Annotated in this window: 34 protein-coding genes and 1 tRNA gene (2 of these 35 cut by a window edge); 19 read left to right on the top strand and 16 right to left on the bottom strand. The window is 47.3% G+C overall.

The window, feature by feature from the left end; all coding sequences use genetic code 11:
• A protein-coding gene (locus AAHN97_RS10185; protein ID WP_343307493.1) for an AAA domain-containing protein crosses the window boundary here: on the top strand, positions 1-2,826 show its 3' portion. 2,382 nt of this gene lie to the left of the window's left edge; only the last 2,826 of its 5,208 coding nucleotides appear in the window; its start codon lies off the left edge, out of view; its stop codon occupies positions 2,824-2,826.
• A gap of 42 nt (positions 2,827-2,868) precedes the next feature.
• Here the strand turns inward: AAHN97_RS10185 and AAHN97_RS10180 are convergent, their stop codons facing one another.
• Entirely contained in the window at positions 2,869-4,224 is a 1,356-nt protein-coding gene (locus tag AAHN97_RS10180; protein WP_343307492.1) for an exonuclease domain-containing protein, read from the bottom strand.
• Positions 4,225-4,355: 131 nt separating this feature from the next.
• Here AAHN97_RS10180 and AAHN97_RS10175 point away from each other — a divergent pair, with 131 nt between their 5' ends.
• Positions 4,356-4,652: a hypothetical protein gene (locus AAHN97_RS10175; protein ID WP_343307491.1), complete on the top strand. Its 297-nt coding sequence runs from the start codon at positions 4,356-4,358 to the stop codon at positions 4,650-4,652.
• Between the two features lie 245 nt (positions 4,653-4,897).
• Here AAHN97_RS10175 and AAHN97_RS10170 read toward each other — a convergent pair whose 3' ends face one another.
• The 4 genes from AAHN97_RS10170 to AAHN97_RS10155 form a co-directional block, all read right to left on the bottom strand.
• The gene (locus AAHN97_RS10170; RefSeq protein ID WP_343307490.1) at positions 4,898-5,602 is read right to left on the bottom strand and encodes an SRPBCC family protein; all 705 of its coding nucleotides are present in this window, start codon (positions 5,600-5,602) and stop codon (positions 4,898-4,900) included.
• A gap of 111 nt (positions 5,603-5,713) precedes the next feature.
• On the bottom strand, positions 5,714-7,252 hold the full coding sequence (locus tag AAHN97_RS10165; RefSeq protein WP_343307489.1) for a DUF6850 family outer membrane beta-barrel protein: 1,539 nt from the start codon (positions 7,250-7,252) through the stop codon (positions 5,714-5,716).
• A 9-nt stretch (positions 7,253-7,261) separates the two neighbouring features.
• Complete coding sequence (locus tag AAHN97_RS10160; RefSeq protein ID WP_343307488.1) at positions 7,262-8,614, bottom strand: DUF4876 domain-containing protein; 1,353 nt, start codon at positions 8,612-8,614, stop codon at positions 7,262-7,264.
• Positions 8,615-8,629: 15 nt separating this feature from the next.
• Positions 8,630-11,377: a TonB-dependent receptor gene (locus AAHN97_RS10155; protein ID WP_343307487.1), complete on the bottom strand. Its 2,748-nt coding sequence runs from the start codon at positions 11,375-11,377 to the stop codon at positions 8,630-8,632.
• Positions 11,378-11,521: 144 nt separating this feature from the next.
• Here AAHN97_RS10155 and AAHN97_RS10150 point away from each other — a divergent pair, with 144 nt between their 5' ends.
• Positions 11,522-12,667 (top strand): cytochrome-c peroxidase, encoded by a 1,146-nt coding sequence (locus AAHN97_RS10150; protein ID WP_343307486.1) that lies wholly within the window; start codon positions 11,522-11,524, stop codon positions 12,665-12,667.
• Here the strand turns inward: AAHN97_RS10150 and AAHN97_RS10145 are convergent.
• Both AAHN97_RS10145 and AAHN97_RS10140 read right to left on the bottom strand, forming a co-directional pair.
• Positions 12,656-13,240, bottom strand: a complete 585-nt coding sequence (locus tag AAHN97_RS10145) for a type 1 glutamine amidotransferase domain-containing protein (protein ID WP_343307485.1) — start codon at positions 13,238-13,240, stop codon at positions 12,656-12,658. The two genes, AAHN97_RS10150 and AAHN97_RS10145, sit on opposite strands and share 12 nt — an antisense overlap.
• Positions 13,241-13,337: 97 nt before the next feature.
• Positions 13,338-15,764: an AsmA family protein gene (locus AAHN97_RS10140; RefSeq protein ID WP_343307484.1), complete on the bottom strand. Its 2,427-nt coding sequence runs from the start codon at positions 15,762-15,764 to the stop codon at positions 13,338-13,340.
• 64 nt (positions 15,765-15,828) lie between these two features.
• Here AAHN97_RS10140 and AAHN97_RS10135 point away from each other — a divergent pair, with 64 nt between their 5' ends.
• Complete coding sequence (locus AAHN97_RS10135) at positions 15,829-16,599, top strand: zinc-dependent peptidase (protein WP_343307483.1); 771 nt, start codon at positions 15,829-15,831, stop codon at positions 16,597-16,599.
• Here AAHN97_RS10135 and xrtN read toward each other — a convergent pair.
• The 4 genes from xrtN to AAHN97_RS10115 form a co-directional block, all read right to left on the bottom strand.
• Positions 16,580-17,929 (bottom strand): exosortase N, encoded by a 1,350-nt coding sequence (gene xrtN / locus AAHN97_RS10130; RefSeq protein WP_343307482.1) that lies wholly within the window; start codon positions 17,927-17,929, stop codon positions 16,580-16,582. The genes AAHN97_RS10135 and xrtN overlap by 20 nt on opposite strands.
• Entirely contained in the window at positions 17,908-20,373 is a 2,466-nt protein-coding gene (locus AAHN97_RS10125; RefSeq protein ID WP_343307481.1) for an XrtN system VIT domain-containing protein, read from the bottom strand. Before AAHN97_RS10125 ends, xrtN begins: the two co-directional genes overlap by 22 nt.
• A gap of 121 nt (positions 20,374-20,494) precedes the next feature.
• Positions 20,495-21,859, bottom strand: a complete 1,365-nt coding sequence (locus AAHN97_RS10120) for an alpha-L-fucosidase (protein ID WP_343307480.1) — start codon at positions 21,857-21,859, stop codon at positions 20,495-20,497.
• Between the two features lie 147 nt (positions 21,860-22,006).
• On the bottom strand, positions 22,007-22,531 hold the full coding sequence (locus AAHN97_RS10115) for a GNAT family N-acetyltransferase (protein WP_343307479.1): 525 nt from the start codon (positions 22,529-22,531) through the stop codon (positions 22,007-22,009).
• Between the two features lie 30 nt (positions 22,532-22,561).
• Here AAHN97_RS10115 and AAHN97_RS10110 point away from each other — a divergent pair, with 30 nt between their 5' ends.
• The 3 genes from AAHN97_RS10110 to AAHN97_RS10100 all read left to right on the top strand — a co-directional run bounded on the left by AAHN97_RS10110 (position 22,562) and on the right by AAHN97_RS10100 (position 25,392).
• A complete protein-coding gene (locus AAHN97_RS10110) occupies positions 22,562-23,581 on the top strand; it encodes an alpha/beta fold hydrolase (RefSeq protein ID WP_343307478.1) in 1,020 nt (339 codons plus the stop codon).
• A gap of 100 nt (positions 23,582-23,681) precedes the next feature.
• Positions 23,682-23,754 (top strand) — tRNA-Lys (locus AAHN97_RS10105).
• 774 nt (positions 23,755-24,528) lie between these two features.
• The gene (locus AAHN97_RS10100) at positions 24,529-25,392 is read left to right on the top strand and encodes a hypothetical protein (protein WP_343307477.1); all 864 of its coding nucleotides are present in this window, start codon (positions 24,529-24,531) and stop codon (positions 25,390-25,392) included.
• Between the two features lie 42 nt (positions 25,393-25,434).
• Here AAHN97_RS10100 and AAHN97_RS10095 read toward each other — a convergent pair whose 3' ends face one another.
• Positions 25,435-26,853 carry a DUF4932 domain-containing protein gene (locus AAHN97_RS10095; RefSeq protein WP_343307476.1) on the bottom strand — a complete coding sequence of 473 codons (1,419 nt, stop codon included), beginning with the start codon at positions 26,851-26,853 and terminating at the stop codon, positions 25,435-25,437.
• A 404-nt stretch (positions 26,854-27,257) separates the two neighbouring features.
• Positions 27,258-27,554 carry a hypothetical protein gene (locus AAHN97_RS10090; RefSeq protein ID WP_343307475.1) on the bottom strand — a complete coding sequence of 99 codons (297 nt, stop codon included), beginning with the start codon at positions 27,552-27,554 and terminating at the stop codon, positions 27,258-27,260.
• A 106-nt stretch (positions 27,555-27,660) separates the two neighbouring features.
• Here AAHN97_RS10090 and AAHN97_RS10085 point away from each other — a divergent pair, with 106 nt between their 5' ends.
• The 9 genes from AAHN97_RS10085 (at position 27,661) to AAHN97_RS10045 (ending at position 43,426) form a co-directional block, all read left to right on the top strand.
• Positions 27,661-27,906 carry a hypothetical protein gene (locus tag AAHN97_RS10085; protein ID WP_343307474.1) on the top strand — a complete coding sequence of 82 codons (246 nt, stop codon included), beginning with the start codon at positions 27,661-27,663 and terminating at the stop codon, positions 27,904-27,906.
• An 18-nt stretch (positions 27,907-27,924) separates the two neighbouring features.
• Positions 27,925-28,521: an RNA polymerase sigma factor gene (locus tag AAHN97_RS10080; protein ID WP_343307473.1), complete on the top strand. Its 597-nt coding sequence runs from the start codon at positions 27,925-27,927 to the stop codon at positions 28,519-28,521.
• Between the two features lie 295 nt (positions 28,522-28,816).
• Entirely contained in the window at positions 28,817-29,950 is a 1,134-nt protein-coding gene (locus AAHN97_RS10075; RefSeq protein WP_343307472.1) for a FecR family protein, read from the top strand.
• A gap of 183 nt (positions 29,951-30,133) precedes the next feature.
• Positions 30,134-33,514, top strand: coding sequence for a TonB-dependent receptor (locus tag AAHN97_RS10070; RefSeq protein ID WP_343307471.1), 3,381 nt, complete (start codon positions 30,134-30,136; stop codon positions 33,512-33,514).
• A gap of 18 nt (positions 33,515-33,532) precedes the next feature.
• Positions 33,533-34,975: a RagB/SusD family nutrient uptake outer membrane protein gene (locus tag AAHN97_RS10065; RefSeq protein WP_343307470.1), complete on the top strand. Its 1,443-nt coding sequence runs from the start codon at positions 33,533-33,535 to the stop codon at positions 34,973-34,975.
• Between the two features lie 97 nt (positions 34,976-35,072).
• On the top strand, positions 35,073-36,341 hold the full coding sequence (locus AAHN97_RS10060) for a polysaccharide pyruvyl transferase family protein (RefSeq protein WP_343307469.1): 1,269 nt from the start codon (positions 35,073-35,075) through the stop codon (positions 36,339-36,341).
• 612 nt (positions 36,342-36,953) lie between these two features.
• Positions 36,954-39,248, top strand: a complete 2,295-nt coding sequence (locus AAHN97_RS10055; protein ID WP_343307468.1) for a TonB-dependent receptor — start codon at positions 36,954-36,956, stop codon at positions 39,246-39,248.
• 11 nt (positions 39,249-39,259) lie between these two features.
• A complete protein-coding gene (locus tag AAHN97_RS10050; RefSeq protein WP_343307467.1) occupies positions 39,260-40,150 on the top strand; it encodes an ABC transporter ATP-binding protein in 891 nt (296 codons plus the stop codon).
• 6 nt (positions 40,151-40,156) lie between these two features.
• Positions 40,157-43,426, top strand: coding sequence for a hypothetical protein (locus AAHN97_RS10045; protein WP_343307466.1), 3,270 nt, complete (start codon positions 40,157-40,159; stop codon positions 43,424-43,426).
• A gap of 199 nt (positions 43,427-43,625) precedes the next feature.
• Here the strand turns inward: AAHN97_RS10045 and AAHN97_RS10040 are convergent, their stop codons facing one another.
• A complete protein-coding gene (locus AAHN97_RS10040; protein WP_343307465.1) occupies positions 43,626-44,585 on the bottom strand; it encodes an AraC family transcriptional regulator in 960 nt (319 codons plus the stop codon).
• A gap of 116 nt (positions 44,586-44,701) precedes the next feature.
• On the opposite strand from AAHN97_RS10040, the gene AAHN97_RS10035 reads away from it, so the two are divergent.
• Positions 44,702-46,468 (top strand): ABC transporter ATP-binding protein, encoded by a 1,767-nt coding sequence (locus AAHN97_RS10035; RefSeq protein ID WP_343307464.1) that lies wholly within the window; start codon positions 44,702-44,704, stop codon positions 46,466-46,468.
• Positions 46,469-46,473: 5 nt separating this feature from the next.
• Entirely contained in the window at positions 46,474-48,210 is a 1,737-nt protein-coding gene (locus AAHN97_RS10030) for an ABC transporter ATP-binding protein (protein WP_343307463.1), read from the top strand.
• Between the two features lie 289 nt (positions 48,211-48,499).
• Here AAHN97_RS10030 and AAHN97_RS10025 read toward each other — a convergent pair whose 3' ends face one another.
• A complete protein-coding gene (locus AAHN97_RS10025) occupies positions 48,500-49,501 on the bottom strand; it encodes an NADP-dependent oxidoreductase (RefSeq protein ID WP_343307462.1) in 1,002 nt (333 codons plus the stop codon).
• Positions 49,502-49,761: 260 nt separating this feature from the next.
• Complete coding sequence (locus AAHN97_RS10020; RefSeq protein ID WP_343307460.1) at positions 49,762-50,352, bottom strand: TetR/AcrR family transcriptional regulator; 591 nt, start codon at positions 50,350-50,352, stop codon at positions 49,762-49,764.
• A gap of 438 nt (positions 50,353-50,790) precedes the next feature.
• On the opposite strand from AAHN97_RS10020, the gene AAHN97_RS10015 reads away from it, so the two are divergent.
• On the top strand, positions 50,791-57,671 hold the 5' portion of the coding sequence (locus AAHN97_RS10015) for a Calx-beta domain-containing protein (protein WP_343307459.1). Its footprint extends 4,825 nt past the window's final position; only the first 6,881 of its 11,706 coding nucleotides appear in the window; its start codon is at positions 50,791-50,793; the stop codon falls past the right edge of the window.

The following is a 57,671-nucleotide window of genomic DNA, read 5'->3' as shown; positions in this document are numbered from 1 at the left end:
TCCTCCAACAACGTAACGGCAAAGACCATTGAAGAGTTGCGCCAGCTGGTACTGAATGCCACCTTATTATTGCCACTGGCGGAAAGCGGTAATTTATTACTGATAGATGCAAAGAACCCTGAAGCACAGGCATTTGAGCAGGCTGTAAAAGAAAGCAAAGTTTTACAACAGGCTGCAGAACAGGCAGCCCAGCAGAATATACACTGGCAACGGAAGTTCAGTGAACAGGATACATTACAGGCCATCGCCATTGCAGAAAAACACCAGGACTCTTTCTGGCGTTTCCTGTCCGGCAGCTGGCGCAGGCTGAAGCGGCAAATGCGGGAAAGTTATGATCTTTCCCAACATGCTGTAGTACCTGCTTTCAGCAACATCCTGTTATTACTGAAAGCAGAATATGATGCCATCAATATAGCAGAGCAAACACGCCAGGCTATCCGGCAGCAATACCGCATCGAGAACATCGATCTTACCTGGCTGACCATAGAAAGATTACGTGTGCGCCTGAATGAGGCCCCCATGCAGTATCTTCTTCAGCATCCGCAGGCACAGCAGGTGGTAGAACAACTGGCCCGTTTACATGATACCATTCACAAGTTAGATATCAGTTTATCCAAAACATTGCAGGATCCTCCTGTGCAGGATTTTATTGAATTGACGGACCTCCTGGATTCCATCAACCTGAACGCACCTGCCCTGGAAGAACTGTTGCCGGTACTAGGCAATTACCTGGAAATGCCCGGCGGCCTGAAGCTCGCGCTACGCACATTGCCCTGGACGCCGGTTGAGATGGAAGCCGGCATGGCACATAAAACATTGAAACAGATCTATCAGCAGAATAAACCCTTTGCCAATACCGGCAGCCAGGTGATAGAAAAAGCAGTAGAACAGGTGAAACATTGCTACGGGGAGTTGTTGAAGGTGAATGCGGCTTTCATCAGAGCCAATATTCAGCAGCGTTTCGGGCAGCATGTACAGTTGAGTAATAAAGCGCTTTCGCAGGTACCGGAAGAAGAACAGCCCTTTGCAAAGAATTACGGAGAAGGCAGGAAGATACTGGAGAATGAATTCGCTAAAAGCATGCGGTATAAAAGCATCCGCGAACTCACTTCCCGCAACAGCGGCCTGGTACTGAAAGACCTGAAACCCGTGTGGTTAATGAGCCCGCTCAGTGTGAGTGATTCCCTTGCACTCGACCAGCCATTCTTTGATGCCGTGATCTTTGATGAGGCCAGCCAGATCACTTTGGAAGAAGGTGTGCCCTCTCTCTACCGTGCCCCGCAAACAATCATTGTGGGAGACGACAGGCAGATGCCGCCCACAGATTTCTTTACAGCCAAAGCCGGTGATCCGGATGATCTGGAAAGGAATGATGATGAAGATGAAATACTGAGTGCGGATGCAGACAGCCTGCTGACACAGGGTGCCCGCAAAATGAACAGCGTGATGCTGGGATGGCATTACCGCAGTCATTTTGAAACCCTGATCAGCTACAGTAATCATGCGTTCTACGGTGCGAGCCTGCTCACTATTCCTGACCGCAGTATCCACAACGGCGAGAAACCTCCTATCAGCATACAACAACCTTCCGATGCGCTGTTTTCTGTATCTGCATTATTTGACCGCAGTATCAGTTTCCATCATCTGCCCAACGGTACGTATGCGAAAAGGGGAAATACTGCTGAGGCTACTTATATTGCGCACCTCGTGCGGGAGCTATTAATGAAGCGGACGCCGGAAAGCATTGGTATTGTGGCTTTTAGCCAGGAGCAGCAGCATGCCATTGAAGCAGCGCTGGAAACATTGGCTGCCAATGATAAAAAGTTTGATGAACTGCTGGACGATGCAACAGAGCGGATGGATGAAGGACAGTTCACCGGCTTGTTCGTGAAGAACCTGGAGAATGTACAGGGAGATGAAAGGGATATCATTATCATGAGTGTTTGTTATGCACCGGATGCAAAAGGCAAAATGTCCATGCACTTCGGGCCGATCAATAAACGTGGCGGGGAAAAGAGACTGAATGTTATTTTCAGTCGCGCTAAACAGCATATGGCCATTGTGAGCAGTATACGGCATCACCAGATCACGAATGTATACAATGCAGGTGCTAATTACTTACGGCGTTTCCTGCAATATGCAGAGACGGTGAGCACCGGCAATATGAATATGGCGCGCAGCATACTGGATGGGCTGTCTTCTGATAAACAAACGCGGCGTCAGCGTTCCGGGGATACCGTGATCCTGCAGGAGATCAGGGAACAACTGGAGCAGCAGGGATTCATTGTGTCTGAACAGGTAGGCCAATCCGGTTTTAAATGTTCGCTAGCCGTGAAAGCGCAGGAAAGTGATAAAGCGTATGCATTGAGTATTATGGTGGATGATGATAATTATTACCAGCATTCCGATGTACTGGAGCAATATTATCAGCGGCCTGCTATACTGGAAAGCTTTGGCTGGCGTACGATCACCGTGTACGCAAAAGACTGGCTGCTGCAACCGCAGAAGGTGATGGAGGAAATACTTAAACGGCTGGACCGTTTGCCCGAAGAGGCACCCCTCTCCTCTCTGATACCCCAGGAAGCAACACCGGCAGGTACTACACGGTTAATTTCCGGTGAAGGAAAAACAGCGAAGTTCTGGGAAGTTGCGGTGAGTGGCGGAAAGTTATTCATCCGGCAGGGACGTGTTGGTACAAAGGGACAAATACAGGTGAAGACCTGTGCGGATGCTGCAGATGCAGAGAAAGAAAAAGCGTTAATGGTGCAGGAGAAAATAACTGCAGGTTGGAAAGATGGTGTGAGTAATACGAATGAGTTGTTTTAACGGGCGTGCCTGGTTTGCATAAGTGGCTTTGTGGATATCATGCTACACGGCTTTACGCGCATTGGAGTGCTGGCGCAGCAGATTGAGGATGAACTCATTTTCAGGATACTGTGTCAGCCAGTCCTTCAACATATTATTGTCTGTAACGGCTACATCCCGCGGAACATATCCCATACCATAGAACTTTCCTTTCTCCATGAGGATGCAACTGCGTTCCGTTGCTTCCCTTCCACTGTCCACAATCACAAAAGAAGGTTGTTCTGATCTCAGGTGTTCAATCGCTGCTGCTACACGCTGATTATATTTAGCAGGTTTTTCTTTCTTATCACAGGCTCCTTTGCAGGATTTTTCCGTTACCCCTACACAGGTATCGTTATCTGTTTGCAGGAAACAGAGTTTCGGGCAGAGCTTGAATTCACGTACCAGTTCCCGCATGCGCTGATGCCCGTCTGTAAGCAGGTTAAAAGTATATACCGGCGTGGAATATTTCCTTCGTTTTTCAATAGCCAGCCGCAGGTAACCACCCTGGTCTTCAAAAACATAAAAACCGAATTTGGATTCAATTCTTTTTTGCGCATTGTTATAAGCCGGCCATAAACGGCGGATCTCAACAGATTCCAGGATGAAAGCCATCAGCTCGGTACCCGTTTTTTCAAAGGAGATACCGTGTATATTCCGGATGAATTCCTGCTTTCTCCGGCCGGAGCTATTGCCTGTAAAATGACTGGTTACCCGTTTCTTTATATTCCTCGCCTTTCCCACATATACCACTTTCCCCTTTTCGTTATGGAAGTAGTACACCCCGGGAGACATGGGTAGGTTAGCCACCTGTTCCAGGGGTAAATGCAGGGGCAGCCATTGCTCTTTGGAACGGACATTTAAAGCCGCTGCGATAGCACCTTCTTTATCTGACGCCAGGATCCTTTCAAATAGCTGTACGGTGGCCAGGGCGTCTCCTGTGGCACGGTGGCGCTGCTGGATATTGATATTCAGCGACCGGCATAAATTCCCGAGGCTGTAGGAGGGAAATCCGGGGAAAACCTTACGGCTCAGGCGTACAGTGCAGAGTTTGCGGCTTTGCAGTTTATATCCGGCTGCATCCAGCTGGTGTTTGAGGAAAGAATAATCGAAATTAACGTTGTGGGCGATGAAGATCTGGCCCTGGAGTAAGGTAAAAACCTGCTGTGCCACCTCTTCAAAAGGAGGTGCATCAGCTACCATTTCGTTTGTGATACCGGTCAGGGCCTGGATATAGCGGGGAATAGGCATGCCGGGGTTCACCAGTGTTTCGTACTGCTGTACGATCTGCATCCCGTCATGAATAAAAATGGCTATTTCCGTGATGCTTCCGGCGCTGGCATGGCCTCCCGTGGTTTCGATGTCTACGATGGCGTACATAATCGCAAATATAGTATTTCGTACGCAAGGTATGTGCGCAGGGTGAGTAAAGAATTACCCGTTTTTCCGGTGGTGCAGATTTTGCTGCATAATCAGTAGAAACAAATCTGTTCATCCTAAAATTTCTATTTATGCAATCGCCTAAAAAAATAACACCACAGCTTCCACAGGAGGAATTTGTTGATTATGAGGATCTGTCCGAAGAGAAACAGGAACAGGAAGTACAGGAGGCGGAGGATGAAGACCTCGAGGAAAACGACTTTGCCGGTGCAGTGCGGGATAGTATAGAGGATGTTCCCGGCCCGGATGAGGAGGAGGACGAAGACGAAGATGAAGATGACATTGAGGAGGATGAAGAAGAACTGGAAGATGAATTGGAGGATGAGGAGGAAGAAGAAGAGGACGATGAAGTAGATCCCCGCCCGTAAAAATGAATGAAATTAAAAAGGTTCCGTGTGATGCGGAACCTTTTTCTATTGGAGGTATTTTTTGTAGAAATCAGCCTTTGGGAGGATGCGGGTTATTGCCATAGCTATTTCTCTCCCTCTTTAATAATTTATTAAAGAAAGAGCCTTAAAATCAAAAAAAAGGTGATTAAAAATCCCGATAATATAAACAGTCCACCAATTAATATATCGGTGGACTGTTTAATTTCAAGGAGTATGGTTGAGAATTAGCTATCTACTCTTTTACCTTCTACATAATTTTTGAAATTCCTTATATCATTCTTCACCATAGCGGCAAAAGCAGGATTCAGCAACCTGGCCAGCCCCGCTCCTGCGTAACCTGCCGGTGGCCTGTAACTGATGGTCACATGTAATTCCGTTCCGCCATCTGGCGCATCACGGAACATGATCTTACCGGCATTGGAAACAGCAGCACCTTCTGTGGAACGCCAGGCCAATATCTCATTTTCCTGTTCTTCCACAATTTCAGCATCCCATTCCAGTTCAAGACCACCGGTGAGTCTCACGGTCCAGTGGGAATGTTTTTCGTCTATCACTTCTACATCATGCAGGTGGGCCATAAAAGCAGGCAGATGATCCAATTGGCGCCAGTAAGCGTATACTTCACTGCGCGAGCGGTTAACGATGTATTTTGTACGGATGTTAACGGCACGTGCATGCTGCGGGTTGAGGTTATCTTCAACCATCGCAGAAATGGGACAATTGCCGGAAATACCCCTGTAAAGAAGGTAGCCTCCTGCCAGCATTTTGTAAATGCTTTTCATCGGCGATTTGGAAAAATCAGCACAGGCCAGGTATAATAAGGCTGCCCCTGTTCCTGCGGAGATAATTCTTCCTGTTTTACTTACATTGATCACCGTTGAACTGTCGTACAACGATTCGGGGCGTGGGTGGTGGATGTCGTGCTCCATAATACTAGTTTTGTGTTATTTCACACTAAAACCTTGCTGATTTTCAAATACATTGATTTACAGCTAGTTAGTATTTGTAGCCTGAATACGGTCTGTGTAGGAAAGTACACACTAAAGATACAGTGTGAATCCCAGATTGGTGGTCCACTGCATCTTGTCAGGTTTGGTCATCGCGGGGTATTGGGCAGCGTCCTCATTTAATCGTTGGGTATAACCAACGTTTACAAAGAAGCCTACCGGCATTTCTTTGAGAGTTTTGGAGCTGATATAGCGGAAGGATGTATTTATCCTGAATGCTGTGGATGACCAGTAATAATAATCAGGGTAAGCTATTGCCCTTGTGAAGATGTTTTCCTGTGTTGGCGGAACTGTTATTGTGCTTTCCAGCGGGATGCGGAGTGAGGGAGTTATGCCAGCTGAGAAACGGTCTCCGTTTTTGAAGTTCCAGTAGCCATTTGCTGTGAGGCCTGCGTTAACCTGGGTGTATTCTGCGGTGTGGGCCTGTACTACGTCTATGCGGCTGCTTCTGTCGAAATTAGCGTGGACGCCCCATTCCGGTTGGAAATGGGCTCTTTTTACAGATTGGTGCAGGTAGGAAAAACCAGCCTGTTGCTGTTGGTATTGATAGTTGTTGGCGGCAAACACACTATCGAAATCTTTTCCATCCCTGATCCTGGCGAAGACGTTGAATTGTTGGTTTGACCGCGCTGTGTTGCGTTGTAGCTGGAGTTCACCAGACCAGGTATCAATGTCCCAGCGGCTATATATATCTAATCTTGATTTTGCACGTCTCTCACGGGTATTCCTTTCCTTCTCTATCTCATATGAAAGAAGCGCGCGAACCCGCCAGTTTCCAACTGTAGTATAATAACTGAGGCTACCTCCTTTATAGTTTCTAAGCCGTTGATATATAGCCTCATCTTTCATTCCTATATATCCATAAGCATGGTTCAGATAATAAATCCTGTCAGGATATAAGAGACTCAATCCAAAATTCATGTTTTTATAGATAATGCTGCTGCTCTCATTCCCATATCCAATTATCCCTTCAGCACCGATCACATGTTTCCTGTACTTGTAAGTGATTCCGGGCTTCACCAATAATTTAAAACGCTGTACCTCTGCCCGTGGGTCTACGGATCCGGTTGTCCAGTGATGATCATACTCAAAACCGCCAGACAGATAGAGCTGATCTTTCAATAAAGCATAAGCTACTGTTGCAATACCATTGTAGTTCTGCCTTTCATACCTGCCTGCTTTAGTGGCAAAATAGAAATATGGAGAGATGGGATTCACTTCTCCGCTGAGGTTATTTGCCAGACTGTCTTCCCATACTTTATTAAAACGGAATTGCCCACTTACTTTAATTCGGCCAAGTGTTGCAATACCTTCTGTGTACAATTCAGCTATTTGTGTTTTATATGGCTCCTGCGAGAGATGAAAGCCACCTTGTGTCTGACTATAGGAAACATCCAGCCTGCCCGTTTTTTGCAGAAATGTGTCCGCTACCAACTGAGAGGCATTCCTGAAGCGATAGGTTATGTCCTGGCGGCTTTGCTTAAAAAAATAAATACTGTCCGCCACTTTCGCAGTTTGTGCGAAAGCAGTGGCGGACAATAAAGACAAACACAAGATCAACACTCTTTTCATGTAATAATTCTAAGGCTCAAAAGAAGCAGCAGTTCTGGAAGGGTCTGCTTTGGTTTTGGTAACAAAGTCGTTCGCGGAATTATTGGTATCCTGTAATATCCGTCTGCCATTCACCGTTTTCAGCGTTTTTCTCACTAATGACTGCGATGAATACTGGCCGCCGGTTACAGAAACACCTGCTGCATCCAATGCATCCTGTAATCTTTTAGGTATTCTGCTGGCAGGAACAGCATGAATTATTTCCATTGCATCCAGGATATACCTGGCTGGTATCTGGGGGAAATGTTTAGTATCAGGTTTGAGATCACCGGGCAAAACTTCCGGATCAGGATAAGATTTCCATTTCCTTGGATCTTCATTTGTTTTGAAGATGAACAGGTCTTCCCTTCCGGTAGCATCAAACACCCAATCATTATAAGTACCGGCATATACTACCTCCATATTCTTAACAGCGGGATTGTCCAGGTCATATCTGTAAGGCTTGAATTTCGTTGGGTCTGTTGCCTGTGCCCGGTTATATTCGACAAGATTGGTTTCGAATGCAGCATTACTAAGATCTACGGTTAAGGTGGGATCAATAATGCTGATCTGATCACCATTCTGGTCATTATAGATCTGACCATGGTTAATACCCGTCTGTGCCAATACCATACTTTCTCCCGGATTTAGCGGGTATTGCTTGCCGGTACCAGGGATCATGAATAGATAACGGGCATACACATAATCCTTTGTAGGATTACCAATATTGGTGGGCATGTCTATTGATTTGCTCCAATCGAAAGGAACACCGCCGGCAGATAGCTTTGTATTATTTGCCTGTCCATTGCCGATATAAAGGCTATCCATATAGATCACCTCATTCGAATTATTATAGATCTCCACGAATTGGTCCCGGAAACTGGCGCCCCTGGATGTATGAGAACCGGCATAGTAGAGTTGTTTGATCACCAGGTTACCGATCCTTCCGGATGAAAGCACCATCTCGAAAGAAGTGTTCTGTGTAATGGCAGTACCAGTTTTGGAAGAATTAAACTGCACATCCTGTGTAACAGGGATGCCGGTGATCTGTGTATAATTTGCGGCGGTGAAAGACAATGTAACAGTTGCACTGTAATTACCTGGCGCTATACTTTGAAACACTGCTTCTCCCTGTGCATTGGTCTCAGCATTATATGTTTGCCCATTGGTATTATTGGAAATTGTCACCTTGCTTTTTTCTACAGGAAGGTTCAGTGCTTTATCTTCTGTATTGTAAGAAACTTTCACAGTGAGTGTTACCGGTTGTGCTACAGGCGTGTCTTTTTTACAAGCTACGGCCAGGGACAATGCGGCGATGAATACACCATTAAATAACTTTCTCATGTTGATCAATTTTTATTATAGTTTAACAGTCAGTCCTGCCGAAAGACTCAACGGAGAATTAAATACAGTTCTGCTCCTTGTTACTTCGTTATAATATTGCGGACGGATATTGAATATATTGTAAGCGCTGATAGACAGTCTCAGGTTTTTCCTGATCTCTTTGGCCACCTGCATATTGATATTAGCGTAAGGGAAAGGAAGTGTTGTATAGGAAGCATTGTCTGCCACCAGTTTTAGATACCCCAGGTCTGGATCGTTTACATCGAAGTTTTTAATAGGATGATAAATCAGGTGCTCATCGAGGTACCCGATGGGTATATTGTTCTTGCCTGGAAGATCAGTTGTTTCTATCCAGTGGATATCCGCAGTAAATCTAACGATAAAGCCAAGCTTAGGAATATGGGTAGAAGTGGATACTTTTGAAAGCAAAGACCAGCTTCTTCTCTTTTCAGCCGGGTAAACACCATACCAGGCTGGTTTCCCTGCCTCAATAATGGTTTTATCCACTGATACCGTGCGGTTATCTCCCCTGTCATCAAACTGGCTATAAGAAAATGCCGTACTAAGTGAAAAGCTTGTGCGGATAGCCCTGATGTCTTTTGTCTGTAACATCCACTCCAGTCCATAATCCGCAGTATACAGGCCATTGGTGATCCTGTAATTCCCCAGCGTATTATACCTGAGAGAATCGCCTGTTTGAAAGTAACGGGGCTTTCCACCCTGAACATCTACATAGCCATAGGCGGGGATGGTTACTTCATTAAATGTTTCCGAACTATTAAAGCCATTGGTGTTCCATTTGGCATATGCAAATGCAGATGTATTGAACCACCTGTCTGTGTAACGGATACCTCCTTCCAATTGAGTAGCCTTTGAAGCTTTCAGATAACTGTTATCCGCCAGTACTTTACGGGTGTACACCAGATAAAGGCTTGAATCCAGCGGAATTTTAACGAGGTTCAGTATAGGAATATCGAGCCAGGTGGGCGCCGGATAGCGGTGTGCCATGGAAGGTGCTTTTGTGGATACACCGAAACCTGCGCTCAACTCCAGAGATGGTGTAAGGGAATAACTAAGGTTGATCCTGGGTTGTATAGTTCCCACACTGTTCTGAATATCATACCTTACTCCTAACCCGATCCTGTATGGGCGGTCAAAGAGATTTCCTTGTATATTATCCTGAAGGTAAAAGCCGGTGTTGATCATATCCGGCAGTGAATTATAATTATAGGGCCGGGCGGTCTGGTCATTTTGAATTCCCCACCGTGGTCTGTTGGGATCGAGGAGGACCCCTTCGCCACGATTACCGGACAAAGAAAATGTAACACCCAAATTGATATTGTGGACTATGTTTCCAGTAAAATAAGTAGCTGATGTCACATCCAATGATCCATTCAATGATAGCGGTTCACCGATTATCTGTTCTTCTGCTACATAGTTACCCGCAATGAAATATCCTTCATAGATGCCAGTAGTATCCTTCATTGCAATAGGCTGCGGGGCACGGTTCAATAAAAATTGTTTATATGTATCCTGTTTCCCCTTCGTGAATCCCAGATTTAAACCAACGCTTCTTATCAATTCATTGTTAACCTGGAGCAACATCCGGTTGGAAATACTTACATTATAGCTTTTAGCATAAGCCATCTCCTCATTATCATCGTCCGGATCCAGCTTTCTGTCATCCAGCTTCCGGTCATAACTTACCTGTAAGGAGTTCTTTAGTTTTTTTGTCAGGTAGTTCGTCCACATCACAGACGTATTGATCCGGTTATAGTTCTTTACTTTATCGCGCGGGTCATTGTTACTATTCAGGAATCCTGCCGTAACATTCAATGCGCCCCATTTTTTACCGAGGTTAAAACCTTTAGTGAGAGAAGTCTGTGTAGATCCTCCATTGATATTCAAATTGAAGGTAAGCGGTGTTCTGCCGGTTTTTTGCTCAATAAAAATAGCACCGCTCGTCAATTCTCCATATTTAGCAGAAACAACGCCCTGTGCCACTTCAATCCTTTCTATGTTTTCAATGGCAATATCCCGTAAGTCCAGGCCTGTAAATGCTGCATCTATCTGGCCTCCGCCACCTGTATTGGCGTCCGGCGCAGTAATAAGTGAACCGCCTATGCCCCGTTGAGATACACTCCGGTTCTGCATGTTCGTTTCATTATTCACCCTGATCCCATCCACATAGATGGCCACCCCAAACGCATTATTAATTGCATTAATGCCTTGAGCATTACTTCTCATGGTAACTGTCTGCACGGTCTGCAACTGCGGCGCTAAACTCAGTTTTCCCGGTAAGTTATTCATGATATCGGCAAGGCTGAATGCCTGCGACTGCTCAATAGCTTCAAGATCAAACAGAATAGAAGAATTAGAGTTGGTTCCCTTCCGCACTGCCGTAACCTGCACATCTTCCAGCGTCAGACTCAGGTCCTTCATCGAAATCACCTGCGGAACAGCAAATTCAGCCGCCTGAAGCAGCTTTTCAACCGTCTTTTTTCCAACAAAACTTACAGAAAGGCGTAAAGAAGAGAATTTTCCTTTTGGGACAGGGAATCTGAAATTACCATTGGCATCTGTATTCGCACCAGCAATTGTTTCGCTCAAACGTACTGTGGCAAAAGCAATTGGCTTCTGATGCTCGTCTACCACTTTACCTGTAATGAATATCTCCTGATGCTCAGTTTGTGCAAGTACAGGAAGGCAAAGGGATAGCATACATACAATAAGCAGAAAGTTTCCTACGTTCATCCTCATCATCTAACGGCAATAATTTATCAGAACTGCAAAATTCGCCTAACGGATCGGGAATCGTTAATCAAATCGGGAAAAATTTCAGCAGGGAGGATGAATTCGGGAGATACGGTCGTAACTTTGGCAATTATTTTAAGGAGGGAAGCCATCATGTTAAACAGGAAACAGGTCTATATCACTATTACCATTAGTCTTATCGCTATTGCAGGCAGTCTCAGCAGCTGGCAAACGCAACCTGTTCCCGCTAATTACGCAGACAGCCTCCGCTCCCTCTACACCAGGCCGATTGCTCAATGGCCTAAACCGGATATAGACAGTAATATTCAATGGAAGGAACTGGGTTTACGCCCTAACTCCCCTATTGGTACAGATAGCCTGAAGGAAATGGTGGAATTGGGTAAACAGCTTTTTTTCGATCCCCGCCTTTCAGGCTCCAACCAGATCTCCTGCGGCAGCTGCCACGAGCCCGAACTGGGCTGGACGAACGGACGTTCTACTGCTGTGGGTCATGATCACCTGACAGGTAACCGCAATGTGCCCTCCTTACTAAACGTATGGGCAACACAGCCTCTTTTCTGGGACGGACGGGTGAAAACATTGGAAGAACAGGCATTGAACCCCATCGGCAACGAGGTGGAGATGCACCAGGGGATTGATAAACTACCCGCTAAATTATCTGCTATTCCCGGCTACAAGAGCGAGTTCCAAAAACTATTTAAGTCTAAGAAGATAACGGAAGCCCAGATAGCAGAAGCCCTTGCTACTTTCCAAAGGACTATCATCAGCAGGGCCTCCAAATTCGATGCGTTTTTACAGGGCAGGGAAAAAGCGTTAACAGATCAGGAGATTGAAGGACTGCACATCTTCCGTACAAAGGCACGTTGCATGAACTGCCATAACGGCCCATTGTTTACGGACAACCAGTTCCATAATATCGGGCTTACTTATTACAAACGTAAGTATGAAGATCTGGGCTTATATAATGTAACAAAGGATCCAAAAGATGTAGGCAAGTTTAAGACGCCCGGATTAAGAGACATCGTGATCACAAGGCCTTATATGCACGTAGGGTTATTCGACAACCTGGAAGGCGTCATCAATATATACAATGCCGGTGGCGGGCATCCAAGGAGAAAGAAAACACCGGAAGAAGAAGCGGATCCATTGTATCCGGTAACCAGCTCTATCCTACGGCCGTTAGGGCTCACACAACACGATAAAGATGCGCTGATAGCATTTTTAAACGCTATCAGCACAACTTCTTATCGTATCAGCAGACCAGCATTACCCCAGTGAGTGAACACCGCGGGATCTGGCCAGATGCTGCCCTTCGGCAATTTCTTCAATCATCTTTTCACAGAAAGCTTTCAGGTCTTTCGGACTGCGGCTGGTTACAAGGCCCATATCCACTACCACTTCCTTATCTTCCCAGTTTGCACCGGCATTGATAAGATCTGTTTTAATGGATGGATAGGAAGTAACCGTACGGCCCTGCAGCGCGCCTGTTTCTATTAATGTCCACGGGCCGTGGCAGATAGCCGCAATGGGTTTCTTTTCTTCGGTAAAGCCGCTCACAAATGTTACGGCATCTTTGTTCACCCGTAACAGGTCTGGATTCATCACACCTCCGGGAAGTACCAGCGCATCATAATCTTCAGAGGAAACTTTGTCTACTGTTTTATCCACGCGGTATTCATCGCCCCATTCCTTTTCAGCCCAGGCTTTCACATTGCCTGATTTCAGGGACACCACTTCTATTTCAGCACCTGCATTCTGCAAGGCTTCCACCGGAACGGTGAATTCTGATTCTTCAAATCCATCTGCTACGAGGACGGCCACTTTTTTACCTTTCAGAGATTGCTGTTCCATAATTCATTGTTTTACAGGATATGCAGCAAAAAGGAGTCCGATACGGCCAGCGCGGGTTTTTCTGATTTGTTTGGGTAGTTATTTGCTCAATATGGGGTTAATCATCGTCCTTCCCCTTCCCTAGTTTAAATTTCACCTTCCCATCTTCTCCATCCACCGCCCGCAGGTTAACAACAATACCTTTTTTCTGCTTTTTAGTCAGTTCAACTGCATCGCCGGACAGATCATCATTTTTAGGGTTACGGAGCGGCACTTTCATCTGTATATCCGTTCCTTTAGGCATGCCGTAGATTCCTTCCAGCTGTATATTCAGTACACTGGAAGCGATCACCATGGGATGGATCACTATCTTATTGCCTTTTATATCAAGGGTATTGTGCATGTTCTCAAAAGTGATGTTGGACATATCCCGTTTCCGGAAAATGAATTTCCCCAATTTCTCCAGCGGCTCAAAACCTACCAGGGCACCTTTATTCAGGTCAAAGGTTACAGAGCCGAACATGGTGTGCGGTTTAATGGTTACATCTTCCTTCATCCCTCCTGCTACTTTCGCAGTAGCAGAAAATACACCTTTCAGGTTCTTTGCCTGTATACCATCCTGCCCAAAGTTCTCAAAGGCATGGAAGAGTTGATCTACCTGTACTTTGTTCACTCTTGCATCTATCGTAAAGCGATCGTTGCCATTGCTGGCATTGGAGATGGTGCCGTTGAAATTGATCTGCCCTCCTGCTGCCTGTAACACGGCATTATCCAGCTTAACCCCTGTTTGGCTGAGTTGAATAGCGGCTTTCACATTGCTCGCAGTGAACTGGCGGTATTTTACTTTTTCCAGCGCCACATTCATGTTTACGCTGCAGGCCTCCAGCACCACATCCAGTTGTTTCATGATCCGCGGTTTGGCATGATGCACGGGATGCTTTTTAGACACATGTTTACGGCGTTTACCAAAGAAAGACTGGAATTCATTCAGGTTGATCATGGAGCTGTGAATAGACCAGTTCAGCGTTATTTTCTCCGGCGCGGCAAAATAGAAATTGAGGATGTTTCGGATATTCCCTTCCATTGTTACAGCACTGCTGCCGCTTTGCAAACGGATGTTGCGGAAATAGAGATCCTGTCCGGTAAAGTCAAGCGTGGCCAGGCATTGCTGGAAGGTTTGGTTACGGGGCACGTAGGTAAACGCTCCATCTTTGATCTGGATGATACCGTTTACGAATCCGGCAACTGTGTCTTTCGGGTTCCAGGTGCCGGCATATTCGAGATCCACTTCCGCTTCTCCTTTTGTGAATTCGAAAAGATGGGCACCAACGATATGTGTAAGCCGGGTAAGCGGGAATTTGGATTTAAAACGACCTGTGAGTACCGGGTTTTTGAGATTGATGATCCTCAGTGTATCTGAAGTAACAGGGATGCTGTCGTACTCCCCTTTGAAATTAAACAGGCTGAGCCTGGAGTTGGCATCGTTGTGCCCCTTTCCAATCTCCACCTCATTGAGGAACGCACCTTTGAAGCTGCAGCGTTCTAAAGTAACGGCTTTTGCGGTGAGGATATTATCTTTCACATCCCATGTAACCCTTACGTATGGCGTATCCCTGAATTTCATATGCCCCCTGATATCTGCATGTACATCAATTGGTTTCCCGAAATCGATGCTATCCATTTTGTGGGAAAGAGCCGGCGTTAGTAAGGAGGCCGCCTGGCGGAAAGGGATCTGGTCTGCTTTTATTTCCAGTGTAAATGCGGCAGGTTGCTGGCTGAAATTGAATTCACCTCTGAAAGAAACAGGCTGTTTGTCGAATTGAAGGAATTGAGGCGGAATACGTAATGTTTTGGAAGCAGTGATGTATTCCAGGGTGAGATCGCTTTGCAGCACTTTGTTCTGTGCAAAACTGCCCTTGGTGGTGTTGAACTCCAGGTTCCGTATATGCAGGTCCGTATTCAGATTACAGGTCCAGCCACTGCTTTGGTAATCTATCTCACCATTGAGCGACCGGATGTCGAAACGGAAGTGTTTTAGCTTCTGCTGGTTTTCCATGGAGAATTGAATGTTCTCCATACTAAAATACCTGAAAGTAGGTTGTTTGCCTGTTTTCTTTTGGGTAGAATCTCCTTTAAAGAGATAGGTATTGGAATAACCTGTACTATCTGTATAGATGCTGATATTGCCATCTTTCAGTTTCACTTCTTTGATACTTACCTCCTTGTGCAGGATGGCCGCAGTATTCACTTTCACGTACACTTCCTTTATGGCCAGCAGTGGGCGTTTATGCTGATCGAATAAACTATCTTTCAGAGACACATCTTTTAATGTGATAGATATATTCGGGAAACTGCGGATCAGCGAAGGGTCCATATCCCGGATCACCAGCGTACCATTGATCCGGCTGCTCAGCTGGCTGGAAATTTCTGCAAGGATGGCCTGTTTATTATTCCGGATCACCAGCGCCAGGATAAGCCATAGTATAATGATCAGCCCTATGAGGCTGCCTGTAGAAATTAGTAAGATGCGTAACCAGCGGGGCATGGGCTAATAATTGATGGTTCAGGAAGATAAACAATATATCGCAAAAAAGGTTGACATTTGATCTATGGCATTCGTAATACCTATCGCTATTTTTGCGCTGCTTTTCTGGTGGTTTTACCGTAAACCAAAGACCCAATCCAAACATCAGGCCACAATCACGGGCATATTGGAAAGCAATGTCAGCTACTATCAGCAGCTGAGAGCGGAAGACAAACCCCGCTTTGTAAAAGAAGTAAGTGAATTCATGGACAGTGTGACCATTGAAGGTGTAGGGGCAAAAGTAGAAATACTAGATAAGGTGCTGATAGCGGCCAGTGCAGTGATCCCTATCTTTTCCTTCCCGGGATGGCGTTATCGTAATCTCACTAATGTTATCCTGTACCCGGATACTTTTGATGAAAAATACCAGTTTGAAGGGGATAGAAGGAATATCCTGGGCATGGTGGGCAGCGGGCCTTTGAACGGACAAATGCTCCTCTCCCAATCTGCCCTCCGGCATGGGTTTTCAGAGCATAACGGCAAGAGTAATACCGCTATTCATGAATTCGTTCACCTGGTAGATAAAACAGACGGGGCTGTGGATGGCATGCCTGAATCCCTATTGCGGAACAGTTACAGCATTCCCTGGCTGAAAGTGATGCATGAAGAGATCAAAAGGATTGAAACCGGAGAGTCCGATATCAATCCTTATGCGGCGATGAACCAGAGTGAATTCCTGGCGGTAGTGAGCGAATATTTCTTCGTAAAGCCGGATACGATGAAGGAACACCACCCGGAGCTGTATGCCCTGTTATCCAAAATGTTTAAACAAGACCCTAATGCTGCAATGCAGTAACTATATTTTCTTCCGGCCTTAAGAGCCTGGCTACTTCTTTTTCCAGCGTTTTCCTGTCCTGCGTGCTAACGTTCACAATAGCATAGCGGGTACCGCTTCGCAAAGCATCCCAGCGCCAGTTTAATTGAGAGCCGGTTTGTCTGGTACCATTATCATACCACCAGGCAGTGTATAATTGCTGCGTTCCTTTTTGCAGGATGCTGGTAGACACGGTTTTACCGGCTATTATTTCTTCCCTGATATGTTTGAATTCAAAACCACTGCCTCGCCAGCATATAGTGGGATGATGATCGCTGTAATAAAAACCGGGGATCGTTTTTACATAGATCAATGCAGTATCATTCTCCACTTTCACCACATTGTCTCTCATAGCGGTTACCTTGAAACCTTCTACCGGTGGAAGGTTTGCCGGGATCACCTGGTTCACACCCGGCAGCATGGTTTTCCAGGCTACCATTCCCACGCAGGCAGCCAGGCAAACATGTGCCATGATCACCTGTAATGAATTCACAGTGTATACAGGAACAGTGGCTGTTTTGGTTTTACCTGAACGTTTTACCACCCAGGGGATCAGCCAAACCAGTGGTAAGATCACATATACCGCCAGGCAGATAATGCCCGTGAAGCCATGCATCGGATCTTCCGGCAGGATCACCAGTACCACCAGCAGGATCATGCGGAACAGGTTGGCGATGATATTCAGCAGGGCTATGATGCCCATTAAGCCGCTTACTTTTATAAAAGAAAGGTGAAGGCCCATTTTCTTCTGGTAGAATCCCAGGATCATTATACCACAAAGCATGGAGGTGACCAGCATATTCAAACCCATACATGCAGCATCTACAGAGAATTCATTACCTCCGAAGAAAATAGTGTTGCCTTCCACGTTAGCAGCCACCCCGATCATTTGCAGCAAAGCGCCGGCCCATGCTGTTAATTGCAGGCGTATGGGGAAAGTGAAGATATTGGTGATATAATCACAAATGGGGGCCATCAATGCCATGGCCAATACAGGCAGCAGGTTGATCTTCCCCAATATGTTATCTATGAGAAAACAGAGGGCTAATACTACGGAGGCATAGAGCAGGGTTTTCACCGGCAGGATCCATCCGAGTATGCAAAATACCAATGCCGTATAATAAAAACGCAGGCTTTTCTTTTGCAGCGGGTCCCTGTGCAATGCAACAGGGATGGCTATCAATCCCAGCAGGAATCCGGGAGACCGCCAGGCAATATAGTCCTTCAATGCATACTGCACAATGAGAACGTATATGCCTGCGATCAGTCCGGCACCCAGAATGGCGGGGATCAAACGTTTACTTTGATCCATTTCGGGCGGAGTTTAACATAGGTGAAGGTGAGTAGAACAAGTATGATGAGGGCCCATTCGTGCGGTTCAGGCACTGCGCCGTTAGATTTCAGGGAAGCATTCTTCAGGCTGTTATCACTGTCTTTGATATTGAACCTATCGTAATCCGCCTGCGATTCCAGCACAATTAAACTACTGATGGGAGAAACCACGTAAGCTTCCTGTGCAATGGGTATCAGGCTGTCCTGCCCTTCCTTTCCGGTGAGCAGGCCCTTTCCGGCTTTTTGCAGGATGTGGTTGTAAGCAAAGAGACGCATCAGGTGATCCGGCGCATCGCCTGTTGTGATACTGTCTGCCTTTTGCTCTATGGTAATGTTCGCTTCGTCAATCACCACTTTATTATCTGATTCGGTATCGCTGGCAAAAGTTTTGGTATCCATTAAGATCTTCAGTAAAAGCAGGCCGCCTTTCTCATAGCGGAATACACGGAACTCTTTGAGGGATTTCAAATAAGGAGATAATTGTGTGCCCAGGTCCAGCAGCCTGATCTTTGGCTGTGCTTCCTGTGAGAGGTAGGCAGATAATTCTGTTTTGAATCTGCTTCCTTCCAGGTCGTCCAGTGTGGGAGAAACAATTGTGCTTTTAGTGATAAGCAAAGCGCTGGCGGGATCTTTTATCTTATACACCGGGAAGAGACTGAAACGCTGTTTCAACGCGCTTTTTAATACTTCTTTAGTAGCCGGCACCATTTTTTCACCTGACCATATATACACCGGTGTTTTGCCAACAAGCAGCAACACTTCCTGTAATTCTTTTTCTGACCATGCTTCGTTCACATCCAGGTAAATGGCATCGGTTTGTACGGGATCGCGCTCGGGAACATAAGGCGTAATAGTATAGCCCTTCCCGTTAAAGGCGAAAGTATTTGACTGGATATTTTCGTTTTTAAACGTCAATTTCCATTCAGCCTTGTAATTGCCTTCATAATTAAGGGGCTGATCAGGCTTTACAGGTTCTGTAACAAATTCTATATTGCGGTCTTCTGCAGCACTTTTAGCGGTGGGGCCATCGAAATAAACATTTTCATATACCAGTTTATCCCCGTTTACTTTTAATGGTGCCGTAAATCCGATCTTAAACTGCCGGGAGCCATTTGAAAGCACAGGGAAAACCCTTACACTTACGGTATTTCCTTCCTGCCAGCGTACTACAGAGGGGTCTCGCTGCTCCACTCCCACTATTTCCCGGTAAGCTGTATCTGCTTTATGTTTTGTGGTAAGGATGCCTTTTTCTTCTTTTCCATTGACCCATAAGGAAAGGGCCGTTACTACAGCACCTTCCGGCAAATGGAATGTATAAATGCCTTCTTTCTCACCTCCCCATCTTTCCCTGCCTGGATTCACCACCGTGATCACCTTTTCCGTATAAGCAAGGTGCAGCTTTGGCCAGATCCGCACTTTAGTGTTCACATAATCCGTGTAAAGATCTTCGCCGGACCAAAGCCGCTCCTGTGCTTCATGACGGGCATCAAACAACGTTTCCAGTATCTTAATACGCTCTTCATTGGACGCTACTATCTTTGGAATGAATCCGGATGCCATCACCACCAATGGGTCATGCAAACGGGAATCATTAAAATTGCGGGAAGGCATCGTAAACAGGTTCCAGTCAAACCACCGGGGCAGAATGTAAATGAAATCAGCTTTCAATACCCGGTCTTCTATCCAGTTACCATCCATTTTCTTTGCTGCTTCTGCCCATGGTGGTAAAGCACTGATACCCTCTGCACTGGTCCTGTTATAAATACGGTTCAATTGTTTCACTTCATTGTTCATGGCCATGGTGAACACCGCGATCACAATAATGCAAAAAGTAAACCCGGAAAGCACACTCCACATACCGGCCTTGAAATCGAACCGGATATGCGTGTAAAACAGGTGCCAGATATGGATGAGCAGGAATAAAGGAATAAAAGTATGGATGGAAATTCCCAGTGCCAGTATAGCCGGAAAGGCAATACCATAAACAGGTACCAGGTAGCAGGCCAGGTATATCATGGCAACAATATTGACGCCCAGTACAAAACACATGATGGCACGAATAACCCTGGGCACATTCTCATAAAAATGGAATAAAAGCAGGTTGATACTGGTAATGATCAATACGGCACTGAACCAGGGTGTATTCTCATGGAAAATATTCATAACCCTGTTAAGACTGTATGCGCTGATGAGGAAGAGCAAAAGTATCGGCGTCATGGTTCCCTTACGTTCTTCCTTTTTCATAAAGGCCCTCACTATAAAGGCTACTACCGCACAGATGTAATGGATGAAAAACAAACGCATCATGAGGTCCTCATTCTCCGAATAAGTATTACCAATGGCGTAAACGATGAAATTAAGCATTAAAAAGGGAAGCAGGGTTATATACCTGTAGTTCAGTAATTTGTCTTTTACAGTTTGCATAAAGATAATTTAAAAGCACTTTGTATTTCAAAGTATAAAGGTAAAAAAGAAGGGATTTTACTCCCTCTTTTTCACTTTGAATTACAAAGTAAAGTCAAATATCCGAACAAACCAATAAATTTTACAAATTTCCGTCTACCTTTACTTTGATCACAGTGGCAATATCGTTCGTGGGTTTGCCGCTGAGGTCAATTACGAGATTATCCCCGCTGGTATTGGATTTGAGTGTATTTTTTGTACCGAGTACACTAATGTTTTTTACCTTATTCTTCAGGCCGGGTACCTCCAGTTTTCCGTTCGCAGGCCATTCAAACACAGCGAGGTAGAGGGTATTTTGCTTCCGGGTGATACGGCCCCATTGTACCGGTTTTAAAGGATTGCCTTTTGTGCCGTAAATAGCTTCGCCGTTCACCTTCATCCATTCGCCGATACCTTTCAGGCGCTGAATGCTTTCTGCCGGGAACTCCCCTTCTGCAGTAGGCCCAACATTCAATAAATAGTTACCGCCTTTTGAAGCAATGTCTACCAAGTTACGTACCATCGTGGAAACGCTCTTCCAGTTATGATCATAACTTTTGAATCCCCAGGTGCCGTTCATGGTCATGCAGGTTTCCCAATCACGCCCGTCCAGTTCACTCAGATTGGGGATCTTTTGTTCCGGTGTTTTATAATCTCCCTGGAAGTTAGGGCGTTTAAGGCGGTCGTTTGTGATGATGTTGGGTTGCAACTTCAGCTGCGCCTGTAATTTTGTGGCAGCATCGTCTGTCATATTAGTAGGCGTATCCCACCACAATACTGCTACTTCTCCGTAATTAGTGAGCAGTTCTTTCACCTGCGGTACGGCTACATTATCAATATACTGATCAAAAGTCTGCGTCATTTGGGCCGGATCAAAATGCCCGTTATTCGCTTTTGTATAAGCATCTACTTTAGCAGAATCCGGGTTAGGCCAGCCTTCGCGCATTTCTTTACGGGCAACGGAGCCACCGGGATTATTCCAGTCCTGTGCCTGGGAATAATAGAAGCCCAGTTTGATACCATGTTTCTTACAGGCTGCTACCAGCGGGGTGAGCAGGTCTTTTCCATAAGGTGTGGCATCCGTAATATCCCATTTGCTGGCTTTGGAATTGAAGAGGGCAAAACCATCGTGGTGTTTAGCGGTGATCACGATATACTTCATGCCTGCATCTTTGGCCATTTTCACCCATTCTTCTGCATTGTATTTAACGGGATTGAATTGTTTTGCGTAAGCCTGGTATTCTGCCACAGGGATCTTGCTGCGGTTCATGATCCATTCTCCCCCACCCCTTGCCATGGGAAATCCTTTATAAGTACCGGCCGGAACAGCATATACGCCCCAGTGAATGAACATCCCGAAACGGGCTTCCCTCCACCATTTCATACGTGCATCATTGGATGTGTTGTTTTGTGCCATGAGAGACTGAACGGTAATGAGCATCGTCAGCAGGCAAGCCATCTTTTTCATGAGATCAGTTTATACGTGTAATTCGCAATCGTTTGCATAAGTGGAATAAAAACAAGCGCCGCAGCGCTTTATCGATCCCAAGGTCGTACAAAAAAGCACGCGGTTTTAGACACTTTTTCTCTATTTGTTGTAGTTTTTTCTCCAGCCCTAGAGGATCTTTGCCAGCAGCAGGTCCCGGTCTACCTGTTCACCTACTTTGAAGGAATGTTCCCCGAAGGCAGTGAACCCTTCTTTCTCATAGAATTTCCTGGCCTTTACATTATGCTCCCATACACCTAACCATAATGTACGCACGAAATGCCTGGCAGCCTGTTCATAAGCAAACTGTATCAGTTGCCTGCCGAACTTTTTACTTTGGAATTCACTGCGCACATAGATCCTTTCCAGCTCCATCACGGGAGTGGGTAACAAAGTGCCGTTATCCGGCTGACGGTGGAGATTCAGTTTAATAAAACCCGCGGCTGTGCTTCCTTCCCAAAGGATGTAGAAGAAGGAATCCTTTTGTTCCCATTCTGCTTTTAACGTGTTGTCGTTCTTTTTTTCCTGGAGAAAGTTTTGCAGGTCTTGCGTTGAATATACAGGCTTAAAGGTTTCCGTAAATGTGTCCCGTTCCAGCTGCATCCATACCTGAAGATCCGTTTCCGCTACCGGTCTGATATGTTGATCGTTCATGATTACTGTAAAATACGTTATTTTTGTATTATGTGGAAAACCTTGCTCCTCCTTCCGGTATTATTACAACAAACTGCCATAGCACAAACGGTTCAGCGATCAGACTATGTGATTGCCAGTGATCCCGGCGTACGCATTGCTATCCGGGAAGTAGCCACACGCAAACGTAGCCGTAAACCTCCTATCCTTTTGTTACATGGTGGCGGAGCGGGCGGTATCGCTTCATTTGATCTGCCTGTAGCCGGAGGATCGTTTGCAGAAGACCTGGCCAAAGCAGGCCTTCATGTATTCATTATGGATGCACGGGGCTGGGAAAATTCTACCCGTCCTGATTATGACACTACCAAACGCTGGGTGATTGCAGCCTCTTCTGCGGAAGTATCCAGAGATATTGATGCCGTGGTGGATTTTATCAGGGAAAAAACAGGCAGAAAAAAAGTAGCCTTGTTCGGCTGGGCTACAGGTGGCAGCTGGATGGGTTATTACTCCTGCATCTATCCTTATAAAACCGCTTCGCTCATTATGCTCAATAGCCTGTATAACGTAAAGGCACCCTGGATCTTCACCAAACTATTCCGCAATCCTTCCGATACCTCACAGTTTAATTATGCTTCCACATCGGTGCTGCGCAGAGCAACTGCTGCACAACTGATAGAGAACTGGAATAACTACATACCTGTAGCAGATAAATCCCAATGGTATGATACCTCCGTAGCAAAAGCTTATGCAAGAACGGCGGTGTCTTTTAATGAAGACAGTATCCTCGAAGTACCTGGTGGTTACAGGGCAGAGAGCTTCTATACGGCACAGGGAAAAGGCATGTGGCATGCAAAAGATGTTTCTGTACCGGTGCTGGCTATCAGATGTGCTTATGATACCTGGAGCAGGCCGGAAGACCTTACTGCTTTACAGGAGAAGCTGGTGAATTCTCCGCGTAAGCAATTTGTGACCTTGCCTGAGGGCACACATATGGTGTTCCTTGAGAGGCCGGAGAAAGGGAGAACACAACTGATCAATGAGATTGTTGCATTCAATCTGAAAACACGTTGAGTACAACAGCGTGCATTTACTATGAACTTTTTTTACAAAAATTTGGAAGGAATAAAAATATTCCTATTTTTGCACCCGCTTTGATGGTCATCATAGCGATGATTCTGTAGCTCAGTTGGTAGAGCAATACACTTTTAATGTATGGGTCCTGGGTTCGAGTCCCAGCGGAATCACGGAGAAAAGTCTCGCAGTAATGTGAGGCTTTTTTGTTTTATAGCATTTGCATGCCTTTATTTGCTCTCAACCATCTATATTTATATACAGTAACTCTGAACACTGTGAACCTCCGCTAATATGAAACTGCAAATAGTACCATCTGGGGTTGAAGTGTGATCTGTTGGATTATGGTCAGGCGATGGGGGCTTGTTGATGGTGCCGGAGCGGTGATGGACAAATTGTAATCTTAGGCAGCTTACTTATTAGTTGTTTTAGCCTTTTTGACGAGGTTGTTGATTTGGGATCGGGTGAAGAGCCTTAATTTTTCTATTTCGGAACTATATGTTTCTCTTCTGGGGCGTTTTGTTTTCTCAAAGCCGATAGCGTACTTGGCGACGGAATACTCAGCCGCAACTGTGAGATTTTCAACGTTCTAGCCTTTTACCGGAAAGTCAATACATGCGTATGTAGGACTCACGGTTTTGTGCCCGCTGATAACTTTCTTGTGGTATAAGATATGGAAACGATATCCTTCAAAAAAGCAATAATTCGGCGCTCATATTCTTCTATGAATTTTATATCAATTATTTTCCCAGAAATAGCGGCCGAAGTTGTATCAAGCAAAAAATCAGTTATTTCTTTCGAATGGATTTTTGCTTTCAGGTCGTCTAATTCAGGTCCCGGTTTCCATGCTTGATGAACGATTTTGTTTCTGATATAGTTATAAGTAGTAAGTATTGAATGAGATGCCAGGGACAATGGATTAAGATTAAAAATCACACATCGGTTTTATGCATGATAAATTCTTATTTATTTTTTTGATCACAACTTTCTTAGCCAGCGAAAGCTTGTTGTTTAAGAAACTGCCAGTAAAGGAAGGCCTGCTAGTGGATCTTAATGCGGATAAGGGCGTATTTACCAATAACGAAGGGAAAGTGATAAAATGGGCAAACCAGGCAAATTTTTCAAAGGCACAATTCTTTGAAAAAAGAGATGAAGGAAGAAAAATACCTGGTTCAGGGAGCCCGGTTCTGAAAGAGAATGTGGCTGTCATTAACGGTCATAATTCAATGGTGTTTCGGGAACAGGAATTACTGTGTCCCAATGAGGATGCATTTGACCATTTGATAACAGGAAGCGGGTATACTTTCTTTTGTGTAATAAATCCATATAAACAAGAAGGCAAACTAAAGGATGTAAATTCTTTTTTTGGCAACCTGCGTAATGGGGGAATGTATGAAGGTTTTTGGGGAGGATTTACAGACGATAATCGCGTATGGGCCGGCCCAAGAAATGGGATTACATTTGGAAGATGGGATGCTAACAATCCATTTATCTGCTCACAGGAACCCTTACAGGAAAATAAATACTACCTGGTGATAGGTAAAATGGAGGCAGCAACTGATTCAGCAAATGTCTATTTGATGGTAAACGAATGGAATGAAATAAACTATATGCAAAAAGTTAAGGTAAACACATCCGCCAATTCATCTAAGTTATCGATAGGGCAGGAAAGAGATGCTATCAACCATCCGGGCGTGGAATCCTTTGATGGGGAAATAGCAAGGTTTCTTTTGTATGAACGCCCATTGAGTAAAAAGGAAATGAATAGCGTTATAAAGTATCTGATAAATAGTTACAATATCATAAAATAGCAAACGTGATCTCCGCCGGCATCAGTTTACCTATTGGTGTGCTCATCGTATCTGCCCTTTACTCCATTCGATTATCCGGGGATAAAGGCCTTTTATGGTCAGGCCGGGATTTTCTTTCCGCAGTTTCAACAACGCTTGGTTAAATTCCCTGAACTTGTAGAACTTCCGTTTGCCGGTGTTTAGCTCCTCCCGTTTTTTGATCACATATGCGGCTGTTTTGCTGTTGTACTTCTCATTTACCCAAATACAGAACACAGCATGCGTCATGTATTCATTAAAAACAGCCATCGGTGAGCGGTACCATTGATCTTCTTCTGATGCCCAGAAACCCTTTTTGCCGAAAATTTCAGCTATTTCTTTTTGATAATCTGAACTAACAGGGTTTACGTAATTGTGGTCTATTTCAGTAAATACAACTCCGGACATCAGGCCTTCTTTTTGCTGTTCTGTTATTTCTTTCTGCACATCGTACCGGCTGGCGTCACAAATGAACATAACGGTTTCTCCATACCGGGCCTTGGTTTTAGCATTTTTCCCAAAATACTTTTGTGTGCTGTGGGAACCACCGGTCAAAGGGGAAAACACGATCCTGTACGCGTTGTATTTTTCACCCGGGAATTCTTTTTCAAGCCACTCCCACATATGTTTGACGGGTAAAAGCTGTTGAACTCTTCTGATGTCAGCCGTGTAAAAGCCCTGGTTGTCAGTATAAAATTTTCTAAAGTTACTGGTCCTGGCAAAGTCTTCCACAAGCGGCAAAAACTCCGAAAACAGGCTGCTGAAGCCATCCCAGTCGTTGCCCGTTACATAATGGCGGGAACCTTCGGAAACGATGCTGTCGCCCTGGAATTTGTAAGTAAAACTATTCTCCCTGAAGCTGTAATATTTTCCGAAGTAGTCCTGTTCCGTGAAATCAAGTTTTTTGAAAAGAGGATGGCCAAGGTAAGGTTTGAAATACTGTTCCGCCTTTTTATAGTATGCTGTGTTTTTGTTCAGGTCTGTAGCCCTTTGTCCTGCGGGTGAAAGTGTCCAGATGATACTGGCCAGTTCATACACTTCCGGTATCTCAAAAGTGGTTTTGCCGTCGTATTTTTCAATATACGCTTGAGAGAAATTGGAGATGGCGCCGTTGTATTTAAACACAACCACTGACTGGCGGGTGGGTGTTTTAATGGTGACGTAGCTTCTTTTTGCATACGGGTAATTACCACCGGGGATTCTCAGAGTGTCTTTCCCGATAAAAGCGGTGAGCACAATCCCCCTGGCATTGTCGGTACCGGCGTTGACCGTATCCTTTTTCCCCAATACCATAACCATGGGGAATGTATCAGGATATAATGAGTACTCGTATCTGATGGTATCCGTATCGGAATAATAGACTTTCGGAATAGTTTCTTTTACAGCCTGCCCTGCGAGTGAACTGGCCAGGAAAAGCAATACGATTGTTATCTGTATTTTCATATAGTCTGTGAATACACGGTTTTACAGGGCCTGAAATATTTGCAAAGATGGTATTTTTTGTTTCCCCGGTCTGTAATTTTTTGCACAAGAAAACCCTGTGGTGTTGCGTTTATCATGTCCGGAACGGACTTCCTGTTCGCGTTGGGAAACGAATGCGGCTGACAGTCCTGATAAAACCCGCTGCCACAGGCGCCTTTACTGGGATTTTAAAGATCCCCAGTGGAATCACTGGAAGAAATTAAGCCGAATAGATCCTAAGGATCTATTCGGCTTTTTAGTTTTTGAGAAGTAAAGTAGTATTATTCAATTCAATCAGAGGGGACATAAAATATACCAGGCGGAATTTCTCTGCCTGGTATATTTTGAGCAGGAATTATTCGTAGTTTAAAAATTATATTTGATTGTCAACTTCCCTTTTTTTCGGTGCCTGGTTCATATTTAAATGTAGGCGTATCTGCATACCAATCACTGAGAAAACTGGTATCCACAATGCCTTTTTCAAGATTTATACCATTTACCATAAAGTTGCCATCTGCTTCTCCCTTGAGGGAGAAGAAATAATTACTAGGGTTTTTGTTTTTTGCTTTTACTGTCTGTTCCATTGATTTGGACAGATCATTAATAACAATTGTTCTATCACCAGAACAAGCAATTAGGGTGAGTATGCTACTCAAAACGACGGTAGATAAGATAGTTTTCATAATATCATTGATTAGTGGGTATCAACGTTGTCACATTAGGAATAATTCCGTGTGTCAGAGGATAATTGGCATGATCTAAAGGGCTCAAATTCCCGGCATATCAACATTGAACTGGCACGAAGTCCGGTATCACGGAGAAGCGCAGCCGCCGGACCGTGAAGACTTTGAAGACTACGACGATGATGAATACGGTGAATTTGATGAAGACCATAAAACCGACTGCGAAAGCGCGGATGAAAGATATGCACAGGCTATGGAAAAACACATAATCGCTGTATTGTCAAAAATCTCTTCCGGGCAAGGTAAGCTTAAGATACCGGCACTTACTCGTAAAATCTCATATTTTAGCTAAATTTACCCTGCCACAGTTATGAAAAACAACAGCACACATCATACGGATCCACTGCTCCTGCGCCTTTCCGAAGGAGACGAATCCGCATTCCGCGAGTTTTTTCATACCTACAGCCACCATGTTTATCATGTGGCTTTACTAATGACCAAATCCACCGAACTGGCGGAAGACATGGTGCAGGAGATCTTCCTCAAAATATGGCTCAACAGGGCGGCCCTTCCCGGAGTGGAGAACCTGAAAGGTTACCTTTTCATCAACGCCCGCAACCACATCCTTAACGAACTGAGAAAAGGATCGCACAACCTGCAGTTCACTACCGCCCTGCTCAACTATTTCAGTGAACCGGCAGACAACCCGGAACAGGCGCTGCTGCGCAAGGAATCGCGTTCGGTGCTGCGCCAGGCCATTGCCCATTTGCCTACCCGCCAGCGACTCATCTATCAGCTCAATAAAGAAAAAGGGTTAAAGCAGGATGAGATTGCGGCACAGCTGAACATCAGCAAACATACCGTGCGCAACTCCCTGGCGCAGGCCCTGCAAAACATCCGCCACTTCCTGGAACGGGCCGCCACCGGGCTGGTGCTGGCCGTCTGCGTGATTGAAGCTTTCCTGTAACAAACATGGTTTCCGGGAACCCGGATGCGGCCCTCGTTTCGCCTGAATCCGGGCTGGTGCCGGCCGTCTGCGTGATCGAAACTTTCCTGCAACAAACATGGTTTCCGGAACCGGATGCTGATCTGCCTTGTAATAAAATTTCCTTTTGGGGAACTGCGGGAACCCGGATGCTCCTCATTGATCTGCCCGCTTCGCCCGGCGTTGCACTCAGCCGGATGGGCCCACTTTCCCCCCAAAAAATTTCTTCCTCCCGACTAGTAGTCCCACTTTTTAAATGTGTCTTTATAAGTAACACATGGCAACACGATTCGACATACTGCTCAAAGGATACATTTCCGGTACGCTTACCCCCCCGGAAGCGGAAGAGTTCCTGCAACTGGTCAAAGACCAGGACCACCGCCTCCCCGATGCCGTGCAGCGCCTCCTGGAAAACGAGCACCACCCGGCATTGCCGCCGGAAAAAGAGCAGGAAATGGCCGATGCTATCCTCAGCCGGGCGCGGCGTGCGGAGCGCAATCGCATCCCGATGTTCCGATTAGCAGCGGCCGCAGCGGTACTGGCTGTATTGGGAGCAGGGTTATTATTTATGCTGAACAGCAGGCAGCCTGCCGCACCAACCCCACGAACCGCCACAGCATCCGCCGCCGCACCCGGCCATAACAAAGCCACCCTCATCCTGGCAGACGGCACTGTAGTGCCGCTGGACAGTGCGGGCGAACAGCAGATAGGCCAGGGCATCCGGCAAAGCAAAGGACAGCTGCGCTATACCGCGGAAGCAAAAAGTGGCAGCATACAATTCAACACACTGGCCACGCCCAGGGGCGGGCAGTTCCGCCTCACCCTCCCTGACGGCAGCAGGGTATGGCTCAACTCCGCCTCCTCCCTCCGCTACCCCACCGCCTTCAACGGCGGCCAAAGAGTGGTGGAACTAAAGGGCCAGGGGTATTTTGAAATTGCGCAGGCGCCCTCGCAGCCCTTTATAGTGAAAGTAAACAGCATGGAGGTACAGGTATTGGGCACCCGCTTCGATGTTATGGCCTACCCTGATGAAAATGTGGTGAACACCACCCTGCTGAACGGCGCCGTACAGGTCAAAAACGCCGGCACCACCCGCTTGCTGCGCCCCGGGCAACAAGCGGTGCTGAACGGTGGAAACAATCACATCACTATACAGCAAGCTGATACAACCAAAGTTATTGCATGGAAGAACGGCCTGTTCCTGTTTGATAATATGGACCTGCAGACTATTCTGAGAGAAGTGTCGCGCTGGTATAATGTGGAAGTGGTGTACACTGTTACGCCCAGTTCTGAGTTATACGGCGGCGCCATCAGCCGCAACATGAGCCTGGAGGCTGTTTTGCATTTACTGGAAGGCAACGGCTTTAATCACCTGAAAATTGAAGACAGAAAAATACTGGTATTGCCGTAAAAAAAATTCCGTTATGAGAGAATGTTCAACCACATGCTCTCTTCATGTCAGAAAAGAAAATTGTAAGTAAGTATCTATCGGGAATAAAAAGAAACCGGAAGTGGTTGCAACACTCCCGGCAGTATCTGGTATTCCCTTTAATCTGAGATCGACTATTGTAAGACTACCAAACACCACTAAAGTATGTATTTTAATGCTAATGAAAAAGCCCTGCGCTTCCACAGGCTTTTAACCACGTTGTGCAAAGTTATGAAGATCACTGCATTCATTTTGTTCGTTACATGCATGCATGTAAGTGCAACCGGTCTTTCACAGCAACTCACGCTGTCTGTAAAAAATGTGCCGCTGCAAAAGCTGTTCAAGGAGATCACGGCGCGCACGGGCGTGTCCGTCATATACGGGGAAACAGTGCTGCGAAACACGGCCCCGGTCACCATCACGGTGAAAGACGCCTCGCTGCAGCAGGTGCTGGACCTCTGCGTGCGCAACCAGCCGCTCGTTTATACGATGGAAGGCAACAGCATCATCATCAAACGCAGGCCCTCCGGCAACCCGCCGCAGCCTCCGCCGCCCCCGGTGGCGGACACGCTCATCACCGCCTCGGGTAAAGTGACCGACGCCAAAGGCATGCCGGTGCCGGGTGCTACAGTGCTGGTAAAAGGCACCATGCATGGTACGAAAACAGACGGGGAAGGCAACTTTTCCCTCAAAGGCGTGCGCACCGGCGCTGTGCTCGTTGTAAGCTCACTCGGCTTTGAGCCGCAGGAACTGCCGGCGCACAGCGGCGCAGCGGCCATCACCCTGAAAGAAGCGGCCAGCAGCCTGAATGAAACGGTCGTGGTCGGATATGGTACGGTAAAGAAAAGCGACCTTACCGGCGCAGTCACCAAAGTGGGTGAATCCGCCATCAAAGCCACGCCCATTCCCTCGCTTGACAGGGCCATGCAGGGCCGCGCCGCAGGCGTGCAGGTGGTCACCAACTCCGCCCGGCCCGGAGGTGCCGCCACTATCCGCATCCGCGGCTCCGGTTCGGTGAACGCGGGCAACGATCCGTTATATGTGATCGACGGCTTCCCGGTATCCGGCGGGCTCAACTCTATCAATTCAGACGATGTGGAATCCATTGAGATACTGAAAGATGCCTCTGCCACCGCTATTTACGGCTCCAGGGGGTCTAACGGCGTGGTGATGGTCACCACCAAACAGGGCAGGTCCGGTAAGGCCGTGGTGACCTATAACGGGTATTACGGCTCTCAGTCCGTCCGCAGGACCATTCCGCTGCTCAATGCGCAGCAGTTCGCGCTGTTTGTGAATGAAGCGCTCACCAATAACGGGGCCGCGCCTTACTTCAACGGCAGCTCCGCTGAAAGGCCGCTGCCGGAAACGCTCGGCGAGGGCACAGACTGGCAGGATGTAGTGATGCAAAACGCGCCCATCCAAAACCATCAGCTGGGTGTGAGCGGCGGTTCCGACCGCTCCAGGTACGCCATTTCCGCCGGGTATTACGATCAGCAGGGCATCATCCGCAATTCGGGTTTTAAGCGGTATACACTGCGGGCCAACCTCACTAACGACATTACTTCCCGCGTAAAAACCGGCCTCTCCATGCAGGGCGCCTACACCCAGAGCGACAATGCCAAAACGGATGTGGACGGCACGGAAGGCGGCGGCGTTACCAGCGCCGCGCTGAGCTACTCGCCTACTTTCAAAGTGTTCAACGAAAACGGCACATACTATAAAAACCAGGGTTCACTGAACGGTTACGGAGTGGATAACCCGCTGGCCATAACGAATGAGATCACCAATAAAAGTTCAATGCTGCGCCTGCTGGCCAACACTTACCTGGACTATCACATCATAGAAGGCCTCAACTTCCGCGTCAGCCTGGGGGCGGATCTGCAAAGCGCAAAAACGAACGCATACACAACGCGGCTGGCCCTCGCAGGCGCCAGCCAGGGCGGCGCCGCTTCTGTAGCCAGCTCACAGAGCATCAACTGGCTGAATGAAAATACGCTGAACTACACCCGCAAACTCGGCAACATCCACCAGCTGAATGCACTGCTTGGTTACACCATCCAGGGCCGGAGCACCGAAAATGCCACAGCCCGGGCCAGGACCTTCTCCGACGACTTTGCGCAGTATAACAACCTGGAGGCAGGCTCCACGCTGGTAGCCCCCAGCTCCGATGCCAGCAACTGGAAACTCATTTCCTACATCGCCCGTATTAACTACGGGTTCGACGACCGTTTCCTGCTCACGCTCACGGCGCGGCGCGATGGTTCCAGCCGCTTCGGCCCGCAAAGAAAGTTCGGCATCTTCCCTTCCGGCGCACTGGCCTGGAAACTGATGAACGAAAACTTCATGCAGAAACAGACCTTTCTTTCCGATGCCAAAGTTCGCGTGAGTTACGGCCTTTCGGGCAACCAGGAGATCGGCGACTATCAATACCTCGCCAACATCACCACCTCACAATACGTACTGGGCGGCGCTTTACAGCCGGCCTCCAACACTGCCGGCATCGCCAATCCCGATCTGCGCTGGGAAAAGAACGCTCAGTTCGACGCAGGTATAGACCTGGCTTTTTTTAATAACCGCCTGCAGCTCACGGCGGATTACTATAGCAAAAACACATCCGACCTCCTCTTCTCCGTAAGCGTGCCCACTTCCTCTGGCTTCCGCACCAACCTGAAAAATATCGGCAGCGTACGTAACAGAGGCATTGAGCTGTCGCTGGCCAGCGTGAACGTGGATCATCATGATTTTAAATGGACATCTGAATTCAACATCACCTTTAACCGCAACGAAGTGCTGCGGCTGGATGGGCGGAAAGAATTCACCACCGGCGTGGACGCCGTGCTGTTCAATACCACGATTAACCCCATACTGCTGCGGGTAGGCAGCTCCCTGGGCAACTTCTACGGCCTGGTGGTGGACGGCATTTTCCAGAACAAAGCAGAAATAGATGCCTCCGCGCAGAAAACCGCCAAACCCGGCGACATCCGTTATAAAGACCGGAATGCAGACGGCGTGATCAATGATAACGACCGCGATATTATCGGCAACTCCAACCCGGATTTTTTCGGTGGCCTCAATAACACGTTTACTTACAAGGGAATTGAACTGAACATCTTTGTGCAGGGCAATTACGGCAATGAGATACTGAACTACGGCAACTTTGACCTGCTGAACCTGACCAGCGGCAACAACCAGAGCGCCCGTGTACTGGACCGCTGGACGCCGGAACGCCCCGGCAACACCATTCCCCGCGCCAATTCAGCCGGTGGCTCGCGGGTGCTGAGCAGCTTCCAGGTGGAAGACGGTTCCTACCTGCGGTTCAGGAATATTTCCCTCGGGTATAACCTGCCGCAATCGTGGTTAAGCCGCTTCTCCATCAACTCGCTGAAAATATACGTGGCGGCCCAGAACCTGTTCACCATTACCGATTATACAGGGTACGATCCCGAAGTGAACCGCTTCGGCAGCTCCTCGCTCAGCCAGGGACTCGACTATGGCACCTATCCCGCAGCCAAAACGCTGCTGGCCGGCATTAACCTGAAATTTTAATCTTTTATGCGATTGATTATGAAAGCAAGATATTTACTGGCGGCGCTCCTGATCGTAACAACAGCCTGCGAAAAGCAGCTGGACATTGCGTCTGTCACCAATCTCACCAACGTCACCTATTACAAAACCGCCGAAGATGCTAAAGCCGCGCTGGGCGCCTGTTACAAAAACATGGGCGTGCTCGATCCCTTCCCTGACCTGGTAACTACGGACGATGCCGTGCCTTTCCTGTCCGGGGCGGCAGACCGTGTACTGATATGGCGGTATAACCTCACTCCTTCCAATTCTTTCATCAATATCTATGCAGGTGCCTATACAGGCATTAACCGGTCTAACACGGTGATAGACCGCCTGCCGGACATTCCGATGGACGAGAACCTGAAGAAGCGGTATATCGCCGAAGCCAAAGTATTGCGCGCCCTTCATTACTTTAACCTGGTGCGCACCTATGGCGCTGTGCCCATCACCACTACCGAAACTGCATCGCTGGAAGGGCTGGCCATTCCCCGCAAACCGGTAGATGAAGTATATGCGCAGATAGAAAAAGACCTCACAGAGGCCGAAAGCGTATTGCCCAACAGTTATCCCCCTGCTGATGCGGGCAGGGTGACCGCCGGCGCCGCCAAAGGTTTGCTGGCCAAGGTGTACCTCACGCGCGCCGGTACGGAAAAAGGCTCGCCTTTCTGGGCGCAGGCCGCCGCAAAGGCCAAAGAAGTGATGGACCAGGGCGTATACAGCCTGTACGATAAGTTCTCGGACGCCTTTGCGCTCACCGCGCGCGGCGGCAAAGAAAACATGCTGGAAGTACAATACCTTACGGATGTGTATGGCCACGGCCAGGGAAGAGGTTACGGCCCCCGCGCAGCCCCCATTTTTGCAGGCGGCGGCTCCGCCATTGCGCGGCCCACGGAAAGCCTCTTTAAATTATACGCGGCTAACGATCAGCGGAAAGCGGTCACCTTCATGACATCCTATACCTTCAACGGCGTTACTACCAATCTGTCTATCACAGATCCTGATCCCGCCAAAGCCGTATCTTTTCAGAAGCTGTGGGACAGAACCGCTAAAACAACCGGAGGCGAAGGCACCAGCAGGCCCGTGCTACGATATGCGGACGTGCTGCTGATATACGCCGAAGCCAGTAATGAAACCAACGGCGCCCCTACCGCTGATGCCTATACGGCCATCAACAAAGTGCGCGTCCGGGCAGGACTGGCCCCCCTGGAAGGACTGAGCTACCAGGCATTCAAAGAAGCAGTCTGGCTGGAGCGAAGGCTGGAACTGGCTTTCGAGAGCAACCGCCGCTTCGACCTCGTGCGTACCGGCAAACTGCTGGAAGCCGTAAAAGCCGAGAACAGTTACAACAGGAATGCCACCATTGAACCTTTCCATGTACTGTTCCCTATCCCCCTGTCCGACATGGACGCTAACCCCATGCTGGAACAGAACACCGGGTACTAGGGGCACATCAACCGGTTCACCGGAACACAAAAGGATCAAAAGCGGCAGGTGCAGGCTTCTGTACCCTGCCACATCATAAAAATAAAAAACAACGTTCATGTATACACGCAGAGATTTCCTTCAACAAACACCGGGCCTCATAGCATTGCTGGCAGGCCTTCCTGCACTGGCCCGGTCCGGCAAACAGAAAACCATCCTGCTGCGCTCCTCATGGCAAACCGTAAACATCGGTGACATCGGCCACACTCCCGGCGTGCTCGCCCTGCTGGAAAAACACATCCCCGGAGCGGCCGTGAGGTTATGGCCTTCCAGCGTAGACAACGGGGTGAAAGAAATGTTGATGAAACGTTTCCCCAAGCTGCAGATCGTACAAACGCCCGAAGAAATAAAAACCGCCTTCACCGAATGTGACTTTTTGCTGCACGGCTCCGGCCCCTCACTGACTGCGCGAAAAGACGTGCAACGCTGGGCGGAAGAAACCGGCAAACCTTACGGCATTTACGGTATCACTTTCCCTGGTTATTACGGTGAGCCTTCCGAATCTGCAAAAGCGGCTTTCCCCAGCGAGGTGGAACTGCTTACCAAAGCACAGTTCGCCTACTTCCGCGATTCCATTTCACTGGCCTTCGCAAAAGACCATGGCGTTAAATGCCCCATCATGGAATTTTGCCCGGATGGCGCCTTTGCCGTAGACCTCCGCAACGATGCCGCCGCAGAGGCATTTATGAAAACACATGGCCTGGAAACAGGAAAATTCCTTTGTGTGATCCCGCGCCAGCGGTTCACTCCCTGGTGGGAACTACCGTCCAAGAACAGGCCCCTCGACGAAAAAAAAGATGCCCGCAACCAGGAGATGAGGGAGCACGACAACCGCCCCATACGGGAAGCCATCATCGCCATCGTACGGGAAACGCCCATGAAGATATTGATATGCCCGGAAGACGAAACACAGGTAAAACTGGGCAAAGAAATATTGTACGATAAACTGCCGGAAGACGTGAAAGGCAAAGTAGTGTGGCGCGACCGCTACTGGCTCACTGACGAAGCCGTAAGCACCTACCTCCGCTCTGCAGGCATGTTCGGGCTGGAAATGCATACCCCTATCATGTGCATCGGCCATGGCATACCCGCCATTGTAGGCCGCTTTCACGAGCAGACCAGCAAAGGCGTAATGTGGCGCGACATTGGCCTGGGGGAATGGTTATTCGATATGGATAATGAGGCCGACGTGGCGAAAATCGGACCCGCCGCGCTGGCCATGGCCAAAGACCCTGCTGCGGCCAGGAAGCTGGCCAAAAAGGGCCGGCAGTTCGTAGAGAAAAGGCAGCGGGAAACCATGCAGGTGCTGAAGAACAAACTTTCATGAGAGCCTCCCTGGTAACCTGCTCAGGTTATTTTACGCTCCTTTTACTTTATCTTTGGGAAATAGTAAAGTTCTTTGCAAACTCTATCATTGTAAGCGATTCCAAAAAGGATACACCAACTTTTTTAATTTCGCGGAATCCCCGATACATAAGGCATTGCCGGACTTTAATAAAGCCCCAGCGGAATCACGTTCTGGGACAAGTCTAAAAAAAAGACTTGTCCCATTTTTTTTGCCTTCCAGCTCCTTAGCATTCTGATAATAGAGTGTTATGCAGAACTTAATCTTTGAGTTCGATGTCGTGTTCCACTTAACCTCGCCTCCAATTTTTCTATCGTTTCACCTGTAATTTTTTTCAACACCATGTAGTCTTCATTATCCAGCTCCCCATCTATATTTTATCTACTCCCGCCAGGTACTTCCACCCAAATTCGTTGATTATAATTCCGATTGCGTTAACGGCATAATGCAACATTATTGCAATTTTGTGGCGATTTATCTTATATGGAATCATTCTAAATAATGAAACAAACGACTATTTTATACAGGTTATTTTTACTTGTTGCTTTAAGTTGTCTAAGTATAATTTCCAATGCCCAACAACCTGCGGGCAGTGTGTCCGGCTATGTTTATGACGTTTCGGGAAGTCCGATTGCTAAAGCCTCGGTTTCCATTGAAGCACTGAATATAATCACCTTAACAGACCCATCGGGCAGTTTTCAGTTTCCTTCCGTAGCACCTGGTGAGCATGTGCTGAACGTATCGGCTATCGGTTACGAGAAGCACACCAAAAACATTACGGTTCATGTTGGACAGGAGTGTAAAATGACCTGTGTATGCCACGAAAACATGGTAACACTTGAACAGGTAACGGTAACCGCCGAAAAGCGGGAAGATATGTTGCAGGACGTACCGCTTGCCGTATCTGCCATAAGTGCAAAGAAAATACAGGATTACCGCATATGGTCGGTAAAAGACCTGACTTCCATTGCTCCCAATCTCTATGTAGTAAACGGAGGCAGCGACCAGCCCCTGTATGCCATCCGTGGTATCTTTCCATCTTCGTTAGACCCTTCCGTAGCGGTTTATATAGACGGTGTGCTTCAGTATGATGCGGGAACTGCCATGAGCCAGTTTTACGATGCCGAACGGATAGAGGTATTGAGAGGCCCGCAGGGTACGTTGTATGGTCGTAATGCAATGGCGGGTGTTATTAATGTGATTACCAAAAAGCCGGGCAACCGTACCACGGGTTTTGCGGAAACCTCATTCGGTAATTACAACGCCCAAAGATATACCGCCGGAATAAAGACACCTATTGTGAACAACAAACTGTTTACAGGCTTTTCAGCCTCTTATAATAAGACCGGTGGATATTTTACCAACACGTTTGACAACAGCAGGTTTGATAAAATCCATAGCTATGGCGGTAACCTGTACCTGCGTTACCTGCCGTCTGACAAATGGAGTTTTACCCTGAATGGCAAGGCACAGCAATCTTCCAACGCCGGGGCATTCCCTTATGCGACAAATGCACAAATTGCTTTGGAAAATCCGTACAAAACATCGCAAAATGCCACCGGAGAAGAACGCCGGAATTTTTACAACGCTTCCCTGACCGCACAGCACTATGGCAGGTATTTCGATGTTACCAGCATTTCAGCTTACCAATATGTAAACCGGTTTATCCATAATGGCTATTGGGATGGCGACTGGACAACCTATGATGTGTTCGGTTTGAAATACTTTGGAACACCAAAGGATAATTATTCTACTACAATTACACAGGAATTCCGTTTGAGCAGTCCGGCTGATAGCAAATCCCCATTGAAATGGACGGCAGGTGCATTCTACATGAACCACCCCGATAAGGAAAACGGGATAATGGTTATGGGAGCGGATGCGGCTATCCTCCTGCAAGACCCTTATGCCCCTTACGAACTGCATACGCCTTCAAAACTTGACAATTCAGGGCTTGCCCTTTTCGGACAGGCTACCTATTCGATAACACCCAAACTGGACATCACCGCAGGAGTACGGTATGATTGGGAAACAAAAATTCTCCATACCCGGACTGATAAGATAAAAGAGGGTTTCCCGGTTACGCCTGTTATGCCATCGACACGTATGAACGGCAAGTACAGAGCATTTTCACCCAAGTTGAACATGGCCTATAAGCTAACCCCTGAAGCCTTATTGTATGCCACTTATTCCAAAGGGTTCAGGGCAGGTGGATTGAACAAAAGAACCTTTGACCCTGACTATTACACGTATGACCCGGAATACAGCAACAATTTTGAAATTGGAGCTAAAACCACCTGGTTTGACAACCGCATGACGGCGAACCTGACTGCATTTTATATTGACTGGCAGGATATGCAGGTAACGGCATTTGCAAGGTCGTCCGCCTCCATCACCATACAGAACGCCGGGAATGCCACCAGTAAAGGTGTGGAGTTTGAACTTGCAGCCCGTCCGTTCAAAGGAATGCAGGTGGATTACAACTTAGGCTATACGCATGGCAGGTACAGCCGTTTGATATCGCCTGACCAAACGACAGGTATGGAAAAAGACCTAAAAGGCAACCAGCTTATCATGCAGCCAGCGGTAACGTCCATGCTTGCCATACAATATTCACATCCTTTGTTCAGGAGGTTTGAGGGAATGGTACGGGGCGAATGGAACTATCTGGGCAAACAGTATTTTGACTTGGAGAACACCATCAAACAAGACCCATATTCACTGTTCAACCTTAGAGCTGGCGTTACCAGCCGGAATGTGGATCTAGTATTCTGGGCAAGGAACATCTTTAATGAAAAATACCTTTCCTACACCTATTCTTCCGGTTCAAAAATGGCTATGATAGGTATTCCGGCAACTTATGGCATCACGCTGACAGGCAAGTTCTAATACGTTTAACTATGACACTTAAAATAGATAACCTATCCAAAAAATACAGCAATGGCGTACAGGCATTGAGCCATGTAACGCTTACCATCGGCAAAGGGATGTTCGGCTTGCTGGGGCAGAACGGCGCAGGCAAATCCACGCTGATGCGCACCATTGCCACGTTACAGGATGCCGATAGCGGCACAGTAACATTCGGGGAAATAGATGTGCTGAAAGAGCCTACCCGTCTAAGGGAAGTGCTGGGCTATCTTCCGCAGGAATTTGGCGTATATCCAAGCCTGACCTCGGAGGAATTGCTTTCCCAAATTGCCGATTTGAAAGGCATCGCAAGCAGAGCGGAAAGAAAAGAAACGGTAGATTATCTATTGCAAAAGGTCAATCTCTATGAAGTCCGAAAAAAGAAAATCGGTACGTATTCCGGCGGGATGAAGCAACGCTTTGGCATTGCACAGGCATTGCTGGGCAATCCCGAACTGATTATCGTGGATGAACCCACTGCCGGGCTTGACCCTTTGGAGCGTAACCGTTTCTATAACCTGTTAAGTGAAATCGGGGAAAATACGGTGGTCATCCTTTCCACACACATTGTGGAGGATGTAAGCACATTGTGCAATGACATGGCAATCATTGGCGGGGGAAAAGTATTGCTGACCGGAAAGCCCTCTGAAATTGAACAATCGTTTGGTGGTAAACTCTGGGAGGCACAGATTGACCGGAATGAGCTACCGCATTACAGGGAGCAGTTTGATATTATTTCCACAAGGTTCCACCTCGGAAAAATGTTGGTTACCGTGGTCAGCAATGAAATCCCCAACGGAAAATTCCTTAAAAAATCCCCTACGTTGGAAGATGCGTATTTCAACCAGATTTTTCAATCGCAATCTGCCCTAAACCATTCGTAAATCCTTATGAGCAACCATATTTTTTCCAATGAACTCATTTACCGGATAAGACGTCCGCTAACATGGGTATTCGCCCTGATACTGCTCGTTCAGGGTGCAACGTATTCCCGCTCCACCTATAACCTCATTGTGAATGACGGCGTTTGGGTCAATGCCGCAGGTATTACCCATATCAATATTGCGGGGGTTGGTTTCCTGTTGTTCGTTATTGTCGCCATTATTACCGGAACGGTCGTTTACAAGGACATCGAGCACCGCATGTCGGGTATCATTTATACCAAACCGGTCAATGAAAAACAGTATTTCCTTAAAAAATTTTTGGCGGCATTTACCATCAATACCCTGCTTAGCGTGGCATACATCATCGGTATCGTGCTGACACCGTGGCTGGGGGCCTCTCCTAACCAGGTAACCGGCCCGGTGCTTTGGGGGCAGACCTTACAGGCATTCGTGCTTTTTATGCTGCCCAACCTTTTCCTGCTCACCGGTATCAGCATTTCGCTGGTAGTGTTGTTCAGGAACATGGCGGCGAGTTATGTTGGTCTTTTTGTCGTGATGATATTGTTCCTGATTGCTGAAAGCACAAGGGAGAGCAGCGTGCACCTGGATATTATACTCTTGCTTGACCCTTTTGCGTATGGTATAACCCGTGAAGTGGTGGATGCCATGAGCGTACCGGAAAAGAATGCAGCTTATTTTCCCCTTACCCATATCCTGATTATAAACAGGATAATTTGGTTTACCATTGCTTTGGCGCTTTTCGCATTCTCTTACCTGCGTTTCAGCTTTAAGCGGTTCATCATGGCTTCCTCGAAAAAGGAAAAGAAAGGCAATAAACCGTTGGATGAGCCTGAAGCAATATCGGCAACCAGATTAAGCAAACCGCTTACGGTATTGAATTTTTCGCAGGGAACGATGCTGACAAAAGTGTTCCGGTTGTCGTGGATAGAATTTAAAGGGCATGCCCGGTCTGTAAATTTCAGGATTATCCTTGCGGTCATCATGGCACTGTTCCTTTGCTACCACCTGCTATGGTCGGAGAAATATTATATCGAAACACCGCAGCTACCACTTACCTACCTGATGACGGTAGCAAGACAACCGCTCGGTCTGTACCTGATTATTTTCTTTACCGTATGGTCTATTGAATTGCTATTTAAAGACAGAACAGTAGGTTTATGGCAGGTTAAAGATGCCTTGCCTGTGCCGGTATGGGTCACGCTGTTTTCCCGTTTCTTCGCAATGGCATGGGTGGCGTTTGTTTGTTCCGTATGCCTTTTGGTAATAGGCGTACTGGTGCAATTGGGCAGGGGATTTACCGACATTGATTGGTCATTGTACCTGCAAGACCTGTTTGGCATACGTTTGAGCTGGCTCAATTACATGATGATTGTGGCACTGGCATTCTTCATCGGGGCTGTTACCAACAATCGTTTTGCCGCACATGGGATAGCGGTCGGTATCATGCTGTTTGAAGTGGTAGCCAACGTCACCGGTACGGTGGAACAACTCCGTTTGTTATATATTTTTGTTCCCGGCCTGGAGGATTATTCGGAAATGAACGGCTATGGTATTTTCGGAGTATCGGCTCCGTGGTATGCCCTGATGTGGTCGGTACTTGCGGTCAACTTTCTTTTACTTTCCGTATGGTTATGGAACAGGGGAACCAAAAAAAACTTGCTTTCCCGCATTACCTCGCCGGGGAAAGGGTTATCGCTACCCTTTAAGCTGGTTTTGGGCATAAGCCTCATTAGCTTCTTCATGCTGCAATCTTTTATCAAGGCCAATGTCAATACCGTCAATAAGTTCAGGACAACCGCACAGGAACGCATGTTTAAAGCCGATTATGAGAAAAAATACAAATGGCTGGAAGAATACCCGCAACCCAAGTACACACAGGTTAATCTTTCGTTCGATTTATACCCCGAACAACGGAAAGCGGATTATGTGGCTTCCGTACAGGTTTCTAATCTAACGGAACGGACTATTGATACATTGTATTTGAACGTAAAGGATTTTGCCATCATTACATCCATTACGGCAGGTGGTAAAGAACTGTCCCTGATTGAAGCGGACGGAGCGCACCGCCTGTTCAAATGTGCTTTTTCAAAAGCACTGGAGGCAGGCGAAAGCATCAAGCTGGATATAACCGCTACGTTGGAATATAGGGGCTTTACACAAAAAGACCCTCAGCCCGATTTGGTGTTCAATGGCAGCTTTCTCGGCAGGGATATTGTTCCGGTCATCGGTTACAATGCGGATAAGGAACTGACGGAAAACCGGGAAAGAGATAAGCTGGGTTTGGCAAAACTCAGATCCCGCATGGAGCCGGTTACGGATGCCAAGGCATTGGCTGAAATAGCAGGTATTCCCGATGCAACCTGGCTAAACGGTCGTATCACGGTAAGCACTTCGGATGGACAGCTTCCTATCGCCTCCGGTATCCTGCAAAGAAGATGGCAGGAAAACGGCAGGAACTTCGCCACCTACACTATTCCTGACAACACAGCATTTAAGTGGTATGTAGGTTCTGCAGACTATGCCGTATATCCTTTTGATATGGCGGACAGCATCAAAGGCCAGATTTATTACCATCCTGCCCATTCATGGAATATCGGTGCGGTTGCAGATGCTGCGGTAAATGCGTTGGCCTATTTGAGACCGGTATTGGGACAATATCCTTACCCAACCCTGCAAATCGCTGAAATTCCCTACTACAACAATGAGTTTTACGCATCACACAGCCTGATTGCCGTTCCCGAAAAACACGGTTGGACGGCTGATTTGAAACGGAAAAATGACGAGGCGTACATCGCCTATATCATGGTACGTGAAATCGCCGGTCAGCTTATTGGTTCGAAAGTTAAAATAGCCAACGTACAGGGAGCAGGGATATTCCAGTATGCTCTGCCGGATTACTATGCCATCCAATACGTTCGCCAAAAATTTGGCGGGCAACCCTACACCGATTTGCTGCAACGCAAGATAAACGACTATAAGAAAGAGCGGGGTTCAGAGGCCAATACGGAACCGGCATTGGTAAATACGGACGGGGCTGAATACGTGGAAAGGGATAAAGGGGCGGTGGTTTTCTGCCGCCTAAAAGAGCGGGCTGCTACACTGGATACCGTACTGAAGAATTTCTTTGAGCTGGCTGTTCAAAATAATGGAACTGTAACCGGCAGGCAGTTGGTAGATTATTTGAAAACTCATTTACCTGCCGAAGTTAAGGAACAGATAAAAAAGGATTTTGAAGAAGTAAACCCGCTTGATTAGAAACCGGAGGTGTTAAAAAATGGTTCTTGTTGAGTTCTGTTTCCTTTAGCTTTTCGTCCGTTTCAAATTACCCCTGTCTGTTTTTTGGGAGACGGCGGTTTTTTACATTGCTTACAACTTGTGAAGATATCTGATAAAACTACACAAATGCCCATATTTTCTGCTGACCTGGTGTAATTGCAATAATGAACAGATTTCACTATTCCCTCAATCCGCTTGGCAAAAAGCCAAACCTTTTCTTAAACGCTGCGGTGAAGTGGTGCGGGTTTTTGTACCCAACTTCAATTGCCACTTCGCCCACATACTTTTTCTCTTCAAGAAGCATCCGCTTTGCCTGCTGCATCCGTACCTCACTTAGGTAGCCGAATACAGTAATGCCTAATATTTCCCGGAAACCTGTTTTCAACTTCTGTTGGTTTAGACCGATATGTGATGCAAGGTAAATGATGGAGCAGGGTTCGCCGTAATGCTTATCTATAAATTCCCTTGCTTCGTATATCTTGTCAATATCTCCCCTTTTGAGGTTGGTTGCAAACTGCCGCTCATCGGCAGTCAGGGTGTTAATCTGTAACAGGTACAACTCCATTAACTTCGACTCCAGGTATAAACGCTTCATCATACCTGAATAAGGACATTTCCGGATATTGGAAATCAGGAATACCATTTCAGGGGAAATGGGGGCTGTCTTACCGACCCAGCCGGTTCTCCGGTCTGTCATATAGTCCATAATGATATTGCCTGGACTGTCCATGCCAAGATTGAGGCGTTCAAATATATTCCTGGACAGCTTCACTTCCAGAAACGCATGCGAACTGTTTTTGTCGCCCGTTATTTGATGTGAGCCAGCGTAGCCATTACTGTAAAACAGGCTATGCCTTAATGGTTGGAAGTCGAAGTTCCCCTCGCCAAAATCGCTGGAGCTCTGACCCGTAATATTGTAATGAAGTTCCACAAATTCTTCCCTGCTCTCCACCTCAACCCTTGCAGATTGGTCAATGGAGCAGTCGCACCACCGCATGGATACCCCGTCAAAAGTAATTTCTTCTGCTTTGCAATGATGCTGCCGGTTTCCGATGTAATGCTCCGTCATACCTTCATAAAGCTGACCGGTTCTACCCGGTACACCTGTATCGTATATTTTTCCAATGACTGTTCCCATTTCGTTGAATTTAGTTCTGTTTCCGTTCACAGCAAAACGCTCAATAAAAGAATTTTGCACTTACAAAGATACAAAATTAGGTTCACCTAACATTTTTTTTAGCCAACTATAAAATCATGGATAAAAATACAACAAATAAAAAGAAAGGCATTGCCCGGTTGCTGGAATTGAGCGGGCAACGAAAAACGGAGCTAATATCGGCAGTCGTTTTCGGGGTTATACACGGCGTATTGTCGCTTGCACCGTTCATTCTGATATACCGGTTTTTCGAAGAACTCTTCAGGCAATCGTTTTCCTATGATGCGATGGTCAGCACCATTGTTAAAGTTCTGATTGTCGTACTTGTAAGCTATGGCTGCCACCTCCTGTCGGGGATTCTGGCACACCGTGCCGCATTCCATATTCTGTACGGACTTCGCAAAAGAATGGCACAAAAAGCAGGCAAGCTGCCGTTGGGTTATCTGGGCAAAAAGAGTTCGGGGGCATTGCAAAAAACCATCGTGAACGACATCGAGCATATCGAATTGTTCATCGCCCACCTGCTGCCAGACACCGTAAAAGGGTTCTGCGTACCGTTGGTTACACTTGCTTACCTCTTTTGGCAGGACTGGAGGCTGGCGCTCATCAGCCTACTGCCCTTGCTGATACTGGCCGTATGGATGGCCATCGCATATACCAACAAGGGCTATAAGGAGAAAACGGCCTATTACTTTGAAGCCCGCTCCCGCATGAACAGCGTAATCATCGAATATGTGCGGGCTATCCCCGTGATGAAAATTTTCGGAAAGGGAACAGAGCAGTTTGCGTTGTACCGTGAAGCGGTGGAAGAATTGGTGGACTTCGGAAAAAAATGGGCTTACCAATCCCTGCGTACCTGGGCGGTGTTCATGAGTTTCCTGTCTAATGCCGTATTGCCTGTGCTGGTACTCGGTATTTACCTATACCTGCATCACGGGCTTTCGGCAAGTGTTTTCGTCCTGTTCCTCGTTCTTGGGGGCGGTTATATCAAACCGCTTTTCGGGTTGTCCAACCTCACTACGGAACTGATGCAAATCAATACCGGCGTGGAGAAGATGGACGATTTTCTGAATGCACGGGAGCAGGAAGTACAGGGTAAGGCGTTGCGGCCTGCGGACTATTCCGTGGCGTTCCGGGATGTCACCTTTAGCTACGGAACGACCATCAAGGCATTGGATGGAGCAAGTTTTGAAATTCCTCCTGCAAGCATTACCGCTTTTGTCGGCCCGTCCGGTTCCGGGAAAAGCACTGCAGCTCAAATGGTTGCCCGCTTTTGGGATGTGGACAGCGGTTCGGTGCATATCGGTGGCGTGGATTGCCGCCGGATACTTACGGATGAACTGATGGGCATCGTATCGTTCGTATTCCAGGACAGCTTCATGTTTCAGGAAACCCTTTTTGAAAACATCCGCATGGGTATGGATAAAACGGAGCAGGAAGTGATTGGAGCCGCAAAGGCTGCCCATTGCCACGACTTTATCATGAAGCTGCCCAATGGCTACCAAACCCGCTGGGGCGAACATGGCACACATTTGAGCGGTGGCGAACAGCAACGCATACAGATTGCCCGTGCCATACTGAAAGATGCACCTATCCTGATACTGGACGAAGCCACCGCTTTTGCAGATCCCGAAAATGAATACCAAATCCAGCAGGCTATCGGGAAGCTTATACAGGGTAAAACGGTCATCATCATCGCCCACCGTTTGAGCACCATTACGGATGCCGACCAAATCCTGGTTTTTGACAAGGGCAGGATAGCAGCCTCCGGAAAACACCATGAATTATTGGATAATAGCGAACTCTACGGGCGCATGTGGGATGCACATATCCAATCCAAAGATTTTAAACTGATAAACGAATAATTGCCATGCTTTTCAATACATCCACCAAGAATATTTTTAAAGGGCAAAAGCGTAAGCTGCTGTTTGCCGCTATGTGGGAATATCTTCACGCCCTGTTCATTGCCGCACCGAATGTTATTTTGCTCATCATTGTGCGGGAACTTTTTAAACCAAACCCTGACCCCGGCAAGCTGTGGAATACAGTGTACCTGTTGTGCGGACTGATCGTCTTTCAATTTTTTGTGGCGGCTAAATCGCAGATTGCATCACTGTTCCTGACCGCCGACATCGGTTCATCCATCCGTATGAAGTTGGGCAACCACCTTAGACGCATTTCATTGGGCTATTTCAAAAAACGTGACCCCGGTGATATTGCAGCCGTGCTGCTACAGGATGTGCAGACGTTTGAGGGTGTTTTCGGGCATAGCATCGGGCAACTGACCAATGCGATCTTCGGAACCTCCATATTGGTTGTGGTACTGTTCGTACTGGACTGGCGTTTGGCTTTGGCATTGTCGGTGGCTATCCCTTTGCTGTATCCGTTTTTCTCGTTTACGCATAAGTTGGGCAAGATATGGGGTGCGAAATACATACGCATCCGCAACGATGTGGGCAACCGTTTCCTTGAATACCTGTACGGCATCCGGCACATCAAGTCTTTCCGTATGACCGGCGAAAAATTTGTCACGCTGGACAAGGCGTTGCTCGACCTGCGGGATGAAAGCATCAAAAGCGTGTCGCTATTCAGTCCGCTGATGCTTGCCGGGGGTGTGATACTCGAATTGGGCTTTATGGGTATGGCCTGGCTGGGCGCTTATTACCTGTTGGGTGGTTCCATCACCGTACAGACCGTGACGGCATTCCTTATCATCGGATACCGCCTGTATGAGCCCATTAAGATAGTGCTGATGCAGTTCCCTTTACTGGAAATGATGGGATTGAGCATCAAACGTGTGACCGAACTAATGGAAACACCGACCATTGTGGAAACCGGCAACAAGACACCCGAAAGGTTTGATATCAGCTTTGAGGACGTCCGCTTTTCCTACAATGAAACTCCGGTTTTGCAGGACATCACCTGCCGTTTTCCTGAAAAGGCGATGACGGCATTGGTTGGCCCGTCCGGTTCGGGCAAGACCACTATTACCAACCTGATTGCAAGGTTCTGGGATGTAAATAGCGGAACGATTCGCATCGGAAATACCGATATCCGGAAAATCCCGCAGGAAACATGGTACAACCAAATCAGCGAAGTATTTCAGGAAGTTTACCTGTTCGATGACAGTATCTATAACAATATCCTCATTGGAAAGCAGGATGCAACGGAAACAGAGGTTATGGTAGCCGCAGCCAAAGCACAGGTGCTTGAATTTGCACGGCAATTACCGGAGGGGCTTCACACCAAAGTCGGCGAGGGCGGTTCACGGTTATCGGGCGGGCAAAAACAACGTATCAGCATTGCAAGGGCATTGCTGAAAAATGCACCGATTGTGTTGCTGGATGAAGCCACTGCAAGCCTTGACCCAGAAAATGAGACATACATCCAGTTAGCTATTGCGGAATTGGTGCAGGACAAGACCGTCATTGTTATTGCCCATAAGCTGAATACAATCCGTCATGCACAGCAAATTATTGTGCTGGATGACGGGAGTATCAGGGAACAAGGTACACACGAAACATTGCTGCAACAAAATGGCTTGTATGCCCGCTTATGGTATACCCAGCAACGCACCAGCGGATGGAAGATTGTAAAGTATGGTTAATATGACCAAATAAAGTAGTCTGAAAGACTTCTTTTAGATTGCTAATCCATTATCGTGAATAAATATTGTCAGAAACTCATACAAGACCTTGAAGATGATATTAGTGCTTATGTTTTGGACATAAGCACACTTTATCCTTTACTATGAATTTTCTTCCCAAGCTGAACCCAAGGTGGGGAAGATTTTTATATATTTGTTCTCGCAAGAAATTAAACTCTATCTTCTTTGCTATAACCTGATTAGCATCCCCGGCGTGGCTTATGCTATCCTAAGCGATTCCAACCTTAACCTATTTAATATTGACCACAACTTTTCCCTTTGCACGGCCACTTTCTACATATTCCAACGCATCATTGGCTTTTTCGAACCCGAACCCCTTATCCACAACAGGTTTAATAGCGCCGGATTCGATCAGTTTTGTGATCTCGTGCAGTTGTTTGCCATCTGCTTTCATAAACAGAAAGGAATACTGCACGCCAAGTTTCTCTGCTTTTCTTCGGACACCTGAACTGATCAGTGACACGATCATTTTAACATACCAGGGGGCACCAATTGATTTGGCAAAATCAGCTGTCGGCGGACCCGAAATTGAAATGAGTTTACCTCCCGGTTTGAGTACATTCAGCGATTTTCTTAGCGTGCCTGTATCCTGGCTGTTCAGCACCAGGTCATAGTCTTTCAACACATTTTCAAAATCTTGTTTTTTATAGTCGATCAGAACATCTGCGCCAAGATCCCTCAGCATATCAAAACTTTTTTCGCTGGCCGTGGTCGCAACCGTTGCGCCCAGATGTTTTGCAAGCTGAATTGCAATGGTACCCACACCGCCGGATCCTGCCTGGATAAAAACTTTCTGGCCTTTTTTCAGGTTCCCCAGTTCAACCAAAGCCTGCCAGGCCGTCAACGCTACCAGCGGAACAGAGGCCGCTTCTTCCATCGAAATGTTCTTTGGTTTTAATGCAACATCATTTTCATTGATAGCAATGTATTCGGCAAATGTCCCGATGTGAAAATCAGCAGGACGTGCATAAACCTGGTCTCCCACTTTGAATTGCTTCACATGTTTTCCAACCTGGGTGATTATGCCTGCGGCATCATGCCCCAGGATCAATGGAAACTTGTAGGGCAAGATCGATTTGAATTCGCCGGATTTGATCTTGGAGTCCAGAAGGTTCACACCGCTGGCGTGCACCTCTACCAGAACTTCATTGTCTTTTACTTCTGGAGTAGCAACCTCTGTTAGCAGAAGCTTCCCTTTTTTATCGTATTTCCTGATTAGAAACGCTTTCATGTTTTTGGATTATTGTTGATAATGTGAAAGTTCTTTGCCGCCACTAACGTATGATTTTTTCTATACGGCAGCCAATGCATCCATGATGCTGGGGTCCGTTTTATAGCTATATTTTTGTGTTGCCATTCTTTTAGTATTACTACTAATCGCAGGAGCCGAAAATTTTATTTGCACTCATTTTATGTATATTTTATTGTCAGATAAAATCAATAGACTTTTTGGTATAATATACTTTTTGGTCTATTTTATAATAAAAAAAATTAAACAGAATACTGTTCCAGTTCTGCCTTCAGGCTTTTGATCAGGGAAAGCATTGGCTTCGTAGTGTCAAGTGTTCTGCAAATAACAATACCGCCTTCTATGGCAGCTACCAGCTTGAAGGAAAATGTGGCCGCATCAAGGCTGGGTGAAAACTCCCCGTTATTTATACCTTCTTTAAGTATATTAGTAAGGCTTTCCTGCCCTGCTCTGAAAATGGCGGCCACCTTCTGTTTGATAACCGGGAAATTATCGTCAGCATCAACCGCGGCATTAAAAATCGGGCAACCTCCTGAAATAAAAGTATCTATTGGATCTTTATGCATATCCATATACGCGAAAACCTTCGCCTTGGCTGTTTTTTTACCAGCTACGGCCTGATACATTTTATCCGTAATTTTCTTCAAGAGCAGATCAATGACCTGCTCTGAAAGATCCTCTTTGTTTTCAAAGTGTCCGTAAAGACATCCCTTGGTGAGTTTCGTTGCAGCCAGCACATCATCTATGTTTACACCGGATATGCCTTTTAGGTTGTAAAGGGGCGCTGCTGTTTCTAATATAAATTGCTTTGTCTTCTCTGCCTTCGTCAACATGATCTTTTACTGATTATTTGCCAAATATACCAAAAAGTATATTTGGTGCACACCAATATTAAGAATGGGTTGGGTATTGTGTTGGCGGTGGGGGGATCTGGAAATATATAATACCCCCGGTAATTTCATAGTAAGAAGCAAAAAGTCTCCAGGTCGTAAAACCTGGAGACTTTTTTATGCTGATAATAATATGTAATCCTAACCTCCCCTTTTGGCCATTTTTTTTTAATTTATAGAACTTTTACTACAAGGATAAACAACAACATCATTTATTTTTGGCTCTCCCAAACGCATTTTTGAACAAATCCATAACCGAATAACCAATACCAGTCCTATGTAGAGAATTAATACATTCCCTCAACCATATTGACAGTATCCATTTACCACTCTTCTCTGAAGGTGGTGAGTACTTTTTTTATCCTTTATATCCGAGAATAGATGAAAAAACTAATCCTGCTTAGCGTTCTTCTGTTATTTGTATCCCGTTTGTATGCAGCTGATTATTACTGGGTGGGCGGCGCGGGCTCGTGGAGTGAACTGAACCACTGGTCTAAAACTTCTGGCGGTGCTCCTGATCATTCGATCATCCCCAATCTTAATGATGACGTGCATTTTGACGCCAACAGCGGATTGGTGAATGGATCCAATGTGAATCTGCCTACTACAAGTCCTGCCTATTGCCGCAATATGACATGGACCGGGGTGACGGCTGTGGCAAATTTCTTTTACAGTGGCCAGCCGCTGATAATTTATGGCAGCCTTGAGATGGCGGCTTCAGTACGCTATGCCACCCAGGGCATCAACTTTGTCGGGAGTGGCGCTGCAACTTTGAAAATGAACGGTGCCAGCAGGTTCCCATCTGCGAGTTGGTTCAATCCCATTGCGGTCAATAAGCCGGGTGGTTCGCTTACTTTGCTGGATGGTATTCCCGCAGTATTGGGTGTAACCACGCTCGCCCTCACCGCTGGTACCCTGGATATGTCGGATTTAACGCACAGTTTTGGAAATTTCAGCGGTGGCGGTAGTAATACCCGGAGCCTGGATATCAGCAACGCTACGTTAACGCTTACCGGTATATGGGATTACCGGGGCACCAACAATACCATTAATACCACGAATTCCTATATCACTGCGTCAATCTTCCATTCGGACCGCTTTAGCTTTCCAAAAGTGGATATTACCGTGGCGAGTAATCCTAATATGGGAATTAATAATACCACTTTTGGCGAGCTTACGTTCACCAACCCGGCATCAGCCTCTCAGACCGTACGCATTGGCGGCGGCAATACGGTTGACCGGCTCGAATACAAAGGCGGTGGTGCAATTGCCGCTGGCGGAAACGTGATCAAAGACCTTTATATCGCGGCCAGTAATCCCGGATTTTCATTTGTTGGCAATAACTCAATCACAGGAGCCCTGCATGCCAATACTCCGGATTGTAATGCCCTATCGCAGATACTTGGCTATGGTGCCGGCGCTACCGTTACTTTCGGGCCCGGTGCGGTAGTGGACATACGAAATGTGTTAATGACCAACCTGGCCGCAGCCGGAAGTGTTACGCTGCCAATTCCAGTAACAGGAGCGGACGGCGGCGGAAATACCGGATGGGATTTTCAACCTCGCGCAACGGGCACTACACTGTATTGGGTAGGTGGCGCAGGGGACTGGAACGACAAGGCGCATTGGGCTGCTTCCAGCGGCGGCATTGGCGGCGCATGTGTACCGTTTACGGGAGATGACGTGGTGTTTGATGCGAATAGCGGATTTGCAGGGGGTAATAATGCCGTATCCGTCAGTAATCTTGCCTGGTGCCATAACATGACCTGGACGAATGTTGCAGCAGCGCCGGTACTGAACCAAACCCCGGGTAGTACCATAGATGTTTGGGGCTCCATTGTCCTCCATCCAACGCTGGCATTTACGAACGGCAACCTGGTATTGAGAGGAACGGAAGCATCCACTATCACCACGAACGGATGCGGCACCGGCACCCTGAGTATCACAATCGCCAAGGAAAGTACAGCCGGCGGGGTAACCTTTATGGATAACGTAAATTTCCCGGGACTTGACGTGATCCTTTCAAAAGGGCATATGTATATGGCAGGCCGTACCATGAATATCCAACTTTTTAACAGCGCCGCCACAAGCAACAGCAGGATTATTGACATTAGTAATTCAACGATTACGTTAAACTACTGGAATCTCGGAGCAACAAACGTTAACTGGTTAAACAATGCCGCAGGTTCTTTTATTACAGCGAACCGGGGTTTCACAACAAACGGCCTTACTTATCCAAAGGTCCAATGTAATACAACCCTGAATGAGATAAACATCACGAATACGACTATCGGGGACTTGTTGTTCACCAGCACAAGCCTGGTTTCACCTTATGTTGCACTGGGCGGCGGCAATACGATTGGTACATTGGAGCTTAAAGGAGCCGCCGAAATTCGCGGCAATAATACCATCAATAACCTTTTGCTGGCCCCTTCCCGCAACTATTATATCCGCAATACGCAAACCATCAATGGTCTTTTCCGATATAACAACCCCGGATGCGACGGTCTGGGTGAGCTGAGAGGGATCGCCACCACCAATGCTACTCTCAACTTTGGTCCGGCTTCGAGCCTTGATTTCAATAATGTTTATCTGGAAAACATGACCGCTACCGGGAAAGGAGTGCCTATTTCAATTGCGGGCGCCGATGCCGGTGGCAATACCGGTTTCAATATAAATCCTTCTGCCGGCGGACCTCGTTACTGGGTAGGCGGCTCGGGCGACTGGAATGAATCCGCACACTGGAGTACTACCAGTGGCGGCCCTGGCGGTGCCTGCGTACCAACTGTGGCTAACGACGTGTATTTCGACGCAGGCAGTTTTACCAGTGGTAACAGCACGGTCACCGTTTCGCAGGGGAATGCTTATTGCCGGAATATGGATTGGACTGGTGCCACATTTGCACCGGTTTTCAACAAAGCCAGCAACTCCCTGATATTGGAAGTATGGGGCAACCTTACCCTGAACAATACAGTAGCCATCAATGCACAACTATATTTAGTGGGAACAGCGAACAGCACCTTTACTTCCAATGGTAACACATCGGGCAACCTGGATCTGTATGCTGGTAAATCAGGGGGGCATACAGTCAGCTTTACGGATAATTTTTCCAATCCGCAAGCCAGGATAGACTTCAGGCTAGGAGGTCTCGATCTAAGCGGCCGCACGATAACAGTGAACGCGATAAGCGATGGGAACCAAAACACTCCCACCACCCTAAACATCACCAATGCCACTATTAATGCAGACTGGGAATACACGGGAGGGAGCAAGTCGCTGCAGGCCAGCGGATCTATCATAAACGCTCCTGCATACTTTAAAGCAAATAACGCAGCTTACAACATAGTGAGCACTGCAGCCACCAACGGAAACTATATACTGGTAAATTCAATATCCGCGAAAGAATTTATTTTCACTAATCCGGCTACTACCTCAGGCGCCTTAATTAATGGCGGCAACACCATCGGTAAGCTGGAATTCAAGGGCAAGGGCTACATCTACGGAACGGGTAACACAATTGACACTCTGATCTTTTCTCCCGGTAAGGTGTATACCTTCCTGAGCGGTACCAACAACACGATTACAAAAGAATGGTATGGCAGCGGCTCCCCCTGTAACCCAACACAGATCGTCAGTTCATCAACCACGGCAAACGCCACCGTTACAAAAACGAGCGGCACGGTTGACTTTGATTATATCCGTCTTAACCGTATTACCGCCGCAGGTGTTACACCCTTTACGGCGAGAGAGCATTCGATAGACCTTGGCGGCAATGTGAACTGGGTTATATTACCTTATGACAACTCCGCTACTATCACCGGTTTGGGCCCAAATCGTACTGTCTGCGCCGATGCGTTTCCCATTGTGCTGAATACAGACGGGTTCTTTGCCGGTCCTTCCGCCACCTACTTATGGACCGGCGGCAGCACTGACAAAACATTGTCTGTTACCGATGGCGGCGCCTACAGGGTTGCCGTGCAATACCCTGACGGCTGTACGATCGCCGATACTATCACGATCACAAAAAGTACGGTTACCGTAGCCCCTATAACAGGCGCCACCGCCGTATGCGAGAGGAATACTACTATACTCACCAGTGCCACGGCAGGCGGTACCTGGAGCACCAGCAATGCGGCCATTGCCACGGTTAATGCGGGTGGCGTGGTTACGGGAATTGCTCCCGGCAGCGCAACTATCACCTATGCCGTTACCAACAGCGATGGTTGCAGCGCCAGCCAGACCGCCACAGTGACCGTAAACGCAATACCCGGGGTAGACGGTATCACCGGTAACCTTACCCTATTCCAGGGCAGCACCACTTCCCTGAGCAACACCACGCCCGGCGGCATATGGAGCAGCAGCAACACGGCTGTCGCTACAGTGAGCAACACGGGTGTTGTATCCGGCTTAACACCCGGTACGGCCAATATCACTTATACCGTTACCAGCCCGCAAGGTTGCGATTCTGCGAAGACTGTGACTGTTATAGTAGATGGATTCACACCCGCCAAACGTATCCTGTCAGTTACCAAAACCGCAGATGCACAGGAACCGGTAACCGATGGCGGATTCTCCATCCACCTGCCTGCCGGTGTACTGGCGGCAGAAAATATCACTATCCCTTACACCATTAGCGGCACCGCCTCTCCCACCGCTGATTACACCGCATTGAGCGGTACCGCAGTGATCACTGCAGGTAATAATAGTGTATCCATCCCTGTTAGCATTGTGAACGATGCACAGATTGAAACTACGGAAACAGTTATCCTCACCTTACAACCCGGTACGTCCGCAAATTATACTTACACCGTTGATGGCGCGGCAGGCAATGCTACCGTGCAGATCGCAGATGACGATGATGTGCCTGCTAACCGCCTGTTGAGTGTAACTGCTCAGCTCAACGTGAACGAACCTGCCAATACAGGTACCTTCACGATCGCACTGCCTTCAGGCGTACTGGCACCGGAAAACATTACGGTTACCTACGCCATGAGCGGAACTTCTACTAATGGTGTTGATTATCAGGCGCTGTCCACAACTGCTATCATTCCTGCAGGTCAGAACAGTATAGTGGTTAATGTAACCGGAATAGATGACCAGCTTATTGAACAGACCGAAGACATCATCATGACCATCTCTGGTGGTACAACGCCCACTGCCGGAAACTTTGGGGTGGATGCCGTTAATTTTAACGCTACACTTTACCAGGCAGACAACGATTATACTGCAGCTACAAGACTGCTTGCTGTGACCAGCAATGGCAACCTCAGCGAACCAACTTCCAGCGGTGGCTTTACAATCAAACTGCCAGGCAGCTATCAAAGCTCCCTGCCTATCACTGTTACCTACACGCTCACAGGTACTGCCACGCATAGCGCTGACTATAGCGGGCCTGCTACCACCATCACACTGCCTGCTAATGCGAACAGTGTAAACGTTCCTGTCAGCGTTGTGAACGATGATCTGATAGAACCAACTGAAACAATTATACTGACTATCGTTAGTGGTGTAGCCACGCAGGGTGCAAGCGCGGTATTTACGCTTACGCCTGATCCGGCAACGCCCAATGCAACCATTAATATCACTGATGAGGATAATACTCCCGCCAATAAAACAATAACGGTTACTGCGCAGAGCAATGCCGCGGAACCTTCCACTACAGGCGCCTTCAGGGTAAGCCTGCCGCCGGGTGTACGTGCTTCAGAGGATATAACAGTTACCTATGCGATAGGAGCAGGTACAGCTAACCCGGGAACTGATTACACCGCAATAACCGGATCAATCATCATCCCTGCCAATAATAACAGTGTAGATGTTCCCGTGAAGGTGATCGACAACACGGTTATTGAACCCACTGAAACGGTGATCTTAAATGTATCAGGTGGTACATCCGCAAATCTCAGTTATACCGCGGCAGCTGTTAACAGCGCAACCGTTGATATTACGGATAATGATGCTGTTCCCGGTAACACCACGGTTGTGTTGCTTACAAAGATCTCTGATGCTATAGAAGGTGGCATAAACGGTCAATACCGGATATCGTTACCTCCGGGCGTAACCAGTTCAGAAAATATAGTAATCGACTTTACCACCACAGGCACTGCCGATATCTTTGATTATTCACTGCTCGGGCATTCAGGCAGCGTTATCGTGATCCCCGCAGGTGTCAATGAAGTATTCGTTGATGTAGATGCGGGTAATGATGGTTTGATCGAAGGCCCTGAAACAGTGATACTGACCCTCACAAATGCTGCATCTTTATCCCGTTCGTATACGATAGATCCGGCAGGAAATGGCGCGGCTGTTTCTATCGTAGACGCCAATGCTGCCAGCACCACACCGTTGCAGGTGATCGCCGGCACAAATGCGGCAGAACCTGGTACCAATGCTACGTTCACAATTAGGCTGGCCGGCGTTGCAACTTCTGCATGGCCGATAACCGTTGCCTACAAGGTTTCCAATCCAACCGCAGGCTCCCCCGGCGCTACATCCGGCCTGGACTATGAAAGTTTTGGAACGATTGTGATACCTCCGGGTGCGCCAAGTCCAGGCATGCCAGGTAGCGTTACTGTTACCCTGAATGTTAAGGACGATAACATTATTGAACCAACAGAACCCCTGACCTTCACCCTCCTTTCCGGTAGCGCGACCGATGGCGGAGGAAATGCCTTCATCTTCCCTCCGGACCCGGTGAACGAAAACATAGTCATAACCATTGCGGATAATGATGCCACTGCCGCCAACCAGGTATTGAAGGTGGAAAAAGTAAACGATGCGGCAGAACCTGGTACACCAGGTAGTTTTAAAGTAAGCCTGCCTCCTGGTTATACTTCCAGTGCTAACACTACGCTCAGTTATAGCATGACCGGCAGCGCTACCCGTAATACAGATTATTCGATATTTACGATAACGCTTCCAGCCAACCAGAACAGCGTATCCCTTCCGGTTTCCGTGATTGACGATAAGATAATTGAGGGTACCGAAACAGCTACCCTTAACCTCGTGGGAGGTACAGACGGTAACTTTTTCACCTATACCGCTGATCCTGCTTCAAATACAGCTAACCTGGATATCACAGATGATGATAACACTGCCGATAACCGGAAACTGAGTGTAGTCACCACCACCCATGCAGCAGAGGGTAACGCAACACCCGGCAGGTTCACCATCAAACTGCCAGCCGGGATTACCACTTCCACTGCCATCACTGTCAACTATGCAATTGGTGGCAGTGCTGCAAGTCCTGCTGATTATCCTGCATT

This window comes from Chitinophaga niabensis (assembly GCF_039545795.1).
Taxonomy (GTDB): Bacteria; Bacteroidota; Bacteroidia; order Chitinophagales; family Chitinophagaceae; genus Chitinophaga; species Chitinophaga niabensis_B.
Note: the sequence above shows the minus strand (reverse complement) of the source record. Positions and strands in the feature narration are given on the sequence as shown.

What these genes read in the sequence shown, in the direction of transcription:
- AAHN97_RS10165 (WP_343307489.1), bottom strand. Translation starts at nt 7,252, where the DNA reads ATGAAAAGAGTGTTGATCTTGTGTTTGTCTTTATTGTCCGCCACTGCT.
- AAHN97_RS10175 (WP_343307491.1), top strand. Translation starts at nt 4,356, where the DNA reads ATGCAATCGCCTAAAAAAATAACACCACAGCTTCCACAGGAGGAATTT.
- AAHN97_RS10065 (WP_343307470.1), top strand. Translation starts at nt 33,533, where the DNA reads ATGAAAGCAAGATATTTACTGGCGGCGCTCCTGATCGTAACAACAGCC.
- AAHN97_RS10030 (WP_343307463.1), top strand. Translation starts at nt 46,474, where the DNA reads ATGCTTTTCAATACATCCACCAAGAATATTTTTAAAGGGCAAAAGCGT.
- AAHN97_RS10125 (WP_343307481.1), bottom strand. Translation starts at nt 20,373, where the DNA reads ATGCAAACTGTAAAAGACAAATTACTGAACTACAGGTATATAACCCTG.
- AAHN97_RS10110 (WP_343307478.1), top strand. Translation starts at nt 22,562, where the DNA reads ATGTGGAAAACCTTGCTCCTCCTTCCGGTATTATTACAACAAACTGCC.
- AAHN97_RS10040 (WP_343307465.1), bottom strand. Translation starts at nt 44,585, where the DNA reads ATGGGAACAGTCATTGGAAAAATATACGATACAGGTGTACCGGGTAGA.
- AAHN97_RS10160 (WP_343307488.1), bottom strand. Translation starts at nt 8,614, where the DNA reads ATGAGAAAGTTATTTAATGGTGTATTCATCGCCGCATTGTCCCTGGCC.
- AAHN97_RS10060 (WP_343307469.1), top strand. Translation starts at nt 35,073, where the DNA reads ATGTATACACGCAGAGATTTCCTTCAACAAACACCGGGCCTCATAGCA.
- AAHN97_RS10035 (WP_343307464.1), top strand. Translation starts at nt 44,702, where the DNA reads ATGGATAAAAATACAACAAATAAAAAGAAAGGCATTGCCCGGTTGCTG.
- AAHN97_RS10025 (WP_343307462.1), bottom strand. Translation starts at nt 49,501, where the DNA reads ATGAAAGCGTTTCTAATCAGGAAATACGATAAAAAAGGGAAGCTTCTG.
- AAHN97_RS10050 (WP_343307467.1), top strand. Translation starts at nt 39,260, where the DNA reads ATGACACTTAAAATAGATAACCTATCCAAAAAATACAGCAATGGCGTA.
- AAHN97_RS10145 (WP_343307485.1), bottom strand. Translation starts at nt 13,240, where the DNA reads ATGGAACAGCAATCTCTGAAAGGTAAAAAAGTGGCCGTCCTCGTAGCA.
- AAHN97_RS10150 (WP_343307486.1), top strand. Translation starts at nt 11,522, where the DNA reads ATGTTAAACAGGAAACAGGTCTATATCACTATTACCATTAGTCTTATC.
- AAHN97_RS10075 (WP_343307472.1), top strand. Translation starts at nt 28,817, where the DNA reads ATGGCAACACGATTCGACATACTGCTCAAAGGATACATTTCCGGTACG.
- AAHN97_RS10170 (WP_343307490.1), bottom strand. Translation starts at nt 5,602, where the DNA reads ATGGAGCACGACATCCACCACCCACGCCCCGAATCGTTGTACGACAGT.
- AAHN97_RS10115 (WP_343307479.1), bottom strand. Translation starts at nt 22,531, where the DNA reads ATGAACGATCAACATATCAGACCGGTAGCGGAAACGGATCTTCAGGTA.
- AAHN97_RS10180 (WP_343307492.1), bottom strand. Translation starts at nt 4,224, where the DNA reads ATGTACGCCATCGTAGACATCGAAACCACGGGAGGCCATGCCAGCGCC.
- AAHN97_RS10120 (WP_343307480.1), bottom strand. Translation starts at nt 21,859, where the DNA reads ATGAAAAAGATGGCTTGCCTGCTGACGATGCTCATTACCGTTCAGTCT.
- AAHN97_RS10090 (WP_343307475.1), bottom strand. Translation starts at nt 27,554, where the DNA reads ATGAAAACTATCTTATCTACCGTCGTTTTGAGTAGCATACTCACCCTA.
- xrtN (WP_343307482.1), bottom strand. Translation starts at nt 17,929, where the DNA reads ATGGATCAAAGTAAACGTTTGATCCCCGCCATTCTGGGTGCCGGACTG.
- AAHN97_RS10080 (WP_343307473.1), top strand. Translation starts at nt 27,925, where the DNA reads ATGAAAAACAACAGCACACATCATACGGATCCACTGCTCCTGCGCCTT.
- AAHN97_RS10155 (WP_343307487.1), bottom strand. Translation starts at nt 11,377, where the DNA reads ATGATGAGGATGAACGTAGGAAACTTTCTGCTTATTGTATGTATGCTA.
- AAHN97_RS10020 (WP_343307460.1), bottom strand. Translation starts at nt 50,352, where the DNA reads ATGTTGACGAAGGCAGAGAAGACAAAGCAATTTATATTAGAAACAGCA.
- AAHN97_RS10070 (WP_343307471.1), top strand. Translation starts at nt 30,134, where the DNA reads ATGTATTTTAATGCTAATGAAAAAGCCCTGCGCTTCCACAGGCTTTTA.
- AAHN97_RS10135 (WP_343307483.1), top strand. Translation starts at nt 15,829, where the DNA reads ATGGCATTCGTAATACCTATCGCTATTTTTGCGCTGCTTTTCTGGTGG.
- AAHN97_RS10095 (WP_343307476.1), bottom strand. Translation starts at nt 26,853, where the DNA reads ATGAAAATACAGATAACAATCGTATTGCTTTTCCTGGCCAGTTCACTC.
- AAHN97_RS10100 (WP_343307477.1), top strand. Translation starts at nt 24,529, where the DNA reads ATGCATGATAAATTCTTATTTATTTTTTTGATCACAACTTTCTTAGCC.
- AAHN97_RS10045 (WP_343307466.1), top strand. Translation starts at nt 40,157, where the DNA reads ATGAGCAACCATATTTTTTCCAATGAACTCATTTACCGGATAAGACGT.
- AAHN97_RS10140 (WP_343307484.1), bottom strand. Translation starts at nt 15,764, where the DNA reads ATGCCCCGCTGGTTACGCATCTTACTAATTTCTACAGGCAGCCTCATA.